Source organism: Sphaerisporangium sp. B11E5 (assembly GCF_039871875.1).
Classification (GTDB): Bacteria; Actinomycetota; Actinomycetes; order Streptosporangiales; family Streptosporangiaceae; genus Sphaerisporangium.
Map to the genome: position 1 here is coordinate 55,669 of NZ_JBDPMD010000020.1, position 56,174 is coordinate 111,842.

Sequence of the window (56,174 nt, forward strand, 5' to 3'; positions counted from 1 at the left end):
AACAGTTGCGCACCATCGCCGGAACCGATTTCGGTGTGCACTCCCCACGCTGGTTGTCCCGCTTCGGGGACGCCACCCGGCTGGCCGAACGTTATCGGGCCGGGCGGGTGCTGCTGGCCGGCGACGCGGCACACATCCATCCCCCCATCGGCGGACAGGGCCTCAACCTGGGCGTGCAGGACGCGTTCAACCTCGGCTGGAAACTGGCCGCGCAGATCCGCGGCTGGGCCCCGGAGACACTGCTGGACACCTACCAGGCCGAACGTCACCCGGTCGCCTGGGACGTGCTGGACAACACCCGCGCCCAGCAGGAACTGCTGTCCGCCGGACCGGGCCCGCAGGCCGTGCGCAGGCTGCTCACCGAACTGATGGACTTCGACGAGGTGAACCGCCATCTGATCGAGAAGATCACCGCGACCGGCATCCGCTACGACTTCGGCGAAGGCCCCGACCTCCTCGGCCGCCGCCTGCGCGACATCGACGTGAAACAGGGCCACCTCTACGCCCTGCTGCACCGCGGCCGCGGCCTGCTGCTGGACCGCACCGAACGCCTGACCACCGGCGGCTGGTCAGACCGGGTCGACCACCTCGCGGATCCCACCGCGGACCTGGACGTCCCGTGCGTCCTGCTCCGCCCCGACGGCCACGTCGCCTGGATCGGCGACGATCAGCAGGATCTGGACGCCCACCTCTCCCGCTGGTTCGGCAAGCCGACGGGCTGATCGACCGCGACGACCTGTTCCCGCGACGACCGCGGCGGCCCACCCTCCCGGGCGGGCCGCCGCGGCGCACCGTCATCCGGAGGACGGGCATGTCGCCGGCCAGATCGTGCTGACCGCCGAGGCCGGTGCGGGCGCGGATCTCCACGGTTTCGTCGGCGGGTTCGGGGACGTCGGAGGGGGTGAGGGTGTTGCGGACGCGGCCGAGCCGCGTCCCGCGGCGACCGCGAGCTCGTGACGAAGGTTGTCGACGTACGGCGTGAGGTCCGTGACGCTGCGATGTCACACTCGTGATGCCATGACAAGCCATAGTGGCGCCACATTGGCTCCATGTGGCGCCACGCCCAGGTTCCGGCACGTAGAGGGCAGGGTGCGCGGGCGTTCATGCGCTTCGGCCCGCGGCACGCGTGGAGTCCAGGAACGCGGAGATCTGGGTGGCGCCGGTGCGCTCCAGCCAGGTGGTGAAATCCATCGCGGCGGGGTGGATCCGCCGGGTGGCGGCGATGTCCGCGCGGTAGCCGCGGTCGTTGAGCCATTCGTTGGCGTAGGCGAAGTCCTCGCTCAGGGCCCGGATCGCCTCGATCGGGATCTGGACGTAGGGCAGCGATATCCCGAGCGCCCTTCCGATGGCCGCGGCGACCTGGACCGGTGTGAGCTGGTCCGCGGCCAGGGGGACCGCCCGGCCGATCCACTCCTCGGGGTACGAGAACGCAAGCGCGGTGACGGCGCCGACGTCGTCGGCGGCCACGAGCTGCTGTACGGTGTCCGGCGCGATTCCGGTGGACAGGGTCCCGTTCCGCAGCGCGTAGCCGCCGGTGAAGTTCTCCATGAAGGAGACCGGCCGCAGGATCGTCGAGGGAAGGCCCAGCTTGGCGATGTGCCGCTCGATCCGCCACTTGCTGACCAGGTTCGCCGGCACCTTCTCGCCGGGATGACGGTCGGCGCCGGCGACCGAGGTGAAGACCAGATGCCCGACGCCGGCGGCGCGCGCGGCCTCGGCGACGTTCACTCCCCAGCGCACCTCGTCCTCGGTGGTGAAATCCGGCGCGGTTCCGGGCGAGCCGACCGTGGGCTGAACGCTGAACAGCCCCCAGGCGCCCTCGGCCGCGTCGGTCAAGGTGCCGACGTCCTCCATCGGTGCCCGCACCACCTGCGCGCCGGCCCGCTCCAGTGCCTGGGCCCGGGCGCCGCTCGGGTCACGGGTGAGCGCACGCACCCGCCAGCCCTCGCGGAGCAGGTGGCCCGTCACGGCCCGGCCCTGCAGTCCGGTCGCTCCCACCACCACGACGGTCTTGTTCGTCGGTGCCACTGTCTCTCCTCGCCTCCATGCGGAAAAGGAACCAAACCCATAAGTGGGGTGGCCCCCCGTTTAGGACTTGCTACGATATGGAGGGCCACCCCGTTTAGCAAGACGCCAGGAGGCTCCGTGCCCGAGGACGCCGCCGAGCCGCCCCGGCAGCGGATGCGCGCCGACGCCCGCCGCAACGCCGAGCAGATCATCGCCGCCGCCGGCGCTCTCATCGCCGAGCAGGGCGCCGACGTCTCCCTGGAAGGGGTCGCCCGCCGTGCCGGAGTCGGCTCGGCCACCCTGCACCGGCACTTCCCCTGCCGGCAGGCGCTCCTGGAGGCGGTCTTCAAAGACCGGGTGGAGGCGCTGTGCGCCAAGGCCGGCGACCTGCTCTCCCACCCCGATCCGGGAGAGGCGCTACTCACCTGGCTCCGCGCCGTCGGCGCGCACGCGGTGGCCAACCGAGGGCTGGGCGCGTCACTGATGCGCGGCGGCGATCCGACCTTCGGCGATACCTGCCACGACATGATCATCAAGGCGGGTGATGCCTTGCTCACCCGAGCGGGAGACGCGGTGCGCCCTGGGATCGCCGTCACCCATCTGCTGAAGCTCGTCAGCGCCATCGCCCTGGCGACCGAGCGGGACCCCGATGGTCCCGCCGAAGCCGACCGCCTGCTGGCGATCGCCATCGAGGGCGTACGCGCACGCTGAACCCGGCTCTCGCGAACGAGCGATTCCGAGGAAAGATCTACCATCGCGAATCCGCAGACGCGCATGGCCGCGGCCTGGACGGGCTCTCGTCCGCGCTCGCGGACGCTGCGGCACGTGCGCCGGCACTTCGTCACGAGAGCGTCGTCCCGTTTAGGCCGAGGTCGGTCAGCTCGTAGGTGACGGTGACGGGCACGGTGGGGGTCACGGTGCGGGTGAGCAGGCCGTCGCGTTCCAGGGCCCGCAGGGTCTTGGTCAGCATTTTCTGGCTGACGCCGGCCAGCAGGCGGGCGAGCTCGGAGAAGCGCATCGCCTTGGGGGTGTGCGACGCGCTCCGGCGCGCCGGAGCACCCCAACCAGGACGCCGCCCGCCGCGCCGAGACCGCGCCGGCGCAGCGCCCGTTCGCGGTGCTGTTCGGGTGCTCCGATTCCCGGCCGGCCGCCGAGATCATCTTCGACCGGGGACTGGGTGATCTGTTCGTGGTCCCACGGCCGGGCACGTGGCCGGCACCGAGGTGCTGGGCAGCGTCGAATACGGGGTGAGCGTGCTGGGCCGCCCGCTGGTCGTGGTCTTGGGCCATGACTCGTGCGGGGCCATAGCAGCGGCCTGTGCCGCCGCCGACGGCGGCAGCACCCCGGCCGGCGTCGAGCTGCTGCTGGAGCGCTCCCGGGTTCTGGCCGAGCGGGTGGCCGATGGCCGCCTGGCGGTGGTGGGCCTGTCGTATCGGCTGGTCGACGGCAGTGCGCGGCTGGTCGCCGCGCATGGCCTGAGCGGGGCTGCCGTCTCAACACACGCCTGAATACGGTGAAAACCCGCCGCTGGGCCGCCGGCCTCGCCGTAGGAGCGACCTCATCCTGCGCGGAATGTGGCGGCAGAGAACAGTGGGGTGACAGCAAGACCTGGTGACATCGACACACTGGCCATCGATGGGGCAACCATCGACAGGGCGGTCGGGGTGCTGCGCGGCGGTGGCCTGGTGGCCTTTCCGACCGAGACCGTCTACGGTCTGGGCGCCAACGCCGCCGACGGCGCCGCTGTCGCGCGCGTCTTCCAGGCCAAGGGGCGTCCGCCCTCCCACCCGCTGATCGTCCATCTCGGCGGCGCGGAGCATCTGGGCGACTGGGTCGAGAAGGTGCCCGCGACGGCGCGCCTGCTGACCGACCGCTTCTGGCCGGGACCGCTGACGCTGGTCCTGCGGCGCGGCCGCCGGGTGCCCTTGGAAACGACCGGCGGCCTGGAAACGGTGGCCGTGGCGTGCCCGGCCCATCCTGTCGCGCTCGCGCTGCTGTCGGCCTTCGGCGGCGGCATCGCGGCCCCGTCGGCCAACCGCTTCGGCTCGGTCAGCCCCACCACGGCCTGCCACGTCCGCGCCGTGCTCGGTGATGCCGTCGACCTCGTGCTGGACGGCGACCCGTGCGAGGTCGGCGTCGAGTCGACCATCGTCGACGCCACGGGCGAGGCGCTGAGCATCCTGCGGCCCGGCGGAGTGACGCGCGAGGACCTCGAAGCGGCGCTGGGGCGCCCGCTCGCGGTCCCCGCCACGAGCCCGGTACGGGTGCCGGGCCAGCATCCCCCGCACTACGCGCCGCGTGCCCGGGTCGTCCTGGCCGAGCCCGAGAAGGTGGTCGCCGAGGCGGAACTCGCGCAGGAGTCGGGGCGTCAGGTGGGCATCCTTCTTCCCCCCGTCCTTCGCCGACGCCCGGGTGAAGGCGCACGCCGTGGTGAGGCTCCCTGCTTCGATGCCCGCTTACGCGCGCGGGCTGTACGCCTTCCTGCGCGAACTCGACCAGCGAGGCTGCGACCTCATCATCGCGTCCCCGCCAGCAGAGCAGGGGCTGGGAGCCGCGATCACCAACCGGCTGCGCCGAGCCGCCGGGCCCCGACCCTCCGGGTGACCACGGGCTGACGTCGACGGCCAGCACGATCCGCCCGCCGCGCGCGGCAACGGCAGGGCGGCCGGCGTCTGCCGCAGCCGGTTGATCTCGATGCCTTCCGTGATTGATCGCGTCGTACAACGCGCCGTGCCCACGCCGATGCTCGGGCGCCAACGCCAGCCCGACCAGCGTCTTGACCGGCCCATCGGCGCATAACATCGCCTCGGTCAGCTTAAAAGTTCATCCGCGCGGGCTGTCAGACACTCATTGGTCGGACTTCTCACCCGGCCTGGCCGACACCATCCGCGAGCACTTCCCCGATCTGCCCCCGGCCGCCGTCGCCCTCGCGCTGCGCATGTGGGGCCGCATGCACGGCCTGATCTCCCTGGAGGTCTACGGCCACCTCGGCACCCAGAGCGGCGATCCCGCCAAGCTCTACCACGCCGAGCTGCTCGACCTGCTCAGATCCCTGAGGCTCGACGTGGAGCATGCACGCCACCTGGGGACACCGCGACCATCGACCTGAACCTTTGGACGATGTGCCGCACAAGGGGCCGATGCTCCGGGATCGGGGGGCGCGGGGTTCTTCGTACCCGAACCGATGGTTACGACGCTTGCCGGTGCCGATGCCGGTAGCGCAGGGGTGCCTCGCCCACCTCGCGTTTGAAGGCGGTGCTGAAGGCGCTTTCCGATGTGTAGCCCAGCTGTGCGGCAAGTGCCCCGATCCGGACGTCGTGGTCGCGCAGCGCCCGCTGGGCCAGCAGCATCCGCCATGAGTTGAGGTAGGCCAGCGGGGGCATACCCGCAACGGAGCGGAAGCGCACGGCGAACGATGTCCGCGACATCGCCGCGGCACGGGCCAGCTCCTCCAGCCCCCAGGACCGCCCTGGTTGACCATGCATGAGAGTCAGCGCAGGACGCAGCCGGTCGTCGGTCATCGCCCGCAGCCATCCCGGTGGCAGCTCGGCTGCCTCGGCCAGGCCGAGGTAGGCCCGGAGCACCTCGAGGAGCAGCAGCTGGGCGTGCTGGCGTACTGCGAAGGCGGCCCCCATCCGCTCGCCCGTCACCTCTTCGACCAGCCGGTCGACGGACGCGCGCAGGGTGTGCGTGGCGGCATGGGAGGCTCGGATGAGCGCCACGGGAGGCAGCGCCTGTGTCAGCAGCGCCGCACCGGCCGGGTTGAGGTCGACGTGACCGCCGAGGAGGACGTCGTCCACGGCGAAGTCCGCGCCGCCGACGCACACGGCATACTGGCCCGGCTCCGGCGTGAACTCCATAGGTGGACCGTCACCGGCGCCGCCCTCGGCGCGCAGCCATGAGCGGCCGGTCAGGACCGCAACGTCGCCGGCCTCCATGTCGATCGGGGCGTCGAGCCCATCGGTCGACAGCCGGCACCGGCCGCGAACCATCATCGTCAGCTTCAGCGGGCTTTCGATGACGGACTGCGTGACCCAGTGCCCGCGCACCGCGACCGCGCCGGAGATCTGGCCGCGAACCTCGATGAGGTCGAACACCTCCGAAAAATGATCAATGACCATGTCTGAACTTTCACGAAGAAAATATGATCTGTCAAGCATTCTCCGTCCAATTGAACCTCTGCAGACTGGAGCCATGACCACTACTTTTGAACATCAGCAACCGCTCGGCTCGGGCTTCACCGCGTTCACCACCACTGATGAAGTTCTCGCCGGCATCGACCTGACGGGCAAGAACGTCATCATCACCGGGGGCCACAGCGGCCTCGGACTGGCGAGCACCGAGGCACTTAGCAAGGCCGGCGCTTCCGTCACCGTAGCGGCCCGCGACACCAACGCCGCGGCCGCCGCAGTGGCGGGCATCGACGGCGTCCAGGTCGAACAGCTGGACCTGCTCACCCCGGAGTCGATCGACGCCTTCGCCGCCGCCTACGTGAGCTCCGGCCGGCCGCTGCACATCCTGATCAACAACGCGACCGCCGTCAGCCGTGAGCTCGTCATGGATGCGCGCGGCTACGAAGCCACCTTCGCCGTCGCCTACCTCGGCCACTTCCAGCTGACGCTCGGCCTGCTCCCCGCCCTGCGCGCCGCCCGCGGCGCCCGGGTCGTCAACGTGGCCTCCGGCAGCCACCGCCTCACCGACATCCGCTGGGACGACCTGAACTTCACCGGCGGCTACGACAGCAACCTCGCATACGGCCAGTCCAAGACCGCCCTGATCCTGTTCGCCACCGAACTGGATCGCCGCTGGGCCACCGACGGCATCCGCGGTTACAGCCTGCACCCGGGCATTTCCATAGCCACCTCCCTGCACAAAAAGTCCGGATCGCTCTACGACCTGGCCCAGTTGCGGGCTCTGGGCCTGATCGGCGACGACGACCAGCCGATCATCGACCCCGAGCGCGAAAAGAAGACCCCGCGGCAGGCCGCGGCCACGATCGTGTTCGCGGCGGCCAGTCCTCTGCTCGACGGCATCGGCGGCGTCTACCTGAAGAACTGCGACATCGCCCCGGTCGACAGTCGCCCCCTCACGCCGGAGATGCTCGCCACCGGCGACATCAGCACCGACCTCGCTCCGTACGCCGTCGAACCCACCTCGGCCCGCCGCCTCTGGGCTCTTGCGGAACGTCTCTTGGCGGGGTCTGTCCAGTAAACGCACAGTCCCTCTTGGCTAACTAGACCGCTGGCCCAGGAACGTCGTGAAGATCTTGATGGGTGAGCCGGCATGAGCCGGCTCACCTCCATGCCATGCAGTGATCGGGTTGAGGATGCAGATGCCGCTGGTGCGGGCGAGTCCGAGGTTGATCAGACGGCGGAGGTCGAGGGCGGCGGCGCGGTGGTGGAGCCGGCGGTCGTAGGCGGCGGTGCCGCGGTCGGCGTGTGGGGGGCGGTGGCGTGGTCGAGTGTGCCGGCCCAGCTGGCGAGGAGGCGGAGTTTGCCGTCGGAATCAGTTGCGGGCTGGGCGCCGTAGGCGACCAGGGTGCGGCCGTCGGTGGCCAGGTCCAGGGACTCACCGCCGTGGAGATCCCGCCGCACCCGCGCCCCCCTGCTCTCGGGCTACCTGAAGGTCCGCGACCGGCAGTCGTACGAGTTAGCGCTCACCTCAGCTGCGGTCGTGCTGCATCTCACCGGCGGTACCACAGGAAGGGGACGGATCAACGGGATCGACACCCGGGCCGCCGGCGAGCCGCACCCACCTCGGCCGACCCCGCGTTTGCTGCCAGCGCCCCGAGCGGGCCGCTCACGCCGGGGTGGGCTGGCGGCGTCCGTACGGTTCGTTGCGCACCCGGTGCCGGTAGCGCAGCGGGGATTCGCCGATCTCGCGCTTGAAGGCGTTGCTGAAGGCCGCCTCGGAGGCGTACCCCAGGTCGGCGGCGAGGGCGCCGATGCGCGTGTCGTTCTGCCTCAGGGCGCGCTGCGCCAGGAGCATGCGGTAGCGACTGAGGTAGGTGAGCGGAGGCATGCCCGCCGCTGCGCGGAAGTGGCGGGCGAAGGTTGATCGGGACATCGCAGCGGAGCGCGCCAGCTCCTCCAGGCCCCACGGCGCGGCGGGCTCGCTGTGCATGAGGGCCACGGCCGGGCGCAGTCGCTCGTCGGTCAGCACCCGCAGCCAGCCCGGCGGGGCTTCCACCTGGTCGAGGTAGGCGCGCAGGACCGCGAGGAAGAGGAGCTGACCGTACTGCCGGATGGCGAAGGCGGAGCCGGTGCGGCGGCCCGCAACCTCGTCGAAGACCTGGTCGAGGATGGTGCGCAGCGGGGCCGACGCCGAGGCCCTGACGACTCCCACCAGCGGCAGCGTCTGCAGCAACAGCTCCTGGCCTGCCGGGTTGATGCCCACGGCGATGCCGAGCACGACATCGTCGGTGGTGGGATCCGCCTCGTTGAGACCAGTGAAATTCTCCTCGGGGCTGATCCGGTGGCGTGGACCGCCCCCCTGCGGGCCACCCTCGTATTCGAGCCATGTGCGGTTGTTGAGGATGGCGACATCACCGGCGGAGAGTTCGACCGGCTCGTCGAGGCCGTCGGTCAGCAGCCGGCCGTGGCCGGACACCATGGCGATGAGCTTCATCGCGTCGTAGCACGGCGAGCGTGCCATCCACCGGCCACGGGCCGCAAATCCGCCGGACACCGCGCCGTAGACCTCCACGAGGTCAAGCACCTCGGACAACTGGTCTGCCACCTTGGCACTCTCGCACAAGAAACCAGGACTCACAAGCATTCAAAGTGCCATCCATGCTTGGCAGGCTGAATGTCACCGCGACGGTCGTCGTCGCGGCGACGACCGAAGGAAGGCATGACCATGTCACTTCAGTCCGCGGGCGAGGCCCGTACGATCATCCTCACTGGTGGCACCAGCGGCATCGGATTCGCCGCGGCCACCGCGATCCTCCGGGACGAGCACGGGCCCTGGCACCTGGTGCTGCCCGTCCGTGACGCCGCCCGCGGACGGGCGGCTGTAGAGTCGTCAGCCTCCGCCGCTGCGAGCGGGAACACGGCCGAGGCGATGCCGATGGACCTCTCCTCACTCGAGTCCGTCCGGATCTTCGCAGCGGAGCTCACGAGCCGTATGGCCTCGGAAACGATCCCACCGGTGCACGCGCTGGTGTGCAACGCGGGCGTGCAGATGGGCACGAACCTCACCCACACGGCCGATGGCTTCGAGTCCACCTTCGGCATCAACCACCTGGGGCATTTCACGCTGGTCAACGCACTGCTGCCCGTGCTGATTGCCCCGGCGCGCGTGGTCGTGACCTCCAGCGACACCCACGACCCGGCGCTCAAGCTGGGCCCCGCCCCGGCGTGGAGCAGCGCGGATGCCCTGGCGCGGGGCGAGCTCGCAGCATCGGCGAAGCCGGACAACGCGTTCGTCGCCGGGCAGCGGCGTTACAGCACATCCAAGCTCGCGAACCTCTACTTCACCTACGCCCTGGCCCGCCGCCTGCCCGAGGGCGTCACAGCCAACGCCTTCAACCCCGGCATGGTGCCCGGAACCGCCCTGGGCCGCTCACTGCCCGCCCCGGTGCGGTTCATCTCCTCGCACGTCTTTCCTCGCCTGACCTGGCTGCTGCGCCGGGTGGTGTCCCCCAACGTCAACTCGGCCGCCGAGTCCGGGGCCGCGCTCGCCTGGCTGGTAACCGCCCCGGAACTCGCGGGCACCACAGGCAGGTACTTCGACGGCCGCGCTGAGGCCCGCTCGTCGGAGGAGTCCTGCGACACCGCGCGCGCCGAGCAGCTCTGGTCCGGCAGCCAGAGGCTGACCGGCGCGCGTGTCTGAGCGAGATTTCCCTGCGATCCCCGCTGACGCTCAATGATCACCACCAAGGAGATGAGACCATGAACGACATTGCTGTGCCGACCCTTTCCACGGGCGAGCGCGACCGCCGCTGGGACCTCACCCGGGCGCTCATGGCACGTGAGGACCTGGACGCTCTGCTCGTTTTCGGCGAGCACGAGGACGCGGGGCCTGCCCAGGTCGCCTACGACACGTGGTTCACCAACGAGCGCCCCGGAACCACCGTCGTCTTCCCTCGCGACGGCGAGCCGATCGTGCACCTGCCGGGAGGGATGTTCATCCTGGACCATCTGGAGTCCAGCCGGCGTGGTGACGAATCCTGGATCCCGCCGCGGAACCTGCGCGCCTCACGCACCTCCACCGAGATCAGGGACACGCTCGCCGAGCTGGGCCTGAGCAGAGGGAACATCGGCGTCGTAGGACTCGGGGCACATCTGCCGTGGCATCCTGAAGGCATACTGCCCCACACGCTGTGGAGCCGCGTCCTGGAGAAGCTCCCTGACGTCGAATTCCGGGAGATGGACGTCGCCGCCGCCCTGATGACGATGCGGCTCAGCGACGAAGAGATTCCCCTCGTGCGGCGCTCCGCGGAGATCGGAGACGCCATGGTGCAAGCCATGGTCGATACCGCGGGCCCAGGGGTGTCCGAGGCGGAGATCTACGCCGCGGGCATGGCCGAAGGCTTTCGGCGCGGGACGCTTCCCGCGGCCATGCACCTATGGTCAGGCCGCGACCCCGTCGCCTCGGGGATACCCACATGGTGCTACCGCGCGCAGGCACCGCGCGAGCTGGCCGACGGGGACGTCATCTATGCCGAGGTGTTCTCCCAATTCGGCGGGCGCCACACGCAGCACCAGGTCACGATCGCGATCGGCGACGTGCACGAAGACTTCTGGCGCGCCGGCGACGTCGCGCAGCAGTCCTACCACGCCGGCCTGGCGACGCTCCGGCCAGGGCGGACCTTCGGCGACGTTGTGGAAGCGATGCACGCACCGCTCGACGCGCACGACGGGCAGATGTACCTCATCGCCGCTCACTCGATCAACGCTCTCCTCGCGGCCGGCAAGAACCGCGCAGACATCAGCCTGCTCCCAGGTACCGAGGCGTACCCGCCTGTGCGCGCTCACCCCACCTTCATGGCCGACCTGGTGCTGGAGCCCGGGATGTGTTTCGTCTTAGAGCCGCAGTACGCCTTCGGTCGTCACCTTGCCCACGTCGGCGGCACCGTGATCGTGACGGAGGACGAGCCCATCGCGCTCAGCCCGCTGACCCGCGAGGTGCTCCGCGCCCGGCGGTGACGAATCGTGGGCCGGGCTCGTGGCGTCGCTCCGCCACGAGCCCGCGCCTCCGCGGTGACTGGATCCACCTCGACGGCCCCATCGCTACGCCGCCGACGCGCTGGACGCGCCCACCGGCCGCGAGGTCGTCGAGTGCTGACCTGCGGAGCCGTGGACCTGACGACGGGCGAGAACACGCCCCACGGCTGCCTGTGCGTCAACGGCGTGCACGCCTGCGGGCCCGACGCGCACACCGTACGCCAGGACGCCATCGCGTCCTGGTCGGACTCGGTGGGTGTCGGTGACAGCGTGTCATCCGAGCGCTCCAGAGATCCAGTCGGCGGCCATGGCCTGCCAGCCGGGGCGGGCGTTACCGAGCAGGTGATCGCCATGTGGCAGGGTCACGTAGCGCCCGTGCGGTGCCAGGCGGGCCGGCGGCTCGCCGTTGGTCACGCCCGGGATGACGTCCTGGCCGCCGTCGATGACCAGCAGCGGGCAGGCGATCTGCGGGGCGGGAGCGGACAGGTCCACCTGGCCGGCGAAGCGCGTGCCGCTTCTTCGCCACCGGCCCGCTGGACGAGGAGCTCCCGTACGGGAGCCGGCTGGAGGCGACGCCGATGTCGGTCGAGCTGGCTCGGCTGTTACGGCGCTCGCCGAACATTCTGCTCATCCCGGGCACGTCCTCCGCCGCCCACCTGCGCGAGAACATCGCGGGCGCCGGAGTGTCCCTCTCCGAGGAGGACGTGGCCGAACTCGACGGCATCGGCCGCTGAACGAGCACCGGTTTCGGTTGTTCCCGGCTACGGATCAATCCTCGCTCTCCTCGTCGTCGCCGGCCGCCGGGTCGATCCCTGGCGGACGGGCTTCGTGACCATCACGGCCCTGGTGGCGGGGGTGTGGTGGAGGCGGCGTGGAGTTCGGCCGTGACGGCGCGTTCCCTGAGGGTGGCGGACTCCTCGCGCAGGGTGACGATCTGGGCGCGTAGGTCCTCGACGCGGGCGCGTTCCACCGCGAGTTGGGCGGCCAGGCGGTCGCGGTCGGTGGTGACGGCCTGTTCGCGGCGGTGGGCCTCGGCGGTCTCCTCGGCGGCCTGCGCCTTGGCGGCGAGGACATGGTCGGCGGCGTCCTGCTCGGCCTCGGCGGCGCGGCGGCGAGCCTCGGTGGCCTGTTCGCCGGCCTGGGCGGCTTCGGCGGCCGAGCGGGCGGCGAGGGCCATGGCGTCGGCGCGGGCCTGTTCGGCGGCCTCGGCTCGTTGCTGGGCGCGGCCGCGTTCGGCTTCGGCGGCCTGGGCGCGGGCGATGGCGGCGGCGGACGCCTGCTCGGCCTCGACCCGGGCCCGGCGCGACATCTCGGCGTCGGTGCGGGCCGTGTCACGTTCAGCCGTGGCCCGTCCGGCGCGGCGTTCCGCGTCCTCGGCGGCCGCGCGCGCCTCGCGGACCTCGGCCTCGGCCTGTTCTTCCCGTTCGGTCATGCGCCGCACCGCCCGGTCCCGCTCGGCCTCGGCGGCGCCGGCCCGCCGTTCGGCCTCCTCCGCGGCCTGGCGGGAACGCCGTTCGGTGGCGGCGGCCTCCCGTAGCGCCGCCAGCGCCTGCTCCCGCGCCGTCTCGGCGTCCCCGAGGGCGGTGTCCCGCTCGGCGAGCGCCTCGTCCATACGCCGGCGCATCTCCTCGCGTTCCCTGCGCGCGTGCTCGGTCGCCTCCCGGGCCAGCCGCACCTGCTCGAACGCCTGCTCCCGCTCGGCCCGCGCGATCGCCACCCGGGTGTGCGCCTCCGCCTGCACCGCGCTGAGCCTGGCCTCCACCCCCGCCGGGCTCAGCTCCTCCGCGAGCACCTGAGCCAATGGCGCCACCGCCGCGGCCAGCCCTTTCTCCATCCGCTCATACAGTTCTTCGGCCCGCGCCAGCGCCCCCTCCAGCCCCGGCGTCGCCCGCCGCATCTCCCGCTCCTTCTTGGCCGCCGCCTGACAGTCCTTCTCCAAGCAGTACTCCCGCGGCCTCCCCCTCCCCCCACCACGCCCGACCTCCGCCCCGCAGTGCCTGCACACCAGCACCCGTCCGCCCTCGGCCCTCACCCCGGCCTCAGTGTCAGCGGCCGTCCCCTTGCCCCGCTCGGTCCTCGTCACGATCACGGAGCCTAGCATTTTTGATTTTCTGGAAATCAAAAATCAGAAACAGCAATCCGTTGCGTGTCGTGAAGTCGAAGTAACTCACGGGAATGGGACTTCCCGCAAGCTATCTGAACGGCCAAAGACGCGGGCCGGCCTGCCCTCCCTAGGTCGGCGTTGAGCACGGCCATGACGGGATCGCCGTAGCACTCGCCGGGAATCGGGCGGATACCGCTGACCTGCGGTGAGCTTGTGTCAGGTCCTGGTCGGGAGCGCGGCGAACTCGGGGTGAGCCTGGTCGACGGCGTCAGGTAGGCCTGCGTCTTGGCGTGATGGGCGAGTGCGAGGTAGATGCTGGCCAGGCTCGGGTTCTTTCCTCTGCGCTCGCCGGTGGAATGAGCAGGTCAGAGTGGATGTCCTAGACGGACTCCCCCGCCTGCACGCCGGCGCAGCACGGTGTGCAGCACGCGACAGCACCCGCCCGGTGCCGGAGGCGATCAGCGGTCCGGCGAGCATTTCCAGGGCGATGCCGTGCGCGGTGAGGCCGGTGGTGGTCTTGGACCAGCCGTTGTCCCAGTACGACATCGTCGTCACGTTGCGGATCGCCTGACCGTGGGAGGGCGGCGCGGAGATCGACGGCAGCTGCGAGACCGCCTGGTATCCGTACTGGACCGAAGCCGGCGGTGTACCACCGTCCGTCCGGCGAACAGGCGAACAACACCGCGATCACCGACTACAACGTCCGCGGCGAGGTGACCCGCACCCGGATGCCGCACGCCGGGACCGACGGGCAGGTCGAGTACGTCACCACCGAGTTCGCCTACGACGAGGTCAGCAACCGGACCAAGGTGACCACGCCGCGTGGGGTGGAAGCGCCCGAGGCCGAGGATGCGACCGACTTCATCGCCGAGCCATCTGCAACGAGCTGAACCGCAAGAGCAAGGAGATCCACCCTTTCGATCGGGACGACCCGGTCTGATGGTGGCCCACCGGATGCGGACGGTCCAACCCGCCGACCGCATCGCCTTCCTGGACGGCGGCCGGCCGTCGAGGAGGGCCATCACGAGGAGCTGGTACGCCGCGGCGGCCGCTACGCCGATTTCCGGCCACGTTGGTGCGGTAGGCTCCTGGTAGTAGCTAGCCAAATTTGGCTAGTGAAGATCGGGAGGGTTCGATGAAGCCGGTACGGCTGCTGGTCCTGGGCGCGCTGCGCAGGCGCGGGCGCGCCCACGGCTACCAGATCCGCGCGGATCTGGAGTCGTGGGGCGCGCACGAGTGGTCAACCGCCACCTCGGGCTCGGTCTATCACGCGCTCAAGAGCATGGCCGGTCAGGGCCTGCTGGTGACGCACGAGACGGTCGCCTCCGAGGCCGGGGGGCCGCCGCGGATCGAGTACGAGCTGACCCAGCAGGGCGAACGGGAGTACCTCGACCTGTTGGGCCAGGCGCTGGCCGACCGAGAGCCGAGCCTGGACGTGCTGGGCGCCGCTGTCGGCCTCATCGAGGACCTTCCCCGGGAGCGGGCCCTGGAGTTGCTGCGCCAGCGGGCCCGCGTCATGCGCGAGTGGCGCGCGAGCATCACCGCGCACCTGCCCGAGGGCACGGATCTGGCGGCCTGGGGCCCGGTCGGCGAGGTGCTGTCCCTGTGGCTGAGCACCGCCGACGCCGGCGCCCAGTGGACCGACCGGATGATCCGCCGCCTGGAGGAGGGCGCGTTCACCATGGCCGGCGAATAGGAGTTCCCCGATGGCCGACGAGATCGCCATACCGCTGCTTCCCTGCCGCTCCATCGACGAGATGGCCGACTTCTACACGATGCTCGGTTTCCACCAGATCTACTACCAGGTACGTCCGAACCCGTACGTGTTGCTCAAGCGCGAGGATCTGCAGCTGGGCTTCTTCGGCATGCCGGAGGCGTTCAAGCCCGAAGACTCCTACGGGACCTGCGTGGTCGTCGTGCCGGACACCGGAGAGCTGTTCGAGGCGTTCGCCGCGGGCATGCGCGCGGCGCACGGCAAGCTCCTGGTCTCCGGCATCCCCCGGATGACCCGGCCGCGCAGGCGGAAGAACGACGGCAACCGCTCCGGCTTCGCCGTCATCGACCCCGGCGGCAACTGGATCCGCTTCATGGCCGCCCGCCCCCTGCCGGAGAAGGAAGAGGCCACGAGCAGGCTCACCACCTCGCTGAACCGGGCGGTCGTGATGGGCGACTCCCACGGCAGGCACGAGCGGGCGGCCGAGATCCTGGACGGCGCCCTGGAGCGGGACAAGGACACCGCGTCGGCGGCCGAGCTGCTGGAGGCGCTGGTCTACCGGGCCGAGCTCGCCGTCCGCGCCAAGGACCACGCCGCCGCCGGGCACGCCCTGGCCCGGGCACGCGCCCTCCCCCTGACCGAGGCAGAACGCGAGCAACTCGCCCAGCCCTTGACGGCCATCGACGACCTCGAGGCCGTGCTAGGTCCCTGACCGGGTACGGCGCTCGCGCGGGGCCGCCGAGCGTGGCGGCCCCGCGCGCATGTGGCCGAGGCGAGGACGGAGCCGTGGATCAGCGAGCTCTTGCCCGAACCCGCCACGCCCGTCACGACGCAGAGGACGCCGAGCGGGATGTCGACGTCGACGTCCTGGAGGTTGTGCCGGGTGGGGCCGCGGATCTCCACCTTGTCCTTGGGCGTGCCCACCTCGTCCTTGAGCGTGGCCCGGTCGTCGAGGTGGGGTCCCGGTAGAAATGAAGAAATTTCCAACGAAGTACCGCCGGACCTGCGGTAACGGTTGGCTCAGTTGTGCACGCTGCCGTGGCTCGGGTTCGTGCCCGATGACGTGACCGCGGCGCCGGCCGCGGCGGTGGCGCGGGTGGCCGAGCGGCTGGGGGTGACTCCGGCGGCGCTGAGGTTGTACGGCAAGCGCGATCAGACCCGCTCGGACCACCTGGGCCAGGTCGCCACGTATCTGGAGTGGCAGACGGCTCCGGCGGGCAGCCAGACGATGAAGGAACTGGAGCAGTTCCTGCTGGACCGGGCGATGGAGCACGACTCGCCGACGCTGCTGTTCAACCTGGCGCGCGAGTATCTGATGGCGGCCAAGGTGATCCGGCCCGGCGTGCTCATCTCGGCCAAGATGGTCGGCACGGCCCGCAAGGCGGCCTCTGATCTGCCTTCGCAGATGGTGGGGCACCTGCTGACCGGTGAGGTCCGCGCCGACCTGGAGCGGATGCTGATCGTGGATGCGGGGTTGGGGATGACCTGGCTGGAGTGGCTGGTCAGCCCGGCCCGGGACGCCTCGGCGACGTCGGTGAGGACGGCGATCGACAAGCTGACCTGGTTGCGCGCGATCGACGCCCACCAGATGGATGTGTCGGTGCTGCCGAACGAGCGGCGCCGGTTCCTGGCGCAGGTGACGCGTCGCTCGACCAACCAGGGACTGGAGCGGCGGCCGCCCCCGCCGACCCGGACCATGGCCGACCGCTCATCAGGCCGGCCACACCCGCAGTGTCTGCTCGTCGTCGGAGTCGGGCTCGCCCCGCGTCCCGACCGCCCTCAGCGCCGCCGCATACGCGGCAACCTGCTCCCCGGCATCGCTCTCGCAGGCCCGGCGAAAGCCACCAGGAGGGGCCGCTCCGTGCGCCCGCCCTCCACCACGAACCCGGCCTGGTTGTCACTGAACTCCATCAGCCCGGCGACACGCAGTGCGTCCCCGGACTCGCTCGGCATCGCGATCACGCTCGCTCCACAGCGGCCGCCGTCCTTGGCCGTAGCCGAACCTCGGCTCGTCATCGCCCATGATCCCGACCGTAGACGTCGCGCGACTGCCGTCCAGGCCCTTTGCGTCGCCGCAGGTCAGGCAAATTCGGTGAAAATCTCCCGGGACTACAGGCCAGGGGGAGCCACTCAAGATCCACTCAATGTGGGTTTTGGGCTTATGTGGGCTGACACCCAAGATGTGCGACTGGGGGACGGTCTTCGGCCTGGCTGGCCTACCACAGCAGGTGCCGGCCCTTGGCCCCACTGGCGGCTTGAGTGTGCCCCCAGGGCACGGTGTTCCCTAGTGCGTGGAACAACCATCTCCACCCAGGAGGACCGCCCGATGTCCATGCCAGGACCCGGCCAGACCCCGGCCTCGGCCGCGCGCCCGAGCTCACCGCACCAGGCTGACGACCCGGCACCCGGCCGTCACGGGCCGGGTGCCGACGGCTCCCGGCCGTTCGGTGCCCACGTCCGCATGAGCGGGTGGAAGCCGCTGGTCGTCATCGTCGTGCCGCCGGTCGTGATGGTGCTCCTGCAGATCCTGCTGTACCAGGTCGTGGGCGTCATCGAGGGCAGCGACGACCCGATGTCCGCCACCTTCACCCCGCTGAAGCTCTTGGCCGTCAACCTGAGCGTGGGCATCGCGGGCGTGGTGGCGATCCTGCTGCTGGCACGGCTGGCGAAGGTGCCGTGGCGCAGCCTGATCAGCTCGCCACGGGTGTTCGACGGTCGACGCCTGGCGCAGTACCTGCTCGGCGCGTCCCTGCTGGTGGGCGCCGGCATCGGCGTGGTGGCGCTGGTTGCCCCCGAGTCCCCCGGCTGGGTGGCGTTCGGTGTCTCCGGGACGACGATCCTCATGCTGGTGATCACCGTGCTGAGCACCCCGCTCCAGTCCGTCGGCGAGGAGCTGATGTTCCGCGGCGCCGCGCTGCCCGCCGCCGCGTCCTGGGTGCGCGCGGTTCGCCCGGCCCTCGCCGTCGGTCTGGTGGTCTCCAGCCTGGCCTTCGCGATCGTTCACGGCTCCAGCGACCCCTGGCTGTTCGGCTACTACACCTTGCTCGGCGTTGCCACGGGACTGATGGCGATCATCAGCCGCGGCATCGAGGCGCCGGCCGCGTTCCACGTCGCCAACAACGTCCTGTTCTCGAGCGTCAACGCGCTGATGGCAGACGGCGAGGGCTACACCATCGACCGGTCCACCGACACCGGTGATGCGGCCCTCCTGATCCTCGCCGCCGTCAACATCGCCATGGTCGTCCTCGTCTGGGGGCGCGAGCGACGTGCACGGAGCACGACCTAAAATCGGCACCGGACGACGAGGTGAGGGCCCATGACCTGGAGCACACGCGAGATCGCCGACCTGGCAGGCACCACGGTGAAGACGGTGCGCTACTACCACCAGGTCGGGCTGCTCGACGAGCCCGACCGCGAGCCCAACGGCTACAAGCGCTACGAGGTGCACCACCTGACGCGGCTCCTGCAGATCAAGCGCCTGACCGGGCTCGGTGTGCCGCTCGCGCAGGTGGCCGAGATGGGCACGAGCGGCGAAGGACAGGCCTCCGTCTTCCGGACCGTCGACGCCGAGCTCGAGGCGACGATCCGGCGGCTGGAGAGCATCCGGCGAGAGCTGGCCACCCTGGCGCAGCCGGGTGCGTCACCGGAGGTGCCGACCAGCTTCAGCGGCCTCGTCCAGGACCTGCGCGACAACGACCGCGCCCTGCTGACGATCTACGCCCAGCTTTTCTCGGACGAATCGATGGAGGTGCTGCGCCTGACGCTCGAGGCACACCCGAACGACGATCTCGACGAGGCGTTCCGCGACCTGCCCGAAGACGCCGACGATGCCACCCGGCAGGCCCTCGCCGAGCAGCTCGCGTCCTTCATCGACCCGGGCGCCACCGCACACGGCGTGGCGCTGGAGCCGCGGGCCACCACGCCAGGCCAGGCCGAGGCGGCGCGGCGCGCCGCCGGTCACGCCCTCAGGGCGCTCTACAACCCCGCGCAGGTCGACGTACTCCGTCGAGCGCACCTGCTCCACGAGGCCGACGACGACAACCCCGCAACCCGCGCCGGCATCACGGTCAGTGCTCAGCCGTCGTCCGACGACCGCGGAGACGGCGAGAAGCCACAGTCTGCTCGGTGATTTGACCATGGGCGGTGACCAGGCGGGTGGCGATGTCGCGCAGGCTGAGGGTTCTGCTCGCGCAGGTGCAGGGCCGGCCGTCCCCGCTGAGCTCAACCCCAGCCGGACGACCTCACAAGGTCACGCGATCGGCCACACCCGCAGCACCTGATCGTCATCGGGATCGACCTCAACCCGGTAGCCGACCGCGTGCAGCGCCTCCTCATACCGCTCCAGTTCTTGCGCCGAGACCTTGTCGTCGGAGCAGGCGATGGCGAAGGGCCGGCCACTCCCCCGCCCTCGACGACGAATCCGCAAGCGAATCGAGATGGCGTCCTCCTCCCGAAGGCGTCCCCAGCCCAAAGTAACGCTGTGTAGTTGAGTGGGTCGCTCAGCGGAGCGGCCGGAGGGCTACGGTTGCTGTTCTCTGGCCTCGGCCAGAGTTTCGTGCACGACGCCGACCGAGACTTTGACTCCGGTGGCGATGGTGCGGATGGATTCCCCGCGCCGGCGGCGGTCGAGGATGGCGGTGCGCTTGTCGTCGTCGACGACGGGTCGGCGACCGCCGACCTTGCCCTGTTTACGGGCGGTCTCCAGGCCGTTCTTGGTCTTGCGGACGATTCGGAATCGGACAGGGCGCACGGAAGCCCTGGTTTGGCGGGGTGTCCTGTTCGCTTTCGTCAAACGAACGGTAGATGAACACGCGGCGCGCCGCCGCGACGTGAGGCCTTGGCCTGGAGACTCTCCTCCTCAGCTGCCCGGATGGCGGCGGCTCACGACTCCTTCGGCTGTGTTTACCCCCCTCCGGCCTCGTCGTAGGGCGCCCACCCCTTGTCGAGAAGGTGGAACCCCGCATCGATGGCCGCCGCTGGATCGGGCTCACGGATGGCCATGAGCTGAATCTGCAGGGCAAACCGGACGTAGAAGCGGATTTCTTCGCTTGGCTCCTCCAGCCCGAATTCCTCGGTGATCGCCGCGACCAAGGCATCCTCGTGGCGCAACCACATCTTCTCCGCGTAGTCGACCAGAGCCGGCGTCTCCTCCATGAGAGCGAGTATTCGGCTCTGCGGCTCGGATTTGAGCGCGGCGATTTCGGAGAGGTAGTGGGCCTTCAGCGCGTCGGAGATCGAGGTCCCCGCCGTGCGGCCACTCACCGCAGCAATCAGGCGTTCATGCCGCTCGCCTTCGTCACTGAAGACAAGCGCCTCCTTGTGTGGGAAGTGTGTGAAGACCGTCTTGGGCGACACATCGGCCGCATCCGCGATCTCGCGCACAGTCACCGCATCGAAGCCGCGTGCGAGGAAAAGCGTCGTCGCCGCCTCCAGTATCGCCGCCCGCGTCGCCGCCTTCTTGCGCTCACGTCGCCCTGCCGTCGCTGCATCCACCATGGCGCATACTCTACACCCGAACACTAAGGATATTGACAGTAAAAGTAGTCTCGGTATAGTTAGTGAGTGAGTGAAGTAAGAGGTTCTCGCTCATGGCGTACTCGTTGACGGTCACCGGGCTCCTAGCCATGAGGTCCCAGCCCAGCCGCTCGGCCTCCCCGGCGCGCCCGAAAATCGCCGCCGCCGATCGGGAGTCGCAGGCACAAGCGAGCCGCGTCAATCTCCGGCGGCCCTCCCGCCATCCCCGGCTACCAGAAAGGGATCCGACCATGTCCGAAGCAATTGACTCACGGTCCAAAAGTCGCGAGATGCCTGTCTCCCACGTGCGCCTGCCTGCGCAGCGCCGAGTGGCGGGAGCGTTGCTCATCGCCGGGCCGGCGATCTTCCTGCTCGGGGAGTTCGTCGCCGCCGCAGCGTGGACCGACCCCGCCTACAGCTACACGCACCATTTCATCAGCAACCTCGGAGTCCGCGGGCCCTCGACTCTGTTCGGGCAGTACATGTACTCGCCCCTGGCCTGGGTAATGAACGCCGGATTCCTCCTCTTCGGGATCACGATCCTGGCCGGGGTGGCCACGCTGCGCGATCTGTCGGACGGCCGCCGTTGGGCCATGCTCGCCCCCGCGACGCTGCTGGCCGTCGGCGGCGTCCTGCTCGCGCTGTTTCCCGGATCTGGCGAGGCACTCAACAACGGCACCGGCGAGTACCACAGCATGGGAGCCTTCGCCGGCTTCGTCGGCGGGAACGCGCTGGCCATCGTGCTCGGAAGCAGGTGGCGGCGTATCGGCATCTCTCCGCGAATGGGGCGAGCACTGATCACGGTCGGCGTGATCGGTCTGCTTTCGATGGTGCTCTACCTCGTGATGATCTTTACCGCGGGCGACACCCCCATCGGCATCATCGGCCTCATCGAACGCGGCGCCGTCCACCCGTTCCTGACCGGCCTCATCTGCGCCGGAGCATCGATCTGGAAGCGGAAGACCGTGAATGAACCCCTTGCGCCCTCCGTCACCACGGAAATGGCAGCATGACGCCGAACTCTTCGAGCACCCACCAAAGACGGGCACTCATGTGCAGGGGTCATAGGCGGATCCCGGCGGATCTCAGGCGGCCAAGCCGACGTCGAGGCGGCGGTCCATGTCGATGTCGATCCGGCCGTAGAGGTTGGCGTTGGACCAGAAGCAGGGGCGAAAGGCCGCGTCTGTCGACGTCGGTCATCTTCTCCTGCCAGGCGGGGTCCTTCAGGGACGGACTGAATCCTCCACGACCCGCAGCCCCTCGTGAATCTCCCGGCGCAGCTCTGGGGCGGCGACGTACTCGGCGACGAAGATGCTCTTGACCGCCTTGCCGAGTTCCTCGATGGCCTTGTAGGTGGGTGCTTGCTAGACGCACACCGATTTCCGGTCCACGTGCCAGTAGATCATGACGCCGGGGCCGCCGTAGCGGGCGTGGTACTCGGTCATCAGGTTCGACGACCACGACCCGAACTTCTTCGAATCTCCACATTCGTGCCCAGCGCGTACAAGACCGGCGACAGGCGTTTGCGGATCACCTCGCGCGAGGTCGCCTCCCGGGTGGCGACCGTGGTGAACGCGTCGGTGAAGTCGGTGACGAAGTCCGACCCCTTCAGGAAGTCCAGCAGGTCGATGATGCCCTAGCGGGGCGGCGACCTCGGTGTGCAGCGCCCGCAGGTTCTCCGGCACCTTCAGCTTGCCCAAGTCCGGGATGTGCCAACGCGACGCGCCCGCGGTGCGTTTTCACCTTCGCGCCGCCGGACTTGTGATGAGCACGGTCACGCCCAACGGGCGACCTCGGCCCGTAGCGCTTTCGTCGCGCTGCAGGCATCACGCCTGCTTCATGCTGATCTGCTTGAGCACGGGCTGCGGACCTGTCGCAGCAATTAGTGACCTCGTTGCCGGCTGAGGAAGCACGACAGGAGTCGCCTGAAGTCGTGGGGGTGCTCGAGTGCCGGCACGTGCCCGCATCGGCCGAGCACGTGCAGACGGACGTCGGCCAGGTGGTCGAGCAGGGGCAGGGCTGCCGTCCTGAGCGGGGTGACTCGGTCGTCGGCGCCGTGGACGAGCAGCACGGGTGCGCGGATCCCGGCCAGCGTCTGCGCCGGGAGTGTGAGCTCTTGGGCCCAACGTGCCCTCGGTGGAGGGAACAACGACGCGTATGCGGCCGCCCCCGCTTGCATCGCAGCTGCACGGGCGGCGACGGCTGACTCGGTCACGAGCGCTTGGTCGTGGACGAGGCGACTCAACATGTCTCGTGCCCCGGGCGGGCCGGCGGGAGCGGCCCAGACCGCGTCGAGCTCGGCGGACAGCGGCGCCCCGGGGGCGCCCATCGTGGAGACCGCCACGACATGGGTGACCTGCCGGGGACGCGCGGCCGCCAGCGCCAGCGCCACGGCGCCGCCCATGGAGTGGCCCACCACGGCGTAGTGCTCGACACCGAGAGCATCCATCAGGCCCGCGGCCTGCTCCGTCCACAGCCGGAGCCCACCCCTGGAGCCCGGCGGGATCGGTGTACGGCCGAACCCCGCCTGGTCAGGAGCCACCAGGTGCCAGGACGTGCCCAGCTCCTGTGCCGTCGCCGACCAGGCTCCGGATCCGGTCGTACCGGGTCCGGAGCCGTGCAGCATCAGCACCGCGGGCCCGGTGCCGCTCTCCAGGACGTGGACGGGGGAGCCGTCGACTGTGACGGTCCGAAGTGCCGTCACCGAGACACGTCAGGTGTGCTCATGCCGATGCGGAGTTGATGGACTTCGAGAAGACTTCCATCATCGCCCTGCCGAATTGCGGCATGTCGGGCCACCCCCGGCAGGAGACGAGGTTGCCGTCCACGACGTCGGGAGCGTCGATGACCGTCGCGCCCGCGTTCTCCATGTCACCGGTGATGGGGGGGAAACACGCCGTCTTTCGACCCTTCAGCAGCCCGTACACAGCCGGCACCTGCGCGCCGTGGCACACCAGCGCGATCGGGAGGTTGCGCGCGAAGAAGTGCTCGGTGATGCGCCTGACGTCGGCGTCGACCCGGATCCACTCGGGGGCACGTCCCCCAGGGATGATGAGGGCGTCATAGCGCTCGACGTCGACCTCGGCCCAGGGCACGTCGACCGGCAACTTCCGGCCGTTCTTCTCCACGTAGGCGTCGGAGTTGGGGTCGAACTCGTGGATGACCAGCTGAACGTCACGCATCGTCCGTGACGAGACGTCAACGTCCCAGCCGCCCTCCTGCACGCGATAGTAGGGATACATGGTGTCGAGCTCCTCGGCGGCGTCGCCGGTCAGGAGCAGCGCTCTGGGCACCTGCTTCTCCTCGCAACTGGGACGGGTTGCGGTGGATCCAATCCGATCCAATCCGATCCGATTGGGTTAGCATTCCTCGGTCCAGCCCACCCGTCAACCCTTTACCGCCATTCCGTCCGCCTCGTCCTTCACCTCGTCGAACAATCGCCGGAACCGCTCGCCGGACCGCAGGATGTGCCGGCGCATGGCGTAGGCGGCGGCGTCGGGGTCACGCGCGGCGATCGCGGCCAGGACTTCTTCGTGCTCGGCCATGGCCAGGTGGGTGACCTGGGTGTCGTGGAGAAGCCGGAACAGGTGCACGTGCGCGTGCAGGCGGGCGAGCGCTTCGCGGATGACCTGGTTCTCCGCACTCAGGGCGACGAGATCGTGAAAAGCGGCGTCGCGCAGCCCGAAGGCGCCGTAAGCCATGAGCCCGTCGCCCCCCTCCAGCTCCGCCATCTCCTCCAGCAGTCGTCGCAGCCCGGCCACCTGCGTCGCGGATGCGCGTTCGGCGGATCTGCGCGCCGCTGCCGGCTCGAGGAGCAAGCGGGCCTCGAGCATGTCCTCGAAGCGGTCACGGGTGATCTGGGGGGGAATGCGATAACCGGCATGGGGCACGCGCACGACCAGGCCCTCGGCCTCCATGCGGTTCAGAGCGTCTCGGATCGGCGTCTGCGAGACCCCGAGCTCCCGGGCCAGGACGTCGATCGTGACGCGGGAGCCGGGCTCGATCCGCAGCGACATCAGCTGCCCGAGCAGCGTGTCGTACACCTCGTCGGCGAGCCGGCCGCGAGATCTTCTCGGCGGCTTCCCGCCCGTCATGGCCTCACGGCGCCGCGCGATCATCGCTTCGTCGTCCATCGTGACGTGAGGTCCTTTCCTGCGTCTTCGGGAGCCTGTTGACATCGGTCGCAACGCTGCGGGATCCTGACGCCCCCACCCGGATCGTATAGGAAAGGCGACGGATGCCCGCCATCCTTCACCTTTCACGTAACCGCCCGCCATCGCTCCACTTCAAGGAGTTGGAGCTCCGCAACTGCTCGGCGAAGCACGCAGCAAGGCTCCGGAAGTCCCCCCCAGAAAGCAGGCAAGAGGATGCGGTATCCCAAGCGAATAGGACGACTGTCCGTTCCCGGGCGAAAGGTGCAGCTGGCGACGGCGGCCATGTTGGTGGCCACCACCGTGGCGGCGTGCGGCGGCGGCGGCCAGGACGCCGCCCCCAAGGCACCGGCGGACATCCCGGAGCTGACCAAGGACCCGCTGACCCTCAGCTTCATCTGGTTCGAGTGGCCCCCCGCCCAAGCGCTGGAAGCCTTCGCGAACGCGGAGTACAAAAAGGTGCGGCCGAATGTGACCATCAAGGTCAACACCGTGCCGAACGCGAACTGGCACGACGCGATGTTCACCCAGTTCGCCGCGCACAAGACCGACTTCGACATCGCGATCCTGGACTCGCAACACATCGGCGAGGCCGTGACGAACGGCAACATCCTCGACATCACCGACTTCGTCAAGAAGAACATCGACGTCGCGGCCTACAACCCGTACCTCCTGGCGGCTTACGGCCAGTTCCCCCAGGCGGAGACCGGCAAGCGTGACGAGAACGCCAGCCTGTACGGACTGCCGTTGCTCGGCGACACCTGGACGATGATCTACCGCAAGGACCTGATCGGCGACAAGCCGCCGCAGACCTGGGACGAGATGATCTCAGTCGCCGAGAAGTGCCAGGCGGACAACCCTGGCGTCAGCGGGCTGGCTTTCCACCAGGCCAACGGCTCCGACGCCGCGGCCGTGACCTACAACACGGTCAACGGCGTCTACGGCGGCAACCTCTGGGACCCCAAGACGCGCAAGATCCAGGGCGTGCTCAACGACGCCGCGGGCCAGGAGGCGATGAACGTCCTGGTCAACAAGATGAAGCCGCTGACCGCCAAGGGCTCCGGCAACTGGTTCATCGACGAGGTGAACGCGGCGGTCGCCCAGGGCAAGGCGTGCATCGCGTTCAACTGGATCGCCGCGAGCGGCGGCCTGCTCGACCCCAAGCAGTCGACGCTCGGCACCACGCGGGAGCAGATTCTCGGCAAGCTGGGTTTCGCCACCCTGCCGACCCAGAAGACGAACCTGGTGCCTCTCGGCGGCATGGGGATGCACGTGTCGGCCTACGCCTCCGAGAGCAACCAGGCGGAGGCCCTGAACTTCATGAAGTGGTTCGAGCAGGCCGACGTCCAGAAGAAGTGGGCCGCGGCCGGTGGCGTGCCATCGCGTACGGACGCCCTGCAGTCGCCCGAGTTCCTCAATGCCGGCCCGTTCAACAAGGTGTACGCCGACTCGGTTCCGCGGATGCGGGACATGTGGAATGTGCCCGAGTACGCGCGCCTCGTCGACATTGAGAACACCAACGTGAACGCGGCTCTCAACGGCGCGAAGCAGCCCAAGGAGGCGCTCGACGACATCGCCAAGGAGCAGCAGGGCGTGCTCGACTCCAGCGGCCGTAAGGGCGGCGGCGGACTGTGAGTGACCCCGTCCCTCTGACGACCGACCACCCCGGGCAGGTGGCGTCCGCGACGCCGCCTGTTCCGGGGCGGTCCCGCCGGTTGAGCGACCGCGGGCTCGCGGTGGCCTTCATCTCCCCCGCGCTGCTGCTGTTGCTCGCGATGTCGGTGTTCCCGTTGCTGTGGGCGTTGTACCTGTCGTTCACCGACTACTCGGCCACCCGCGGGGGGGCCGCCTATTTCGTCTGGTTCGAGAACTACATCGCCATCCTGACGTCGGCGCAGGTCCATCTGAGGGCCTTGACGACGTTGATCTACGTGGTGGGCGCGGTCGCCTTGCAGACCGTGCTCGGTTTCACCATCGCCTACCTGATCTCACGGCGCACGCGCGGGCGAGGACTGCTGACCACTCTGTTCCTGGTTCCGATGATGCTGTCGCCGGTCGTGGTCGGCCTGTTCTGGCGATTCATGCTCGACGCGCAATTCGGCGTGATCAACAGCATGCTCGGCTCGCTCGGCCTGGGGCAGGTGGAGTGGCTCACCCGGCAGCGAACGGCACTGATCTCCTTGATCGTGGTCGACACGTGGCAATGGACGCCGTTCATCATGCTCATCGCACTCGCCGGCCTCACCGCGGTTCCCAAGTACCTGTACGAGGCCGCCTCGATCGACCGGGCGTCCGAGTGGTTCCGGTTCCGCACCATCACTCTTCCGCTGGTGTGGCCGCTGCTGCTCATCGCCGTGTTGTTCAGGGCCATCGAGGCCTTCCGGCTGTTCGACCTCGTCTACATCCTCACCAGCGGAGGTCCGGGGGTCTCCACCGAGACGTTGTCGTTCCACGTCTACAAGGTCGCGTTCCTGGGCTTCAACACCGGAACCGCCTCGGCGTACGGGATCCTCATGGTCCTCGTCGTCATCGTCTTCACGCAGCTCTACCTGCGCTACTTGAACAAGCTCAAGGAGGACTGATGGCCGTCTCCGTCGACGAGGCCGTGTCCGCAGGTCCTGTCCGGGATCACTCACCTCCCGCGCGCCGCTTCGGAGGCCGGGGCCGCGCCGTGCTGGAGGTCGCGCTGCTGACCGTGCTGGCCGTCGTGATGCTCTTCCCGGTGCTGTGGATGATCGAGACGTCCATCAAGGAGAACCGGGACGTCTACGCCATCCCGGCCAAGTTCTTCGACTTCAAGGTCACTCTGGACCATTTCAGGGACGTGTTCGTCGCCTCCGGCGGCGGTCGCTCGGCCTTGTCCGTGTCGTTCCTCAACTCCGTCGTGGTGGCCGGGGTCTCCACGGTGCTGGCCACCGTGCTGGGGGTACCGGCGGCCTGGGCCTACTCACGCTTCTCCGTGAAGGCCAAGAAGGACCAACTGTTCTTCATCCTGTCCACCCGCTTCATGCCGCCCGTGGTGGTCGTGATCCCGATCTTCCTCATGTACCGCCAAGTCGGGCTGTTCGACTCCAAGCTCGGCCTGATCCTCATCTACACCGCGTTCAACGTCCCGTTCACGATCTGGATGATGAAGGGGTTCGTCGACGAGGTGCCCGCAGAGTACGAGGACGCCGCCATGCTCGACGGCTACACCCGCCTGCAGGCGTTCTGGCGATTCACCCTTCCCCTGCTCCTGCCCGGCATCGCCGCGACGGCGGTCTTCGCTCTCATCTTCTCCTGGAACGAGTTCGTGTTCGCCATCTTCCTCACCTCCAGCGACAGCGTGCGGACAGCCCCACCCGCCATCGCCGGCCTCATCGGTGGAACCACTGTGGACTGGGGTCTCGTGGCCGCCGCCTCCGTCGTGTTCGCCCTACCGGTGCTCGTCTTCGCCTACCTGGTGCGCAAGCACCTCGTCGCCGGTGTGACGCTCGGGGCGGTGCGACGCTGATGGCGGGCATCGAGGTGACCGCCCTGCACAAGCGCTACCCGGACGGGACGGTCGCGGTTGATCACGTGGACCTGTCCATCGGCGACGGCGAGCTGTTCGTGATGCTCGGCCCTTCGGGGTGCGGCAAGACGACCACGCTGCGGTCCATAGCCGGCCTGGAGAGGCAGACGACGGGCGACATCCGCATCGGCGACACGCTGGTCAACGACCTGCCGCCCGCCGAGCGCGACATCGCCATGGTGTTCCAGTTCTACGCTCTCTACCCGCATCTGAGAACCCGCGACAACCTGGCGTTCCCCCTGCGGGCCGAGGGACTGCCCAAGCCGGAGGTGCAGGAGCGGGTCGACGAGGCCGCCCGGCTGATGCGGCTCGGTCCGCTCCTGGACCGGCGACCGCGCCAGCTTTCCGGCGGGGAGCAGCAGCGCGTCGCGCTCGCTCGCGCCCTGGTGCGACGACCGCGCGCGTTCCTCATGGACGAACCTCTCACCAATCTGGACGCGGAGCTGAGGGCGGACATGCGCACGGAGATCAAGCACCTGCAGGGGGAACTGGGGACGACGATGGTCTACGTCACCCACGACCAAGTCGAGGCGATGTCGCTCGGTCACAGAATCGCCATCCTCAACAAGGGCCGCGTCGAGCAGATCGGCACGCCGCTGGAGGTCTACGACCGTCCGGCGAGCCTTTTCTGCGCCGCGTTCATCGGCTCCCCGCCGATGAACCTGATCGAGGTGGAGGTGGCCGACGGGAAGCTGCGCAGTAAGAGCGGACTGGCCCTCACGCCACCGCCAGGCCTGCCGCGCGACCGTTCCCTGGTCGCAGGCGTCCGGCCGGAGGCGCTGGAAGTCACAGAACCAGGAGCGGAAGGTTCGGTCCCGGCCCGCGTGGTCTCGGCGGAGTGGCTGGGCGACGAAATCATCTACGTGGTCGACCACGACGGCCAGCGCGACGTACGGGTACGGATGCCACCGACTGTCCGTTTCGCTGCTGACGCACCGGTCGGGCTGCGGCACACCGGCGGCCCTCCGCCGGTCTACGACGTGAGCACGGAAGAGCTGGTGGCCTGATGGGAACGGTGGCAGCGCACGGGCTGTGCAAGTCCTTCGGTAAAGTCCAGGCCCTGGACGGGGTGACGCTGGACGTGCCGGACGGCTCGTTCTTCGTCGTGCTCGGGCCCTCCGGGGCAGGCAAGACGACGACCCTGCGAGCGATCGCCGGCCTTGAGAAGCTTGACGCCGGGTCGGTGCATCTGGACGGGAGGGACGCGACCGCTGACGCCCCGGCCGCACGCGACCTCGCCATGGTCTTCCAGAGCTACGCCCTCTACCCGCGGCACACGGCGTACGAGAACATCGCTTCGCCGCTGCGGGCACGCCGCTGTTCTTCGAGCGAGGTCGCCGCCGCCGTCGAGCAGATATCGAGCCTGCTGCACATCGAACGTCTGCTGCAGCGTCGTCCCGCGCAGTTGTCGGGCGGTGAGATGCAGCGTGTCGCCCTGGCCCGGGCGCTGGTCCGTCGCCCGCGCGCGTTCCTCATGGACGAGCCGCTGACGAACCTCGACCTCAAGCTCCGCGTCGAGATGCGCACCGAGCTCACCCGCATCCACCGGAGCCTCGGGGGAACCTTCCTCTACGTGACCAACGACCAGGTCGAGGCCCTGTCCATGGCCGACCAGGTCGCGGTCCTCAAGGAGGGGAAGGTGCAACAGGTCGGAACGCCGACCGAGGTGTACGAGCGGCCGGCCAACCAGTGGGTCGCAGGCTTCGTCGGGAGCCCGCCGATCAGTCTGCTCGCCTGCCACGCCGAGGGAGATCGTCTGGTCGGGGCGGGAGGCTGGACGCTGCCGCGGCCCCGCTGGACCACGGCTGAGGACGGTCGTCCGCTGCTGCTGGGCCTGCGCGCGGAGGACCTGTCCGTCGAGCAGCGTGGGGACGCGTCGTTGCCGGGTGAGCTCTACGGCCTTGAGCCGCTCGGTGACCGAACGGTGGTCGACGTCCAAGTGGGGACGGAGATGCTCAAGGTCAAGGCACGGCCCACCGTCACCGGTACGCCGGGCGAGCGGCTGCTAGTCACGGTCGACCTGGACCGTGCGCACCTGTTCGATGCGGGCACCGGGCTGGCGCTGTCCGAGGCCGGGAGGTAACCACGCAGGGCGGCGACGTCAACATGTGCCCGCACGTGGCAATCGAGCCTCGGCGGACCGTCACCGGTGAGCACGGCCTGACGACGCTGAAGCAGCCATGGCCCGAGAAGGCGTTCGTCAACGCGCGTGGCGCGATCGCTGAGGTCACGCGGGACATCCCCAAGAACATCGCAGGAGGCGACGCAGTGAGTGACCCGATGAACGTCCTGGCCCCCGAGCACCGGCGGCTCCGGATCGGCGACGCCTGGCGCGACGCCGCCGGCGGAGCCACCTTCGCCGTCGAGGACCCGGCCACCGGCAAGACCATCGCCGAGGTGGCGGACGCCGACGTCGCCGACGGGCTCGCCGCTCTGGACGTGGCGAGCAAGGCAATGGCGGAGTGGGCGGCGACCCCGCCGCGAAAACGGTCCGAGTTGTTGACCGCGACGTACCGGGCACTGACCGAGCGATCCGAGGAGGTCGCCCGGCTGATAACGCTCGAGATGGGCAAGCCGCTCGCCGAGGCTCGGGGAGAGGTGGCCTACGGCGCCGAGTTCTTCCGTTGGTTCGCCGAGGAGGCGGTGCGCGTCGAGGGACGCTACAACACCGCTCCCGCTGGTGGATATCGCATCCTCACCGTGCCGAAGCCGGTCGGACCGTGCGTCTTCGTGACGCCCTGGAACTTTCCGTTGGCCATGGGTGCCCGCAAGATCGCTCCTGCGCTGGCGGCGGGCTGCACGACGATCACCAAGCCGGCAGCCCAGACGCCACTCACCATGCTGTTCCTGGCCCGCATCATGGAGGAGGTCGGCGTTCCCCCGGGCGTCGTCAACGTCGTGACAACCAAGCGTGCCGGCGAGGTGGTCTCAGCACTGCTGGCCGACCGCCGGACCCGCAAGCTTTCGTTCACCGGGTCGACCGAGGTCGGGCGCGTGCTGCTACGACAGGCGGCGGACAACGTGCTGCGCACCTCCATGGAACTGGGCGGCAACGCGGCCTTGATCGTGTGTGCCGACGCGGACCTGGACGTCGCGCTCGACGGTGCCATGGTGGCCAAGATGCGCAACATCGGGGAGTCCTGCATCGCGGCCAACCGAATCTACGTCGAGGAGCCGGTGCGCGAGGAGTTCACGGCGCGCTTCGCCGAGCGGATGGGCGCGCTCTCGGTGGGCCACGGTCTCGACGACGGCGTGGACGTCGGGGCGTTGATCGACGAGGCCTCGGTCACCAAGATCGACGAGCTCGTCGCCGACGCGGTCGATCGCGGCGCCCGTGTCGTGGTGGGCGGCGAGCGTCCGGATGGGCCGGGCCACTTCTACCCGCCTACGGTCCTCGTCGACGTGCCCGAAGACGCGCGGATACTGGAGGCGGAGATCTTCGGCCCGGTGGCGCCGATCATCTCGTTCACGTCCGACGACGAGGTGATGGCGAAGGCCAACGACACCGAGTACGGCCTGGTCGGATACGTCTTCACCCGTGACCTCCAGCGGGCGCTCCGGTTCACCGAGGGGCTAGAGACGGGGATGGTCGGCATCAACCGTGGTCTGATCTCGGACCCGTCAGCTCCGTTCGGAGGCGTGAAGCAGTCCGGGATCGGCAAGGAGGGGTCGCACGAAGGAATCCTTGAGTACCTCGACGTCACCTACGCGGCGATCGACCTACCGTGACCGGCCTGCCGCTCCGGGAACCCGCCGAGGATCACCGCGCCCTGTGCGCACATGACCCGGCAGCCAACCTTGCCGGCGCCGTCCCGGTCTCGCAGGTGACCTCGACGTCCGCCCGGCAAATCACCGCCGACGTTCCAGAGAGGCACTGACATGCTTGAGACCGTCCGCGGACCACGCCAGCTGATAGTGGGCGAAGGGGTCGCGCAGAACATCCCACGAGTGGTGGCCGAGTTGGGCTCGCGAGTCCTCATCGTGACCGACCGGGTTCTTCTGGGGCAGCCGGGCGTGGCCGAGATCGTGGCCGCCGTGCGGGAGAAGGTCGAAGTCGTCGGGGTGTTCGCCGACGCGACCCCGGACGTGCCGCTCACCGATGTCGCCCTGGCCGTCTCGGTCGCCGCGGAGGTGGACGCCGACGTGATCCTCGCCATCGGGGGTGGCACGGTGATCGACCTCGCCAAGATCGTCGGCGTCATCCGGCGCCACGGTGGGACGCCGCGCGACTTCTACGGCGAGTCGAAGGTGCCGGGGCCGACGATTCCTCTCGTCGCGGTCCCGACGACGTCAGGCACCGGCTCCGAGCTCACGCCCGTCTCGGTGTTGACCGACCCGGACCGCGAGCTGAAGGTGGGGGTCTCCAGCGTCCACATCGTGCCCGACTTCGCCATCGTCGACCCCGAGCTCACCTACACCTGCCCTGCGACCGTCACCGCCCACTCCGGCATCGACGCGTTCTGTCACGCGGTGGAGAGCTACACCGCGCGACCCCGGGCCCACGGACCGCGCGACCCGGTGGAGCAGGTCTTCCTCGGCCGCAACCCGATCACCGATCACTACGCGCTCCTGGCCGCGGAGCGGATCGCCCGCAGCTTGCCCCGTGCCGTCAGGGACGGAGGCGACAAGGAGGCGCGCGCGGACATGTCCTATGGGTCCATGCTGGCCGGGCTCGCGTTCTCCCACGCAGGCAACGCGGCTCCGCACGCCCTCCAGTACCCCATCGGCGCAGCCACCCACACGCCGCACGGCCTGGGCGTCGGGCTGCTGCTGCCCTACGCGCTCGACGCGGCCAGAGATGCCATCGGCGACCGGTTGGCCACCCTCGCCGGGGTGTGCGGGCTCGACGTGACCGACGCCTCGGACGCCGAGGCGGCGGATACGTTCCTCACCTGGCTCGACGGTCTCCTTGCCGACATCGGCATCCCCACCACCTTGGCGGACATCGGCGTGGCACGCGCCGACCTCCCGCGCTTCGCGGAGATGGCCAGTGGCGTCACCCGCTTGATCCAGAACCATCCAGGCCCGACCGACCCCGCCAGCCTGACCGCGATCCTCGAAGCGGCCTGGACCGGGGACCGGACCCGACACGTCCTGACTCCGGAGCAGAGATAGTGACGGGGTTCGGCCTGGACTGCGCCGGTGCCCGGCAACCCGGGTGAGCCGTCCCGCAGACACACCGACGGCCGTATCCAGCAGCTAGCCGGCAGGGCCCAGGTCAGGCTCTGCGGACATTCAGGTCAGGAACTGACCGGAAGCCTCCATACGGTGGTTGGCATGATGACCCGCGAGATCCAGTTGACCGCCCATATCGACGCTGTCCCCGGCTCCGGGCACTTCACCGTCGCCGAGAAGCAGACCGAGGGCGAGGTCGTGGTCCGCACCGACTACCTGGGGCTCGCCGCCACCTACCTCGAGCTCATGCGCGCCGACTGTCACCTTCCGGTTCCGGCCTGGCAGCCGGGCCAGCGGGTGGGGGGCATGGCGATCGGCACCGTGCTGGTGTCGGACAGCCCTGACCTGCGTGAGGGCGATCTGGTCCAGTCGATGAGCGGCTGGAGCACGCACTCGGCGGGACCGGCGGCGTCCTTCGCCAAGGTGGACGCGGAAGCCTATCCCGACCCGAGCTACTACCTGGGGCAGGGCCCGACCGCCTACCACGGCGTCGCGGAGGTGGCCCGGGTCGGCGAGGGGGACATCGTGTTCGTCTCCGGTGCGGCCGGCGGTGTCGGCTCTCTGGCCGGGCAGATCGCCCGGAACTCGGGCGCCAAGAAGGTGATCGGCAGCGCGGGCAGCCAGGCCAAGGCCGACTACCTCGTGGACGAGCTCGGATTCGACGCCGCCTTCGACTACCACTACCCGCGGACCGTGGTCGAGACCGGCATCGACGGCGTGCCCGGCGCGTTCCTGGCCATGCTGCGGGGAGAGTACCGAGGCAACGTCTCGGTACGGCCGGCATGACCACCCTGTCCCGCCGAGCACTCAACCGGGCCCTGCTCCAGCGGCAGTTCCTGCTGGAGCGGACCGACCTGGCGGCCCTGAACGTGATCGGCCACCTGGTCGCCATGCAGGCCCAGGAGCCGAACTGGCCCTACGTCGGCCTGTGGACCCGGATCCGCCACTTCACCCACGCCGACCTCACCACCCTGCTCGCCCAGGGGCGGGTGGTGCGTTCCGGTTTCCTGCGCAGCACGATGCACCTCGCCGCGGCCGAGGACTTCCGCCGGCTGCGGCCGGTGCTGCAGCCCGTCCTGAACCGCACCGCCGACGGGGTGCACTTCCGGAGCAACAACGCCGGCCTCGCCCCCGAGACGCTGGTGGCCGGGGGACGCGCCCTGCTGCAGACCGGGCCACTGCCGAGAAGGGATCTCGCCAGGCACCTCGCGTCCCTGCACCCGGGCCGTGACAGCAGAATCCTGGCCGGTGAGATCGAATTACGCACCCCGCTCATCCACGATCCGGCCGCCGCGTCCTGGGGCGGCTGGGGCACCCGCTCATCGGTCACCGTCCGCGCCGCCCCGGTCGACGCCCCGGACCCCGCCGCGCTCCGCGACCTGATCCGCCGCTACCTGGCCGCCTTCGGCCCCGCCACCGTGGCGGACATCCAGGCGTGGTGCGGGTTGACCCGGCTGAACCAGATCATCTCGGAGATGGGCATCGGCCTGCGTCACTACACCGGCCCCGACGGCCAGCGCCTGTTCGACCTGCCCGACGCCCCGCTCCCCCACCCCGACACCCCCGCACCGGTACGGCTGCTGCCCGCCTACGACAACGTCCTGCTGGGCCACGCCGACCGCAGCCGCATCATCGCCGACGCCGACCGCAAGCACGTCACCCCCGGCCAGGCCAGAGTCCTGCCCACCGTTCTTGTCGACGGCTACGTCCGCGGCACCTGGTCCTTCACCGGCGGCGAGGTACGGCTGACACCGTTCCGCCCCCTGTCGGCAACCGAACAGCAGGCAGTCGACCACGAGATCAACCATCTGCTGCCGTTCCTGTCGCACCGCTGAACACGGGCGATCAACCCGCCCGGACCCCGCCGGACAGACCGCGATCACCGGCCGGGCCCACACGGGCGCGGCCGGCGGTCACGCTCGTCAGCAGGCCCCGTAGGAGGTGACCTCATCGTTGTCCGCGGGTTCCATGACCGCGATCCAACCACCAGGGGAAACACTGAACAGATAGCCCACGAAGTTCGCGTTTCTGTAGAAACAAACGGTGGAGGAGGTGAGGTTCCAGACGGAGCTGGCCCGGTCGTTGAACGTCGTTCCGACGTTCGCAGTGTTGGGCCCATATCCGGCTCGGATGAATCCCTCGCCGGCGGTGTGCTCGTACAGGCAGACATATCCCGCGGCGCACGGGCCCCAAGCCATCGCCTTCGTCTGTGCCTGCGCCGGTGTCACGCCGGCCGTCGCGCATGCCGCCGCGATCACGCCGGCGATCAGTGTCTTCCTCACGTGCTGCCCTCTTTTCTCCTCGACTTCCGGGCCGCATGCCGACATCCTCGTCGCACGGACGCGGAGAGTACGGCCGTATCGCCCGCCGGTTCGGGACGTGGCTCGATGCTCGCCGCTCGCGCACCGCGGTCGCATCGGCGAACGTCGCCTATGAACGTCGCCCAGGGGACAGAGCAGCGGCGCCGATGGCCGCGGCCTGGACGGGGAGCCCGGCGGGCGGCGGTGATGAGCATTTGGACGCCGGTGGATATTCTAGTACTAGAATAGTTTCCATGGAGCTCACGCCGGCCGAACTGATCATCCTTGGGCTGGTCATCGAACGCCCTCAGCACGGCTACGACCTGGAGCAGGTCATCGAGCGCCGCGGGATTCGCCAATGGACGGAGATCGGGTTCTCGTCCATCTACTACCTGCTCGCCAAGCTCGAGAAGCGCGGGTTCCTCCATGCTCCAGGCGCGCGGGCGGCCCCGAAGTCCAGGCGCGTCTTCCATGCCACGGCCTCCGGGCGGCAGGTCGCGGCGCGCGGCGCGCTCGCGTTCATCCGAGAGCTGCGTCCTGTCCCGCATCTCCTTCTCGTGGGGGTGTCGAACCTTTCTCTGCTGCCGGAGCGGGAGTACGCGCGGGCGCTCCGCGACCGGCTCGCTCAGGTCGACGCTCGTATCGCCGCCATCAAGGCGGCCGAGTCGGCACAAGCCCCCCTCGCGTTGCCGGCGCGCGAGGTCTTCTCCTACTCGTTGAGCCTCCTGGAGGCGGAAAGGTCGTGGCTCGCGGCGCGAGCCCAGGTGCCCGATGACGGACAAGGTTGACTTCAAGAGGGACCTCGACGCCTACCGCGCCAGACAGGGGCGGTTCCAGATCGTGGACGTGCCCGACCTGCAGTACCTCATGGTCGACGGGCAGGGCGATCCCAACACCAGCCCGGTCTTCACCGACGCGGTCGAGGCGCTCTACCCGCTGGCTTACCGGCTGAAGTTCGCCAGCAAACGCACGCTTGGACGCGACTACGTCGTCATGCCCCTCGAAGGCCTGTGGTGGGCGGACGACATGGACGCGTTCACGGCGTCACGCGACAAGTCCCGGTGGAACTGGACCCTGATGATCATGATCCCCGACTGGATCGACCAGGGCATGTTCACCGACGCCGTCGAACAGACCGCGGCCAGGAATCCCCCGCGGCGCCTCCACGAGGTTCGTCTGGGCTCGCTGTCGGAGGGCCGCTGCGTACAGACGATGCACGTCGGCTCCTTCGACGACGAGGCCGAGGTGCTGGCGCGGATGCACCACGAGTTCATCCCGGGAAACGGGCTCCGGATGGTCGGCAAGCATCACGAGATCTACCTCAGCGACTTCCGCAAGGTCGCGCCCGAGAGGCTGCGCACCATCCTCAGGCAACCGGTCAGCCGGGGTTGAGGGCGCGGCGGCGTTCTCAGCTGGTGGCGACCCAGGTGAGGGAGAGGCCGGTGGCGGCGCGTTCGGTGCGGATCTCCATCATGCTGCCGAGGATGGTGGCGTGGTCGGCCACCACGGGCGTGGCGTCGAGCGTGTAGGTGATCCGGGTGCTGACGAGCACCGGGCTGCCCTGCGGTTCGCGGAGGTGGCGGGCGGCGGCGGGGTCCAGCAGACCGGGCCGGACCACCTCGGACGCCCGGGCGACCGTCACCCCCGCGTCGGCCAGGGCCGTGTAGAGGGAGACGGCGGTGAAGTCGCGGTCGCGGATCTGGTCGGCCACCGGCCGGCGGACCCAGGACACCTGGTGCACGGCGGGACGTCCGGCGAACTCGCGGACCCGCTCCAGCCGCAGGGCGGTGTCGCCGGGGCGCAGCCGCAGCTCCGCGGCGATCCGGGCGGGGGCCCGGCGGACCGCCCGCCCGGCCACCGCGGTGCGCACGTCGTGGCCCTGTTTACGCAGGTCGTCGACCAGGCTGCGGAGCGAGTCGAGCTGGTACGACAGGTGGGGCGGGGCGACGAACGTGCCCCTGCCGGGCTGCTGCACGATCAGCTTCTCGTCGCTGAGCTCCCGCAACGCCTGGCGCAGCGTCATGAGGGTCACCCCGTAGGAGACGCTCAGCTCCCGTTGCGGCGGCAGCGCCTCGCCGGGGGCGTAGTGTCCCGACCGGATCTTCGCGGCGAGGTCGGCGGCGATGGCGCGGTATCTCGCCTCGTGCCCGGCGTCGGGGATCATCGTGGTCGGTCACACTCCTGGTCGAGGGCTTGCCGCAGGGGCGCGAGGAAGGCCCGCAGGTCGTCCGGCCCCGCCCCGTCGAGCACCCGCCGCATCACCGCGGCGCCGACCACCACGCCGTCGGCGTGCCGGCGGGCTTCACGTGCCTGGTCCGGGGTGGAAATGCCAAATCCTAGCAAGACCGGCCGGTCGGTGACGCGCCTGATCCGCTCGGTGAGTTCCGCCGCTGAAGCGGCGAGGGTGGCCCGCTCACCGGTGGTGCCCATCAGCGACACCGCGTAGACGAATCCGCGGCTGCGGCACGAGATCTCCGCCAGCCGCGGCTGTGGCGTCGCCGGTGACGCCAGCAGGGCCAGTTCGACCCCGGCGCCGGCGGCCACGTCCGTCAGCTCGTCCGCCTCGTGCACCGGCAGGTCGGGCACGATCAGGCCGCCGACGCCGGCCCGGCGCAGCGCGGCGCAGAACGCCTCGGGGCCGTCGTGCAGCACCAGGTTGTAGTAGGTGCTGGCGATCAGCGGCACGCCTAGGTCCGGCAGGCGGGACAGGTCGGCGAGGATCCGGCGGGTGCTCGCCCCCCGGGCCAGTGCCGTTTCGCTGGCCCGCTGGATGGTGACGCCGTCCAGCGTGGGGTCGGAGAAGGGCAGGCCGACCTCGATCGCGTCCGCCCCGGCGGCGGCGAACGCCCGCAGGTAGTCCGTCCAGCCGGGGGTGATCCCCCCGGTGACGTACGGCATGAGCAGGCCGCGTCCGGTGTCGCGGCGGGCACGCAGGTGCCGTTCGGCCGCGCCCGTGGGGGGGTTCGTCACAGCAGCTCCTTCAGGGTTGAGACGTCCTTGTCGCCCCGGCCGGACAACGTCATCAGCACCGTCGATCCCGCGGGCAGCTCGCCGCCGCCCGCCGCGGAGATCACCCAAGCGAGGGCGTGCGCCGATTCGAGCGCCGGGACGATGCCTTCGGTACGCGCCAGCCGTACCGCCGCGCCGGCCGCCTCGTCGTCGGTCACCGTGACGTAACGGGCCCGGCCGAGGTCGCGCAGGTGGGCGTGCTCCGGGCCGACCCCCGGGTAGTCGAGCCCGGCGGCGATGGAGTGCGCCTCGGTGATCTGCCCGTCGTCGTCCTGCAGGAACAGCGAGCGGCAGCCGTGCAGGACGCCGAGCCGGCCGCGGGACGCCCCGGCGCCGCCCTCCGCCTCGACACCGACCAGGCGGGCCGGGGTGTCGGCGAACCCGGCGAACGTGCCGGCCGCGTTGGAGCCGCCGCCGACGCACGCGACCACGTGGTCAGGGACGCCGGTCCGCAGCTCGGCGGCGCACTGCACGCGGGCCTCGTCGCCGATGACCCGCTGGAACTCCCTGACCATCCATGGGTACGGATCCGGCCCGACGACCGAGCCCACGCAGTAGTGGGAGTCACCGGTCGCGCCCACCCAGTGCCGCATGGCCTCACTGGTCGCGTCCTTGAGGGTGCGGCTGCCCGTGGTCACCGGGACCACCTCGGCGCCCAGCATGCGCATACGGAAGACGTTCAACGCCTGCCGCTCGATGTCGCGCTCGCCCATGAACACCGTGGCCTCCAGCCCGAGCAGCGCGGCGGCGGTCGCGGTGGCCACCCCGTGCTGGCCCGCTCCCGTCTCGGCGATCAGCCTGCGCCGTCCCATCCGTACGGCCAGCAGGGCCTGCCCCAGCACGTTGTTGATCTTGTGGGACCCGGTGTGGGTGAGGTCCTCCCGCTTGAGGTACAGGTGCACGCCCAGCGCCTCCGACAACCGGCGGGCCGGCGTGAGCGGGGTCGGCCGCCCGGCGTGCACGGCGAGCAGCCGCGCCAGGGCGCCACGGAACCCCGGATCCGCCCAGGCCTCCCGGAACGCCTCCTCCACTTCGCGGCACGCCTCCACCAGGGACTCCGGCGCGTACCGTCCGCCGTACTCACCGAACCGCCCCCGCGCCCGGGGCTCCCCCATCGTCCCGTCCGGCAGGACCGGCTCACGCCACGGCGACACATCTCTCACGCCATGCTCCCATCGTTCTATAACTCTCTGATGAGTTCTAGAACAGTGAGTGTGGCACGGGACACCGTGGACGCGCTACCACCCCGGTGTCAGCGGCTTCACCGCTCAGAAATCCCCCGCCACGTCGTCAGTTCTGGTAGCCCCTCGCCACCTGCGGAAGGATTGACGACCATGACCCACGCCAGACTGCTCGGCGACGACGAGGCCGCGTTCATCGCGGCGGCCCGTTCGAGTGACGCAGCGCAGTTCGCGCTCATCACGGAACGCTGCCGACGTGAGCTGCAGGTGCACTGCTACCGGATGCTCGCGAACTACGAGGACGCCCAGGACATGACGCAGGAGACGTTCCTGCGGGCGTGGAACAAGCGGGAGTCGTTCAAGGGCCACGCCGCGCTGCGGACCTGGCTGTACCGGATCGCGACGAACGCCTGCCTCGACTTCCTGGAGAAGCGCAACGACCGCACACCCGTGACTGCCGAGCTGCCGGGCGCGGACTCGGAAGTGCGCTACCTGCAGCCCTACCCCGACCGGATGCTCCCGGAGGACCCACAGGAGTCGGTGGTGGCGCGGGAGACGATCGAGCTGGCGTTCATCGTCGCCGTCCAGCACCTGCCGCCGCGGCAGCGGGCGGTGTTCATCTTGCGCGACGTCCTCGGCTGGCCGGCGTCGAGGGCCGCCGACGCCCTCGAGCTGACCGTCGCATCGGTGACCAGCGCACTGCAGCGGGCGCGTGTGACGATGCGCGAGCAACTGCCCGGCCGCCGCCTCGACTGGCGGAGCCCCGCCAGGCACGAGCTGACGGATGACGAGCGCGGCGTGGTGAAGTCGTACATGGACGCTCATGAGCGCAACGACCTCGACGGGCTGATGTCCCTGCTGCGCGACGACCTGCGCTTCGCGATGCTGCCCGAGCCGGGCACCGTTATCGTCAACGGCCGAGGACGCGGTGGACGGCTGGGTCTCCGGTGGGCTCTTCCAGCGCGGCCACGACGACTGGCGCTGCATCGCCACGACGGTCAACCGCATGCCTGCCGCCGCGCTGTACCTCCGCACCCCCGGCGACCCGGAGTATCGGCTGTTCACCATCGCGGTCCTGCACATCGTCGACGGGAAGATCGCCGAGCTCACCGGATTCGACGCCACCGGCAAACCATGGCTGGGCCTGCCCCCGACACTGTCATCAGGCAAAGGCCCCGTCGTCGACGAGGCCGGCGCACGGGCCGAAGTCACCGCCGAATGAGCACCCCGACCAGCTGAACACCGACGCGGCGCCCCGAACACCACCGCCCCGCCGGCGTTGCCGGCGGGGCATCTTCATGCCCGAAGCTCATCGTCGATCAACGACGCCCTCATCTCCACTGCTCACTTGGAACGCGAGGAAGGGCCCGTGGGAAGGGGCCCCCATCGCCGAGGGTCACGGTGAGCACGCCAGGAAGGATTTCGACCTGGCCTCACGAGCCGAGCGTCTGGCCCGTGCTCATCGCCTCGTCTCGTATCGGGTCAGCACCACGCCGCCGGGAAACGTCCGCGTCTCGACCAGGTTCAGGTTCACCCAGCTGTCCAGCGCGGTGAAGAACGGCGTGCCGCCGCCCACCAGGACCGGCACGGTGACCAGCGCGTACTCGTCGATCAGGCCGGCCCGCACGGCCGCCCCGGCGAGCGTCGCGCCGCCGATGCTCATCGGGCCGCCGTCCACGGCCTTGAGCCGGGTGATCTCGGCGACCGCGTCACCAGTGACCAGGCGGGTGTTCCAGTCGACCTTGTCGATCGTCGATGAGAACACCACCTTCGGCGTGTCCCGCCAGTTCCGCGCGAACTCGATCTCCGCCGGGGTGGCGCCGGGCTGCTGGTCGCCGGTCGGCCAGGAGGAGCTCATCGTCTCCCACAGCTTGCGCCCGTACAGCGACATCTCGCTCGCCAGCTCCTGGTCGAGCCACCACTGGAACAGCTCGGCGCTCGGCGATGAGTCCGGTCCCTCTCCCCCACTCCAGCCGATGTCGTCGCCGGTCGCGGCGATGTAGCCGTCCAGGGTCACGTTCATGCCGAAGATCAGTTTCCGCATCGTGCCAGCCTCCGTGAGTCGATCTCACACGTACAGACGGGCGCGGCCCGGAAACCTAATCGGTGCGCGATCTGCGCCACTCAGCACGGATGTTCCTCACGGACCGGGCCGCCCGGAACACGGCGACGTACTCGGCGATCAGACGGAGGTCCCACAGGCCGCGGGGTTCCCGGCATCTCCCGGACGAGGCCGGTCAGCGGGGTGCGGTGAGGCCGTCGCGGACGACGCTGCCGAAGACCTCGTCGCGGACGGTGGCCAGGGCGAGGTCCATCGCGCCGGCCAGCACCGGGTTGCCCGCCAGGGCCGACAGGCGTACCCGGGGCTGGGAGTGGGTGAGTGCGTGCAGTTCGCGCTCGATCAGGTCGCGCAGGTACTCGCCGCCCGCGGACATCAGCCCGCCGGCGAGCACGACGAGGCCGGGGTCGACGACCGACGCGATGGCCGCCAGGCCCACGGCGACCCGGGCGGCCACCAGCCGGAGGCCGGCGCCCGCCTCCTCGGCCGCCCGCCCGGTGCCCTGCCCGGCGAGGGCGGCCGCGGCCGACACCGCCTGCCGGACGTCGGGCGCGTCCACCCCGTAGGTGCGCAGCAGGTCGCGCACCGCGGGGCCGCCGACCAGCGCCTGGTAACCATGGCTGCCGAACCGGCCGGTGTCGCGGGCCGTCGCCGCGCCGGGCACGGGCATGTACCCGACCTCGCCCGCGCCGCCGTAGAAGCCCCGGTGCAGCCGCCCGCCGATCACCAGGGCCGCCCCCAGCCCTTCGTCGGCCCACAGCAGCACGAAGTCGGGGCAGGCGGCCGCCGCGCCGCGCGCCTGCTCGGCCATGGCGACCAGGTTGACGTCGTTCTCCACGGCGACGGCCGTGCCGAGCCCCGCGCTCAGCGTGGGCAGCAGGTCGGGGATCCGCCAGCCGGGCAGGTCCTCGTCGGTGGCGTAGCACAGGACACCGGTGGTGGGGTCGACGGCACCCTGCACGCCGATCACCACCCGGCGCAGCGGTCCCGGCGCCCCGGCCCCGGCGATGGCCGCCCGGAGCCGGTCGATCAGCGGGCCGGGTTCCCCGCCGGGGGCGGGGAGCGTGTGCTCGCCGCGGATCTCGCCGGTGATGTCGGCCACCTGGACGCCGATCCGGTCCTGCGTGACGTCGAGGGCGGCGACGTACGCGGCGGCCGGGTTGATGCGGTAGGTCTCCGCCGTACGGCCGGGCTGCCCCGCCCTGATCCCGTCGCCGACCACCAGGCCCGCCTCCTGGAGGCGGGCCAGGAGCTGGAACGCCGTCGGCTTGGACAGGCCGGTCAGCTCGCCGATCTCGGGACGCGTCAGCGGGCCCCGCTCCAGCAGGACCTGGAGTGCGGTGCGATCGTTGATCGCCCGCATCAGGCTCGGGGTGCCGTGAAGGGGGGTCTTCACTTCACCTCCGCGACAGCGCTCACCGCGACATCACGGTCAGAGCGTACAGTGCGACGGCCGCGAAATCGTCGGCCGGCTCGGACGCCTGCCAGGAGCGGACGTCGTCCACGAACCGGCTGCCCCGCCCGGTGAACTTCTCGTACCGGTCCACCTCGCCGGGCGGGCACGGCCGCATCTCGTCGAAGCGTCCCCCGAGGCCGTCCTCGAACAGCTCGGCGCTGTTGGGGCCGTTCACCACCGCGCCCGCGGCGGGCCTGCCGGTGATGTTGGCGACCTGGTGGTGCGGGCAGGCGATCGAGTTCTCGCCGACCTCGGCGACGAACGACACGCCCCACGGGTTCGCGCCCAGCGCCCAGTTCCGCTGGGCGGTGCCGAAGGCGTCGTAGGAGCGGTCGCCGGTCACCGACCGGTACAGCCGCGAGGTGGCGGCCAGCCCGAAGGCGTGCGGCACCGAGTCGAACTCGTCGTACCTGGCCCCGGCGCGGAAGGGGTCGGCGGCGGCGCGGCGAACGCCGATCTCGAGCTGCGCGCGCAGCCCGGCGACCAGGTCCGCCACGGACACGGCCAGGCTGCTCGTCCCGGCCCCGCGCATCGCCCTGACGAGGTCGGCGTGCGCGAGGGCGCTCACGTCGTACAGGTTGAGCGTGTCACCGGTCTCCTCGGCGAGGTACTCGGCGGCCCAGTGCGCGGCCTGGGCCAGCCACCGGCCGGCGCGCGGGTCGCCGAGGCGCTGCGCGGCCAGGGCGAGCTGCGCGCCGCCCAGCTCCATGTCGTCGCGCCAGACGCTCTCGGGGTAGAAGGCGTGCGGGAGCGAGGTCACGAGCTGCCCGACGCCGGTGGTCCTCGCCATGGCGTAGACGGACGCGGCCTTGTCCAGCAGTTCCTCGGCACGCTTGCGGGACGGCTCCATCTGGGCGGCGAGCGCGAACGCGGCGGCGGTGCGGCCGGCGAGGTTCGGGCTGATCGGCTCGCCGGGGGCGGCGGCGCGGAACACCGGCCGGTGCCGGATGAACCGGCGCCTGTCGCCGGTGTCGCCGTCGTCGGCCTGCGGCAGCCGCCAGACGTCGTGGTCGCCGTCGAAGGTGCCCGCTTCGTCGCCGGCGCCGATGCCGACCTGGATGTAGAGCGTCTTGGTCTTCTCGTCCCACATCTTGTCGAGGTACCCGAGGCCGTGGGCGGCCTCGGCACGCAGGTGCGGGACGTGCGCGCCGTCCCGTTCGGCGGCCCACAGCAGGGTGTCCACGTAGGAAAGGATGTGGGTGAACTTGAGGTAATCGCCCGCGTCGAACCAGCCGCCCTCGACGTCCACCGGGCCGCCGATCCTGGTCAGCCCGCCCTTGATCTGGTCGGTGTCCGGGCCGGTGAACTCCGGCCAGGCGTAGACCGAGGCGGCCCGGTCGTTCAGGTGGCTCGGCCCGCCCCGGGCTCCGGCGCCGTCACGCTGGAGGCCGAAGAAGTCCACCACCTTGCGGGCGGGGGCGTCGAGCAGCCCGGCGGGGGCCACCTCGAACTCCGGCGACGTCACCGCGCCCACCTTGACCCGGTAGGCGCCGGGGGTCCGCAGCCGGGTCAGGTCCAGGTCGTGGACGTGCGGGTAGCGGGCGTTCCAGGCGCCGAGGTCGCGGCCGGCCGTGCCGGTGAGGACCGTACGGCCGCGGCGGTCCACCACGCTGAAGCGGCCGGCGGGTGCCGTGCCCGCCTGTGCGGTCATCAGGTAGGCGTGCTTGGCCTCGGCCGGCGCGAAGCCCACCTGGTCCACCCGGATGAGGGCGGAGGGGGTGGAGCCGGCGTGCGCGGCGGCGCCGGTCGCGAGCCCGGTGGTGAGCGCCGCCAGCGCGAGCGCGGCGGGAATCAGCCTCTTCATCTGCTCCTCCTGAAGTGGTCACGGACTCGGTGGCCGGCGCTCTCCGCCGCGCCGAGCAGGTCCAGGCCGGCCAGCGCGGCGCCCGCCACGGGAGGCAGGGCGGCGACGACCAGGTCGGCGCGCGGCGCGGCCGCGGCGAGGCGGGCCTCGATCCGGCCGAGCATCATGCGGTGCCCGGCGGTGAGCACCCCTCCGCCGAGGACGACCTCGGCGGAGGTGTCCAGCAGGTCCAGGCGGCGCAGGCAGACCTCGGCCATCACGGCGACCTCCGTGGCCTGCCGTTCGACCAGCGCGGTGGCGGTGGCGTCGCCGTCCGCGGCGGCCGCGAACAGGCCCGGCACCAGCTCGTGCAGCCGGGCCCGGTCCATCTCGCCGAAGTGCAGGGCGAGCACCAGGTCCGTCACGCCGGCCACGCCGAAGTGCGACCTCACCAGGCCGGCCAGCGCGGTCGCCGGGCCGCGGCCGTCCTCGGCCCGCACGGCGTGCCAGAGCACCTCCTCGGCCAGGTCCTCGCCACCGCCCCAGTCGCCGCTCACCCTGCCGAGCGCGGGGAAGCGGGCGGTCTCACCGGTGGGCGAGACCCCGGCGGCGTTCATCCCCGCCCCGCACACCACGGCCACACCCCATGGCCGGGAGGCGCCCGCGCGCAGCACGGCGAAGGTGTCGTTGGCCACGGTCACCTCCTTGGCGCAACCGCGCGCGGTGAACTCCGCGCGCAGCGCCGCCTCCTCGGCGGGGAAGTCGGCCCCCGCCAGGTAGGCGCACATCACGTCGGCGTACGGCGGGGCCGCGCCGCCGAGCATCACCCGCGCGGCCCGTTCCACCACCTCGGCCGCCGCGGCGGCCCCGACGCTGTGCGGCACGAACGGCCCGGCGCTGCCGGTGGCGAGCACCGTGCCGTCCTCCGCCACCAGCGCGAGGCCGGTCTTGCTGTTGCCCCCGTCCACCGCGAGTACGGTTCTCACTCCGCGGCCACCCAGGGCAGGTGCGGGCGGTCGGCCTCGGCGAGCGGGCCGGTGGACTCCGCGGCGATCACGGCGACTTTCACCCCTTCACCCCCGTCAGCGTCACGCCCTCGATGAAGACCCGCTGGGCGAGGAAGAAAACGATGATCACCGGCGCGGTCACCAGCAGGGTGGCCGCCATGGTGAGGTTCCACTGCACGCTGTGCAGGGCCTTGAAGGTGGCCAGCCCGAGCGACAGCGTCCAGCCCTGCTGGTCGACCCCGGCGTAGAGCAGCGGGCCGTAGTAGTCGTTCCAGCAGTAGAAGAAGGAGAACAGCGCGACCGCCGCGATCGCCGGCCGGGCCATCGGGAGGACGACGGTGAACAGGATGCGCACGTCGGAGCAGCCGTCCACGCGCGCCGCGTCGGTGTAGTCGCGCGGGATGGTGATCAGGAACTGGCGCAGCAGGAAGATCGAGAACGCGTCGCCGAAGAGCATCGGGATGATCAGCGGCCACAGCGAGTCGGTGAGGTCGAGCCGGGCCCAGATCAGGTAGATCGGCACCGCGACGACCTGCGGCGGCAGCATCATGGTGCTGATCACCACCAGGAAGGCGAGCTTCCTGCCGCGGAACCGGAAGCGCGCCAGGGCGTAGGCCGCCGGGACCGACGACACCAGCATGAACAGCGTCGCCAGCGAGGCGTACACGAACGTGTTGAACGTCCAGGTGAGCAGCCCCGACCGGGCGAAGACGACCTCGAAGTTGGCCCAGTTCCAGGTCTGCGGCCACAGTCGGCTGGTCAGCGCCTGCTCGTCGGTCATCAGGGCGGTCAGCGCCATGAAGACGATCGGCCCGAGGAACATGATCGCCAGCGCGACGGCGATCGCGTGCCGGGCGATCCACATCAGGCCGCGCCGGCGCCGCCGTACGGCCGGCACGGCCCGGGCGGGACGGGTGCCCGCGGTGACGGCGGCGGTCACGAATCCCCCTCCGCCTGGCTGAACCGGCGCAGCAGGATCAGCGTGAAGACCATCGACACGGCGAACAGCAGCAGCGCGTGCACGCAGGCGAGCCCCATCGACCAGTCGCGGAACCCGGTGTGGAACAGGTGCTGGGGCAGGGTGAGCAGCGAGCCGTCCGGGTAGCCGGGGGTGAAGGTGCTTCCCGCCGAGTCGGTCGCGCCCGAGGCCACCCGGGAGGCGATCATGGCCTGGGCGAAGTACTGCACGGCGTAGATCACCCCGGTGATCGCGGAGAACATCAGCACCGGCGAGATCGTCGGCAGCGTGACGTTGCGGAACTGCCGCCAGGCGCCCGCCCCGTCGATCGCGGCCGCCTCGTACAGGTGCCTGGGCACGTCCAGCAGCGCGGCCAGGAAGATCATCATGGTGTTGCCCACGCCCCAGACGGCGAGCAGGGTGAGGCTGGGCTTGGCCCAGGCCGCGCTGCCGAACCAGTCCGGGCCGGTGATCCCGGCGAGGGCGAGGAGCTGGTTGACCGGTCCCGTCGCCGGGTTGAGCAGGTAGACGAAGGCGACCGTGCCCGCCACGGCCGGCACCAGCGAGGGCAGGTAGAAGATCGTCCGCAGCACGCCGGCGCCCGACTTGATCTTGGTGAGCAACTGGGCCACGCCGAGCGCGAACAGGAGCTGCGCCGGGACCATGAACGCCACCAGCCACAGGGTGTTCCTGGCCGACTGGTACACCCGCTCGTCGGCGAAGGCGTACCGCCAGTTGTCCAGCCCGACGAACTCCAGGGTGAACAGGTCGTAACGGTGGAAGGAGAAGTAGACCGTCGCCAGCAGCGGGTAGCCGAAGAAGACCAGCACCCCGACGAGCCACGGGGCCAGCCAGAGGAGGGCGCGGGCGCCCTCGCCGCGCCGCCACCGGGGCGGCGCGGCGTGGGTGGACGCCATCATCAGCCTCCGGAGAGCTTCAGCTTGTCGTTGATCCGCTTGTCCACGCCGGCCAGCCCGGCGTCGAGGTCCTTGACCGCCCCCTTCTCCCACTGGATGAGGAAGGTGGAGAAGGCGTCCTGGTTGAAGACGCTGTTGACGCCGGCCGGCAGGGTCGAGGTCTTCGGGTGGGCGAAGATGTCGAGGAATGTGGCGAACCTGTCGTCCTTGGCCAGCTTCGGGGACTCCATGGCGGCCTTGGTGGTCGGCACGTTGCGCAGCGCGTTCGACAGCGTCACCAGGGAGTCGGTGTCGGTGGTGAGGTGCTTGACCAGCTCCCAGGCGTGCCGCGGGTGCTTGGCACCCCTGGGCACCCCGATCACCGTGCCGGCGGTGAAGCCGCTGCCGTACAGGTCGGGCTTGTCGTCGGCGACGGGCAGCGGCGCGGTGCCGTAGTCCATCGACTTCGCCTCGGGATCGGCGGCGATCATGGCGTTGCGCCATTCGCCGTCCACGGCCATCGCGACCTTGCCCTCGAAGAAGGGGTGCTCGGAGCCCCACTCGTCGCCGAGGCCCTTGCGGAACTTCTCCAGGTTGTCGTAGCCGTACCAGTCGACGAGTTCCTTCTGCCAGGTCAGAAGCTGCTTCCAGGCCGGGTCGGAGCCGATCGCCGAGGTGCCGTCCGGGTTGTACCACGTGGCGCCGACCATCGGGCCGAGGTGGGAGGGGCTGTTCTCGTAGTACTGGAAGCTGGGGATGAAGCCGGCGACCTTGATGGTGCCGTCCGGGTCGCGGACGGTGAGCTTCTTGGTCAGTTCGGTCAGCTCGCTCAGCGTCTTGGGGGGCTCGTTGCCCTTCATCAGGGCCTTGTTGTAGTAGAAGCCGTAGGCGTCGGCCAGCAGCGGCATGGTGCACCGCTTGCCCTCGAACTCGGTGTAGGAGCGTGACGCCTCGGGCAGCACGCTCAGGTCGATGCCGTCCTGCTCGATGACCTGGGTGAGGTCCTGGAAGGCGCCCGACCTGCACCACTGGGCGACGTTGTCGGTGGTGAACGACGCGGCCACGTCGGGGGCCTTGCCGCCGCGGACGGCCGCGGTGATCTGGTCGTCCTGGACGGCCTTCTTCGCGGTCACCTTGATCTGCGGGTACTTCCTGGTGAAGCCCGCGATCGCCTCCTCGAACGCGCCGGTCTCGGCGTCCGTGGAGAAGCCGTGCCACAGCTCCAGTGTGGCGGCGGGCAGGGCGGCGGCCACCGGTCCGGTGCCGGTCGTGGTGGGCCGGGCGCCGAGTGAGGGCGCCTCAGTGCCTGCGGTACAGGCGGTCAGCGACAGGGCCAGCAACCCGGCCGCCGCGAGAGGAACGAAGCGCACGAGGTTTCTCCTATGACCAGGCGAGACGGAGGGCGTACGGTCACCGTGCACGCGGAAGTTAGTAAATGTTCCTAACTTTGCAGGGACCATAAAAGCTCATTTCTGGCGGGTCAAGGGGCGACATCAACTCGTGATCCGGGAGGCACCGACGCGCGTCCGGTCATGTTGGGCAGGACTCCTGACTAATCGGGGGCGCGTCTCCGTCCCGGGACGCGCCCCCACCTCGGCGGCTCAGAAGTCGTCGGCGGTGCGGATCCGGTCGCGGACCCAGACGCCGGCCTCCTTGAGCCTGGCGGTCCCGGCGAACGGGCCGTTCGGGCAGGTTCCCGTGGTGAAGACGGCCCCCGTCCGGAAGTCGTCGGAGAAGTTCCAGTTCACCCAGCTGATCTTCTTCTGCGCGAGCAGGTCGAGGTACTGCTGCGACCTGGAGAAGTTGTTCGCTCCGTCGCCGGAGGCGGTCTGGGTGCCGAACTCGGTGACGAAGATCGGCAGCAGGTCGGCCGCCCGGGACAGCGTGTTGAGGTACTGGGTGCCGTGCGAGGCGGCGTAGAAGTGGAACGTGTACATGATGTGCGTGCCGCTGACCGGGTTGGCGCGGATGGTGTCGGTCTGGTCACCGGGGCCGGAGACGCCGAGCGACGACCACGCGGGGGTGCCGACCAGGATCGGCGCGTCCGCGTCGTACTGCCGGATCACCGGGACGAGCTGGTTGGCGTAGCCGCGGATGACCGGCCAGGTGACGGAGTCGCCGTTCGGCTCGTTGGCGATCTCGTACAGCACGTTCTCCTTGCCGTTGTGCCGCTGGGCGATCTCGGTGAAGAACGTCCTGGCCCGGGCGAGGTTGACGTTCGGGTCGCCGGGGGTGAGCATGTGCCAGTCCACGATCGCGTACATGCCGCGGGCGGTGGCCATCTCGATCAGGGAGTGCACCCGGTCGGTGAACAGCCGGGGGTTGGTCTCGTAGCCGCCCTCCTGGATGTACATGGAGATGCGCAGGACGTCGGCCTTCCAATCGCCGGCCAGCGCGTCGAGCGAGGCGGCGTTCAGGCACTGGTTGTACCACTGGATCCCGTGGCTGCTCATGCCGCGGAGCTGGATCTGCTTGCCGTTCTCGTTGCAGAGCTTGATGCCGCACACCCGCAGCTGACCGTTGGCCTCGACGGGAGTGCCGGTGCCTCCCCCGCCCGCGGGCACCCCGAAGACCTCCAGCTCCCACAGCGAGTAGCCGTACGGCGTGCCGCGCTGCGTGCCGTACACCCGCACGTACCGGCCGGTGCCGCTCACCGTGAGGTCGTCGGTGCCGCCGTCGCCCGCCGAGGTGGAGTGGACGTCGGTCCAGGCGGACCCGTCGGGCGAGGTCTGCACCCGGTACGCGACGGCGTAGGCGACCTCCCAGGTCAGACGGACCCGGGAGACGGTGTGCGCGGAGCCGAGGTCCACCCGGATCCACTGCGGGTCCACGCCCTCCGCGCTGGCCCACCGCGTGGTCGCGCTGCCGTCGACCGCCTTGGCCGCCTCCAGGCCGGCCGCCTCGGTCGAGGAGGCCGTCACCGCCTTGCCCCTCGACACGAGCGGGTCGGCCGCCGCCACACCCGAGCCGGCGGCGCCCGCTCCCTGCGGCACCAGTAACGGCACGAGCAAGGACAGCACCAACGCCGCCACGGCCGCCAAGGTCCTCGCACCCGCACTTCGCTTCACTGACGACTCCCGTCTCCGGATGGTGCCGCAATGGTTAGGAAGGTTTCCTAACTCGGGTAGGAGCGTAGGTTGACCCGGCATCTGACACAAGACCCAAAACAGAGTTCCCTCATCTGACCTGCTGTGATGCCAGGCTGGAAGCGAGCGCCGGCGGACGCCCTACCGGGATCCCCTTGCGGGGCCGGCTCCAGGTGGCTCCCCTGACGCCCGTGCGGTCGCCGTGATCAGGTGGCCCCGCCGCGTTTCACGGAAGGGTCGTTTCCTGCGAGGCTTTGAGCCACATGACGCGGGGGTGCGCGGGAGGGGACGACATGTCCGGCATGGTGGCTACACCCGATGGAAGCGGCTGCGAGCACGCCGACCCCGGCGACCCCGCTGTCTTGTGCGGGGCCGCCGGCGCCGTGGACGGACATTGCCTGGCCCACCTGAGCCCCGAGCAGCGAGCCACCTACCTGGCAGGGCTCACCCCCGGCGCCGACATCGATATGCGTGGCGTCACCTTCAGCTACGAACTGCTCCACCAGTTGCTGACGGCGCTGACCCGCCGCCGCCGCGGCCGCCCCGTCACCGGAGCCAAAGCGAAGTTCGGTGACGCCGACTTCCGCGGCGCGATTTTCACCGGACGCGTCTACGTCACCAAGGCGACGTTCACCAAGGACGCCGACGTCCGTGACGTGAACCTCAACTTCCGTGACGTGACGTTCGACTTCCGCGGCGTGACGTTCACCGGGAACGTGGACTTCCACGGCGCGATTTTCACCGGGCTCGCCGACTTCGGCGAGGCGACATTCGCCGGGGACGCCGACTTCAGCGGCGTGACGTTCGCCATGGCCGCCACCTTCGATAAGGCGACGTTCACCGGGCGCGCCTACTTCAGTGCCGCGACCTTCGTCGGGGGCGCCATCTTCGGCGAGGCGACGTTCACCGGGCTCGCCGACTTCAACAAGGCAACGTTTCCCGAGGTCCCCGGCTCCGGTGGCGCGATGTTCGGCGCAATATTCCCCGGTGGCACCGACTTCAGCCATGTGACATTCACCAAGGGCGCCCTGTTCGCCGGGGTGACGTTCACCGTGGGCGTCATCTTCTTCGGCGCGACGTTCTCCGGGGGCGTCAGCTTCGACGGCGCGACGTTCACCGCACACGCCAACTTCGACCGCGTCACGTTCTCGTACGCCCTGTTCCGGGGCGCGACGTTTTCTGGGAGACAACGTTCCCGAAACAGGAACCTCTCGGCCACCGGCTTCAACGACGTGACGTTCGCTGACTACGCCGATTTCAGCCATGCCCGGTTGCCTGGGGCGGTGGAGATGCGTGGCCGGGTGCCCCGTTTGTTTCTTGAGGGGATGGAGGTGGACGGGGACCTGGTGATGGAGGTGGCGGCTGCGACCGTGGACGCTACGCGGATACGGGGTGCGGGGCGAGTGACGTTACGGGTGCGGGCCGGGCAGGTGGATGCCAGTGAGGCGGCGATGACCGGCTCGTTCAGCGTGCAGGGACTCCGAGGGCCGATCCAGGGCGTCGATGACAGCGGGCTGTCGTATCCGGCGCATCCCGACCAACCGGCCGTGGTGACCTCGCTGCGCGGCACCGATACCCAGCATCTGGTGCTCACCGACGTGGATCTGAGCCGGTGCCTGTTCGCCGGGATGCACCGGGTCGATCAGGTGCGGCTGGACGGCTGGTGCACCTTCGCCTTCGACCCGCGGGGGCGCCGCCAGGTCCTTGCCGAGGAACACCACTGGCGAGCCTCACGCGCCGCACCGGCCAGGACCGCCTCGCGGACGCGCGGGTGGACGCCGGCTCCCGACGGGGTCGGCGTGGTGAGTTCACCGCGGCTGGAGGTGCTGTATCGGCAGTTGCGCACCGCGTTGGAGAACTCCAAGAACGAACCGGGGGCGGCGGACTTCTACTACGGGGAGATGGAGATGCGCCGACTCAGCCACCGGGACCCCACCTCCCCCGCACGTGGCCTCGAACGGCTCATCTTGACCGCCTACTGGCTGCTGTCGGGGTACGGGCTACGGGCCTCCCGCGCCGTGACGGCACTGCTGGTCATGATCGGCCTGGCCACCCTGGGATTCGCCACCATCGGGTTCTCCCACTCCTCCACCACCGCCTACCAGATGCTCCCCCCGGCACCAGGAAGGACCGCGATCTACCAGCAGATCGACATCCAGGGCCCCCGGCCTGACTGGGCAACCGCGTTCTACCACGCCATCGACAGCTCCACCTCGCTCCTGCGCGCCCCTGGAGCCGTACCCCTCACTCCCTACGGCCAAGCCATCGAAATCGCCCTCCGGCTCCTCGGCCCCCTGCTCCTGGGCCTGGCCATCCTCGCCGTCCGCGGACGCGTCAAACGCTGAGCTTTGCGCTGCATCAATACAGCTCGTCTCCTCGTACGCGCAGCCCGCCTTAGGCCATGCTCAGGCCAAGTCCGTTCGGGGGACGGCCCAGATACGACGGGAACCGGCAACCAGTGATCTTGAGGTGAGGCGCGATCTTGTGTCGCCGTTCGCAGTGGACTTCTTCGGGTACCCGCTCAGATCGGTCAACGGCGCACCCGATAGCGCAGGTGAAGCACCCGGTTGCTCTGAATCACCACGTCAGGGTCCTCCAACAGGTGCTGCGCGTGGACCGACCCGAAGTAGCGCTTGCCGGACCCGAACACGACGGGGACGACGTCCATGCGCACCTCGTCGATCAGGCCTGCGGCGAGCACCTGGCCGCCGACGTCGCCGGCGGCGACCTCGACGATGCGGTCACCCGCGAGTTCCTGCGCCTTGGCCACGGCTGCCTCGACGCCGTCGACGAAGTGGAACGGCGCCTCGGGGTCCCAGCCCTCGGGCATCGGCCGGTGTGACACGACGACCACGTGGTCGATGCCGCTCGGCGGCTTGCCGTCCCAGCCGTCCGTCAGGTCGAAGACGTGGCGGCCCGCGATCGTGACTGCGATCTGGTCCCAGTAGGCCCGGGTGTAGTCGTAGGACGTCTGCGACACCTTCAGCTCGCCGCTGTCGTCCAACGGGACGTCACCGTTGGTCAGCCAGTCGAACAGTGGTCCGGGCTGGTCGTTCTCGTCGGCGATGAAGCCGTCCACCGACACCGTGCTGTACATGACCACCTTGCCCACGGGGCTCTCCTTTGCTTTGGGTGCCCCGAAATTAGCGTGTCGTGAGTTGCCGCTCTTGTACGAAATCAATCGGCCGGCAGCGGCCAGCCCTCCAGCGCGTGGCCGGGATGTTCGCGCAGGAACCGCCGCCGGACCTCGAGGTACCGGGTCGGTGTGAGCCCGGTGAACGCCCGCAACTCGTGGCCGAAGTGGGCCTGGTCGAAATAGCCCGCGCCACTGGCGAGCTCGCTCCAGTCGATCGGCCCGGCGGGGTCGATCGCGAACACGGTGGCGGTGAAGCGGTAGGTGCGGGCCAGCCGCTTCGGCGTGAGGCCGATGAGCTCCTTGAACCGCTGTGCCAGATGAGTGCTGCTGACACCGGCTGCCAGGCTCAGGTCGCCGATCGCCACCGCCCCGCTGGTCGCCGCGATGATGCTGCTCGTATGGCGGACCAGTCCCAGGCCGGTGGTCTCGCACAGCCGTCGCATCAGCTCCTCCTCGAGCAGCGTCAGCATCTCGTGCGGTCCGTCCGCCGTGGCCAGCCGGTCTCGCAGCTCGGCAATGGCGGGCCGGCCCCAAACCTGCTCTATCGTCACCGGCCGGTCACACAGCTCGGCCGCGGGCATCGGCAGGAACGGTGCCAGTCCCCACGGCTTGACGTGCGCGCCGACGGACCGGGTCCCCGGCGGGTAGCCGAACTCGAAGGCGCGGGTGGGTGTGGTGACCACGCAGCCGTCGGCGTACTCGGCCGTCGCGATGTCGGTGCCGGCGCGGATGCGGAACGGGGCCCCGAGGTTGACGATGAGCAACGCGGCCGGCGACGGCGGCAGCGTCAGCCGGGCGTACGGCGGCGCACCCTCCAGGTAGTACAGGTCGTCGATCAGCCCGTCCAGCGGCGGTCGCGGCACTCTGGACACATACTCCACGCCCGCAGTATCGCCGACGCCCCACCGACTGGAGAATGCGCAGGCACAACATCCCCAGTTCCTGTTCTTCGCGCCGGTTGTATTCGTCCGGGATGCCATCGGCTAGCCCGAGTCTGGCCTGCCTGCCAGTTCCGTGAGGCGGCGTTCGAGGAAGCGCCGTTCGGCGCCGTCGTCGGTGAGTTGTCTCGCGCGTCGGTAGGCGTCACGTGCCTCGTCGGTGCGTCCGAGGCGTCGCAGGAGTTCGGCCCTGGTCGAGTGCAGGTAGCGGAAGTCGTCGAGAGCGAGGTGGTCGATGATGCGCAGGCCGGCTTCGGGGCCCTCGGTCTCGGCGATCGCGATGGCGCGGTTGAGCTCCGCGACGGGTGAGCCGGTCAGGTGGGTGAGCCGGCCGTACAGGGCCGCGATCTGGGCCCAGTCGCACGGCGTCTCGGCGTGCAACGAAGCGATGGCGGCTTGCACGACGTAGGAGCCGCGGCCGCGCAGGGCGAGTGCGCGGTCGAGTTCGGCGCGTCCGGCGGCGATCTGCCTGGTGTTCCAGCGTGACCGGTCCTGATCGCCGAGCAGCACGAGCTCGCCGTCGTCGAACCGTGCGTCGCGACGGGAATCGTGCAGGAGCATCATCGCCAGCAGCCCGTGAACCTCGGGGTCGTCCGGAAGCAGTTCGGTCAGCGCGCGCCCCAGCCAGAGTGCCTCCGTCGCCAGCTCGTCGCGGCCGCCGTAGCCCTCGTTGAAGATCAGGTAGACGACGGCGAGAACGGCGTCGAGCCGCTCGCGGAGCAGATGAACCGGTGGCACGCGAAACGGGATCCCCGCTGCCTTGATCTTGCGTTTGGCCCGCACCAGCCGCTGCGCCATGGTGCGCTCGGGCACCAGGAAGGCGCGGGCGATCTCGTCGGTGGTGAGCCCGCCGAGGGTGCGCAAGGTGAGCGCCACCTGCGCCTCGATCGCGAGCGCCGGGTGACAGCAGGTGAAGATGAGTTCCAGGCGCTCGTCGGGAAACGTCGTGGCGTTCGTCGGCACCTCCGCGTGACTGGCGG

Annotated in this window: 56 protein-coding genes and 4 pseudogenes (2 of these 60 only partly in view); 30 read left to right on the plus strand and 30 right to left on the minus strand. The window is 70.0% G+C overall.

What is annotated here, in order from left to right; translation table 11 throughout:
• Positions 1–722 carry the final stretch of a rifampin monooxygenase gene (rox, locus tag ABGB17_RS19305; protein ID WP_347631402.1) on the plus strand. The gene continues 826 nt to the left of window position 1, outside the view, so the window shows 722 of its 1,548 coding nt (coding positions 827–1,548); its start codon lies beyond the left edge, outside the window; it ends in the stop codon at positions 720–722.
• A 379-nt stretch (positions 723–1,101) separates the two neighbouring features.
• Here rox and ABGB17_RS19310 read toward each other — a convergent pair whose 3' ends face one another.
• Positions 1,102–2,028, minus strand: coding sequence for an NmrA/HSCARG family protein (locus ABGB17_RS19310; RefSeq protein WP_347631404.1), 927 nt, complete (start codon positions 2,026–2,028; stop codon positions 1,102–1,104).
• A 117-nt stretch (positions 2,029–2,145) separates the two neighbouring features.
• Between ABGB17_RS19310 and ABGB17_RS19315 the strand changes: the two genes are divergently transcribed.
• Positions 2,146–2,718: a helix-turn-helix domain-containing protein gene (locus tag ABGB17_RS19315; protein ID WP_347631406.1), complete on the plus strand. Its 573-nt coding sequence runs from the start codon at positions 2,146–2,148 to the stop codon at positions 2,716–2,718.
• 151 nt (positions 2,719–2,869) lie between these two features.
• Here ABGB17_RS19315 and ABGB17_RS19320 read toward each other — a convergent pair.
• A pseudogene (locus ABGB17_RS19320) lies at positions 2,870–3,034 on the minus strand (winged helix-turn-helix transcriptional regulator); the annotation flags it as partial.
• Positions 3,035–3,215: 181 nt separating this feature from the next.
• Between ABGB17_RS19320 and ABGB17_RS19325 the strand changes: the two are divergent.
• From ABGB17_RS19325 to ABGB17_RS19340, 4 genes and pseudogenes are all read left to right on the plus strand, one after another.
• The gene (locus ABGB17_RS19325; RefSeq protein WP_347631408.1) at positions 3,216–3,515 is read left to right on the plus strand and encodes a carbonic anhydrase; all 300 of its coding nucleotides are present in this window, start codon (positions 3,216–3,218) and stop codon (positions 3,513–3,515) included.
• 177 nt (positions 3,516–3,692) lie between these two features.
• Positions 3,693–4,334: pseudogene (locus tag ABGB17_RS19330) on the plus strand (L-threonylcarbamoyladenylate synthase); the annotation flags it as partial.
• 121 nt (positions 4,335–4,455) lie between these two features.
• A complete protein-coding gene (locus ABGB17_RS19335; RefSeq protein WP_347631523.1) occupies positions 4,456–4,611 on the plus strand; it encodes a Sua5 family C-terminal domain-containing protein in 156 nt (51 codons plus the stop codon).
• 172 nt (positions 4,612–4,783) lie between these two features.
• Complete coding sequence (locus ABGB17_RS19340; RefSeq protein ID WP_347631410.1) at positions 4,784–5,116, plus strand: TetR-like C-terminal domain-containing protein; 333 nt, start codon at positions 4,784–4,786, stop codon at positions 5,114–5,116.
• Between the two features lie 79 nt (positions 5,117–5,195).
• Here the strand turns inward: ABGB17_RS19340 and ABGB17_RS19345 are convergent, their stop codons facing one another.
• A complete protein-coding gene (locus ABGB17_RS19345) occupies positions 5,196–6,128 on the minus strand; it encodes an AraC family transcriptional regulator (RefSeq protein ID WP_347631412.1) in 933 nt (310 codons plus the stop codon).
• Positions 6,129–6,201: 73 nt separating this feature from the next.
• Here ABGB17_RS19345 and ABGB17_RS19350 point away from each other — a divergent pair, with 73 nt between their 5' ends.
• Complete coding sequence (locus tag ABGB17_RS19350; protein WP_347631414.1) at positions 6,202–7,218, plus strand: SDR family NAD(P)-dependent oxidoreductase; 1,017 nt, start codon at positions 6,202–6,204, stop codon at positions 7,216–7,218.
• Between the two features lie 152 nt (positions 7,219–7,370).
• Here ABGB17_RS19350 and ABGB17_RS19355 read toward each other — a convergent pair whose 3' ends face one another.
• Together ABGB17_RS19355 and ABGB17_RS19360 are read right to left on the minus strand one after the other, a co-directional pair.
• Positions 7,371–7,601 carry a hypothetical protein gene (locus ABGB17_RS19355; RefSeq protein ID WP_347631416.1) on the minus strand — a complete coding sequence of 77 codons (231 nt, stop codon included), beginning with the start codon at positions 7,599–7,601 and terminating at the stop codon, positions 7,371–7,373.
• A 205-nt stretch (positions 7,602–7,806) separates the two neighbouring features.
• Positions 7,807–8,745 carry an AraC family transcriptional regulator gene (locus ABGB17_RS19360; protein ID WP_347631418.1) on the minus strand — a complete coding sequence of 313 codons (939 nt, stop codon included), beginning with the start codon at positions 8,743–8,745 and terminating at the stop codon, positions 7,807–7,809.
• 120 nt (positions 8,746–8,865) lie between these two features.
• Between ABGB17_RS19360 and ABGB17_RS19365 the strand changes: the two genes are divergently transcribed.
• The gene (locus ABGB17_RS19365) at positions 8,866–9,840 is read left to right on the plus strand and encodes an SDR family NAD(P)-dependent oxidoreductase (RefSeq protein ID WP_347631420.1); all 975 of its coding nucleotides are present in this window, start codon (positions 8,866–8,868) and stop codon (positions 9,838–9,840) included.
• A 59-nt stretch (positions 9,841–9,899) separates the two neighbouring features.
• Positions 9,900–11,156: a M24 family metallopeptidase gene (locus ABGB17_RS19370; protein ID WP_347631422.1), complete on the plus strand. Its 1,257-nt coding sequence runs from the start codon at positions 9,900–9,902 to the stop codon at positions 11,154–11,156.
• 291 nt (positions 11,157–11,447) lie between these two features.
• Here ABGB17_RS19370 and ABGB17_RS19375 read toward each other — a convergent pair whose 3' ends face one another.
• Entirely contained in the window at positions 11,448–11,666 is a 219-nt protein-coding gene (locus ABGB17_RS19375) for a hypothetical protein (protein WP_347631424.1), read from the minus strand.
• Between the two features lie 86 nt (positions 11,667–11,752).
• Here ABGB17_RS19375 and ABGB17_RS19380 point away from each other — a divergent pair, with 86 nt between their 5' ends.
• Positions 11,753–11,908, plus strand: coding sequence for a hypothetical protein (locus ABGB17_RS19380; protein WP_347631426.1), 156 nt, complete (start codon positions 11,753–11,755; stop codon positions 11,906–11,908).
• A gap of 101 nt (positions 11,909–12,009) precedes the next feature.
• Here ABGB17_RS19380 and ABGB17_RS19385 read toward each other — a convergent pair whose 3' ends face one another.
• The gene (locus tag ABGB17_RS19385; RefSeq protein WP_347631428.1) at positions 12,010–13,113 is read right to left on the minus strand and encodes a hypothetical protein; all 1,104 of its coding nucleotides are present in this window, start codon (positions 13,111–13,113) and stop codon (positions 12,010–12,012) included.
• Positions 13,114–13,922: 809 nt separating this feature from the next.
• On the opposite strand from ABGB17_RS19385, the gene ABGB17_RS19390 reads away from it, so the two are divergent.
• From ABGB17_RS19390 to ABGB17_RS19400, 3 genes are all read left to right on the plus strand, one after another.
• Positions 13,923–14,168 carry a hypothetical protein gene (locus tag ABGB17_RS19390; protein WP_347631431.1) on the plus strand — a complete coding sequence of 82 codons (246 nt, stop codon included), beginning with the start codon at positions 13,923–13,925 and terminating at the stop codon, positions 14,166–14,168.
• 245 nt (positions 14,169–14,413) lie between these two features.
• Entirely contained in the window at positions 14,414–14,974 is a 561-nt protein-coding gene (locus ABGB17_RS19395) for a PadR family transcriptional regulator (protein ID WP_347631433.1), read from the plus strand.
• A gap of 10 nt (positions 14,975–14,984) precedes the next feature.
• A complete protein-coding gene (locus ABGB17_RS19400) occupies positions 14,985–15,704 on the plus strand; it encodes a VOC family protein (RefSeq protein WP_347631436.1) in 720 nt (239 codons plus the stop codon).
• A gap of 53 nt (positions 15,705–15,757) precedes the next feature.
• Here ABGB17_RS19400 and ABGB17_RS19405 read toward each other — a convergent pair.
• Positions 15,758–15,961 (minus strand): annotated as a pseudogene (locus ABGB17_RS19405) (excinuclease ABC subunit UvrA); the annotation flags it as partial.
• A gap of 55 nt (positions 15,962–16,016) precedes the next feature.
• Here ABGB17_RS19405 and ABGB17_RS19410 point away from each other — a divergent pair.
• Both ABGB17_RS19410 and ABGB17_RS19415 read left to right on the plus strand, forming a co-directional pair.
• Entirely contained in the window at positions 16,017–18,278 is a 2,262-nt protein-coding gene (locus ABGB17_RS19410) for a DUF4158 domain-containing protein (protein ID WP_347631438.1), read from the plus strand.
• A gap of 30 nt (positions 18,279–18,308) precedes the next feature.
• Entirely contained in the window at positions 18,309–19,121 is an 813-nt protein-coding gene (locus ABGB17_RS19415; RefSeq protein WP_347631441.1) for a MerR family transcriptional regulator, read from the plus strand.
• Positions 19,122–19,241: 120 nt separating this feature from the next.
• On the opposite strand, the gene ABGB17_RS19420 is transcribed toward ABGB17_RS19415, so the two are convergent.
• The 3 genes from ABGB17_RS19420 to ABGB17_RS19430 all read right to left on the minus strand — a co-directional run bounded on the left by ABGB17_RS19420 (position 19,242) and on the right by ABGB17_RS19430 (position 20,488).
• Positions 19,242–19,463, minus strand: a complete 222-nt coding sequence (locus tag ABGB17_RS19420; protein ID WP_347631443.1) for a hypothetical protein — start codon at positions 19,461–19,463, stop codon at positions 19,242–19,244.
• 48 nt (positions 19,464–19,511) lie between these two features.
• Positions 19,512–19,742, minus strand: a complete 231-nt coding sequence (locus tag ABGB17_RS19425) for a hypothetical protein (protein ID WP_347631445.1) — start codon at positions 19,740–19,742, stop codon at positions 19,512–19,514.
• A gap of 152 nt (positions 19,743–19,894) precedes the next feature.
• The gene (locus tag ABGB17_RS19430; protein ID WP_347631448.1) at positions 19,895–20,488 is read right to left on the minus strand and encodes a helix-turn-helix domain-containing protein; all 594 of its coding nucleotides are present in this window, start codon (positions 20,486–20,488) and stop codon (positions 19,895–19,897) included.
• 269 nt (positions 20,489–20,757) lie between these two features.
• Here ABGB17_RS19430 and ABGB17_RS19435 point away from each other — a divergent pair, with 269 nt between their 5' ends.
• The gene (locus tag ABGB17_RS19435) at positions 20,758–21,519 is read left to right on the plus strand and encodes a DUF998 domain-containing protein (protein WP_347631450.1); all 762 of its coding nucleotides are present in this window, start codon (positions 20,758–20,760) and stop codon (positions 21,517–21,519) included.
• A gap of 351 nt (positions 21,520–21,870) precedes the next feature.
• Here ABGB17_RS19435 and ABGB17_RS19440 read toward each other — a convergent pair.
• A pseudogene (locus tag ABGB17_RS19440) lies at positions 21,871–21,975 on the minus strand (Tn3 family transposase); the annotation flags it as partial.
• Positions 21,976–21,996: 21 nt separating this feature from the next.
• On the opposite strand from ABGB17_RS19440, the gene ABGB17_RS19445 reads away from it, so the two are divergent.
• Positions 21,997–22,146, plus strand: coding sequence for a hypothetical protein (locus tag ABGB17_RS19445; protein ID WP_347631531.1), 150 nt, complete (start codon positions 21,997–21,999; stop codon positions 22,144–22,146).
• A gap of 242 nt (positions 22,147–22,388) precedes the next feature.
• Here the strand turns inward: ABGB17_RS19445 and ABGB17_RS19450 are convergent, their stop codons facing one another.
• From ABGB17_RS19450 to ABGB17_RS19460, 3 genes are all read right to left on the minus strand, one after another.
• Positions 22,389–23,210: an alpha/beta hydrolase gene (locus ABGB17_RS19450; RefSeq protein WP_347631452.1), complete on the minus strand. Its 822-nt coding sequence runs from the start codon at positions 23,208–23,210 to the stop codon at positions 22,389–22,391.
• Between the two features lie 19 nt (positions 23,211–23,229).
• Positions 23,230–23,799 (minus strand): DJ-1/PfpI family protein, encoded by a 570-nt coding sequence (locus ABGB17_RS19455; protein WP_138666282.1) that lies wholly within the window; start codon positions 23,797–23,799, stop codon positions 23,230–23,232.
• 93 nt (positions 23,800–23,892) lie between these two features.
• On the minus strand, positions 23,893–24,639 hold the full coding sequence (locus ABGB17_RS19460; RefSeq protein WP_347631455.1) for a GntR family transcriptional regulator: 747 nt from the start codon (positions 24,637–24,639) through the stop codon (positions 23,893–23,895).
• Between the two features lie 282 nt (positions 24,640–24,921).
• Here ABGB17_RS19460 and ABGB17_RS19465 point away from each other — a divergent pair, with 282 nt between their 5' ends.
• From ABGB17_RS19465 to ABGB17_RS19505, 9 genes are all read left to right on the plus strand, one after another.
• Positions 24,922–26,292 (plus strand): extracellular solute-binding protein, encoded by a 1,371-nt coding sequence (locus tag ABGB17_RS19465; RefSeq protein ID WP_347631457.1) that lies wholly within the window; start codon positions 24,922–24,924, stop codon positions 26,290–26,292.
• Positions 26,289–27,239 (plus strand): sugar ABC transporter permease, encoded by a 951-nt coding sequence (locus ABGB17_RS19470; RefSeq protein WP_347631459.1) that lies wholly within the window; start codon positions 26,289–26,291, stop codon positions 27,237–27,239. Before ABGB17_RS19465 ends, ABGB17_RS19470 begins: the two co-directional genes overlap by 4 nt.
• Positions 27,239–28,150 (plus strand): carbohydrate ABC transporter permease, encoded by a 912-nt coding sequence (locus tag ABGB17_RS19475; RefSeq protein WP_347631461.1) that lies wholly within the window; start codon positions 27,239–27,241, stop codon positions 28,148–28,150. Before ABGB17_RS19470 ends, ABGB17_RS19475 begins: the two co-directional genes overlap by 1 nt.
• The gene (locus ABGB17_RS19480) at positions 28,150–29,217 is read left to right on the plus strand and encodes an ATP-binding cassette domain-containing protein (RefSeq protein ID WP_347631463.1); all 1,068 of its coding nucleotides are present in this window, start codon (positions 28,150–28,152) and stop codon (positions 29,215–29,217) included. The genes ABGB17_RS19475 and ABGB17_RS19480 overlap by 1 nt, the downstream gene beginning before the upstream one ends.
• Positions 29,217–30,293, plus strand: a complete 1,077-nt coding sequence (locus ABGB17_RS19485; protein WP_347631465.1) for an ABC transporter ATP-binding protein — start codon at positions 29,217–29,219, stop codon at positions 30,291–30,293. The genes ABGB17_RS19480 and ABGB17_RS19485 overlap by 1 nt, the downstream gene beginning before the upstream one ends.
• Before the next feature lie 197 nt (positions 30,294–30,490).
• Entirely contained in the window at positions 30,491–31,939 is a 1,449-nt protein-coding gene (locus ABGB17_RS19490) for an NAD-dependent succinate-semialdehyde dehydrogenase (RefSeq protein ID WP_347631525.1), read from the plus strand.
• 150 nt (positions 31,940–32,089) lie between these two features.
• Positions 32,090–33,325 carry an iron-containing alcohol dehydrogenase gene (locus ABGB17_RS19495; protein ID WP_347631467.1) on the plus strand — a complete coding sequence of 412 codons (1,236 nt, stop codon included), beginning with the start codon at positions 32,090–32,092 and terminating at the stop codon, positions 33,323–33,325.
• A gap of 162 nt (positions 33,326–33,487) precedes the next feature.
• On the plus strand, positions 33,488–34,171 hold the full coding sequence (locus ABGB17_RS19500; protein WP_347631469.1) for a hypothetical protein: 684 nt from the start codon (positions 33,488–33,490) through the stop codon (positions 34,169–34,171).
• Complete coding sequence (locus tag ABGB17_RS19505; protein WP_347631471.1) at positions 34,168–35,220, plus strand: winged helix DNA-binding domain-containing protein; 1,053 nt, start codon at positions 34,168–34,170, stop codon at positions 35,218–35,220. Before ABGB17_RS19500 ends, ABGB17_RS19505 begins: the two co-directional genes overlap by 4 nt.
• 87 nt (positions 35,221–35,307) lie before the next feature.
• Here the strand turns inward: ABGB17_RS19505 and ABGB17_RS19510 are convergent, their stop codons facing one another.
• The gene (locus ABGB17_RS19510) at positions 35,308–35,667 is read right to left on the minus strand and encodes a peptidase inhibitor family I36 protein (protein ID WP_347631473.1); all 360 of its coding nucleotides are present in this window, start codon (positions 35,665–35,667) and stop codon (positions 35,308–35,310) included.
• Positions 35,668–35,939: 272 nt separating this feature from the next.
• On the opposite strand from ABGB17_RS19510, the gene ABGB17_RS19515 reads away from it, so the two are divergent.
• Positions 35,940–36,473, plus strand: a complete 534-nt coding sequence (locus ABGB17_RS19515; protein ID WP_347631475.1) for a PadR family transcriptional regulator — start codon at positions 35,940–35,942, stop codon at positions 36,471–36,473.
• On the plus strand, positions 36,457–37,077 hold the full coding sequence (locus tag ABGB17_RS19520) for a GyrI-like domain-containing protein (protein ID WP_347631477.1): 621 nt from the start codon (positions 36,457–36,459) through the stop codon (positions 37,075–37,077). Before ABGB17_RS19515 ends, ABGB17_RS19520 begins: the two co-directional genes overlap by 17 nt.
• A gap of 16 nt (positions 37,078–37,093) precedes the next feature.
• On the opposite strand, the gene ABGB17_RS19525 is transcribed toward ABGB17_RS19520, so the two are convergent.
• From ABGB17_RS19525 to trpB, 3 genes are read right to left on the minus strand one after another with little or no spacing between them, the layout of a single operon-like run.
• Complete coding sequence (locus ABGB17_RS19525) at positions 37,094–37,849, minus strand: GntR family transcriptional regulator (protein ID WP_347631479.1); 756 nt, start codon at positions 37,847–37,849, stop codon at positions 37,094–37,096.
• On the minus strand, positions 37,846–38,655 hold the full coding sequence (gene trpA, locus ABGB17_RS19530) for a tryptophan synthase subunit alpha (protein WP_347631481.1): 810 nt from the start codon (positions 38,653–38,655) through the stop codon (positions 37,846–37,848). Before trpA ends, ABGB17_RS19525 begins: the two co-directional genes overlap by 4 nt.
• Positions 38,652–39,809 (minus strand): tryptophan synthase subunit beta, encoded by a 1,158-nt coding sequence (trpB, locus tag ABGB17_RS19535; RefSeq protein ID WP_347631527.1) that lies wholly within the window; start codon positions 39,807–39,809, stop codon positions 38,652–38,654. Before trpB ends, trpA begins: the two co-directional genes overlap by 4 nt.
• 219 nt (positions 39,810–40,028) lie before the next feature.
• Between trpB and ABGB17_RS19540 the strand changes: the two genes are divergently transcribed.
• A complete protein-coding gene (locus ABGB17_RS19540; RefSeq protein WP_347631483.1) occupies positions 40,029–41,114 on the plus strand; it encodes an RNA polymerase subunit sigma-70 in 1,086 nt (361 codons plus the stop codon).
• Between the two features lie 220 nt (positions 41,115–41,334).
• Here the strand turns inward: ABGB17_RS19540 and ABGB17_RS19545 are convergent, their stop codons facing one another.
• The 8 genes from ABGB17_RS19545 to ABGB17_RS19580 all read right to left on the minus strand — a co-directional run bounded on the left by ABGB17_RS19545 (position 41,335) and on the right by ABGB17_RS19580 (position 51,102).
• The gene (locus ABGB17_RS19545; RefSeq protein ID WP_347631485.1) at positions 41,335–41,919 is read right to left on the minus strand and encodes a dihydrofolate reductase family protein; all 585 of its coding nucleotides are present in this window, start codon (positions 41,917–41,919) and stop codon (positions 41,335–41,337) included.
• A 193-nt stretch (positions 41,920–42,112) separates the two neighbouring features.
• On the minus strand, positions 42,113–43,330 hold the full coding sequence (locus tag ABGB17_RS19550; RefSeq protein WP_347631487.1) for an ROK family transcriptional regulator: 1,218 nt from the start codon (positions 43,328–43,330) through the stop codon (positions 42,113–42,115).
• A 19-nt stretch (positions 43,331–43,349) separates the two neighbouring features.
• Positions 43,350–45,194 (minus strand): glycoside hydrolase family 9 protein, encoded by a 1,845-nt coding sequence (locus tag ABGB17_RS19555; protein WP_347631489.1) that lies wholly within the window; start codon positions 45,192–45,194, stop codon positions 43,350–43,352.
• Complete coding sequence (locus ABGB17_RS19560) at positions 45,191–46,159, minus strand: BadF/BadG/BcrA/BcrD ATPase family protein (protein WP_347631491.1); 969 nt, start codon at positions 46,157–46,159, stop codon at positions 45,191–45,193. Before ABGB17_RS19560 ends, ABGB17_RS19555 begins: the two co-directional genes overlap by 4 nt.
• 79 nt (positions 46,160–46,238) lie before the next feature.
• Positions 46,239–47,120 carry a carbohydrate ABC transporter permease gene (locus ABGB17_RS19565; RefSeq protein WP_347631493.1) on the minus strand — a complete coding sequence of 294 codons (882 nt, stop codon included), beginning with the start codon at positions 47,118–47,120 and terminating at the stop codon, positions 46,239–46,241.
• A complete protein-coding gene (locus ABGB17_RS19570) occupies positions 47,117–48,058 on the minus strand; it encodes a sugar ABC transporter permease (protein ID WP_347631495.1) in 942 nt (313 codons plus the stop codon). The genes ABGB17_RS19565 and ABGB17_RS19570 overlap by 4 nt, the downstream gene beginning before the upstream one ends.
• Positions 48,058–49,404 carry an extracellular solute-binding protein gene (locus ABGB17_RS19575; RefSeq protein WP_347631497.1) on the minus strand — a complete coding sequence of 449 codons (1,347 nt, stop codon included), beginning with the start codon at positions 49,402–49,404 and terminating at the stop codon, positions 48,058–48,060. The genes ABGB17_RS19570 and ABGB17_RS19575 overlap by 1 nt, the downstream gene beginning before the upstream one ends.
• Positions 49,405–49,635: 231 nt before the next feature.
• On the minus strand, positions 49,636–51,102 hold the full coding sequence (locus ABGB17_RS19580; protein ID WP_347631499.1) for a cellulase family glycosylhydrolase: 1,467 nt from the start codon (positions 51,100–51,102) through the stop codon (positions 49,636–49,638).
• 311 nt (positions 51,103–51,413) lie between these two features.
• On the opposite strand from ABGB17_RS19580, the gene ABGB17_RS19585 reads away from it, so the two are divergent.
• Positions 51,414–53,465: a pentapeptide repeat-containing protein gene (locus tag ABGB17_RS19585; RefSeq protein ID WP_347631501.1), complete on the plus strand. Its 2,052-nt coding sequence runs from the start codon at positions 51,414–51,416 to the stop codon at positions 53,463–53,465.
• 185 nt (positions 53,466–53,650) lie between these two features.
• Here ABGB17_RS19585 and ABGB17_RS19590 read toward each other — a convergent pair whose 3' ends face one another.
• The 3 genes from ABGB17_RS19590 to ABGB17_RS19600 all read right to left on the minus strand — a co-directional run.
• The gene (locus ABGB17_RS19590; RefSeq protein ID WP_347631503.1) at positions 53,651–54,232 is read right to left on the minus strand and encodes a dihydrofolate reductase family protein; all 582 of its coding nucleotides are present in this window, start codon (positions 54,230–54,232) and stop codon (positions 53,651–53,653) included.
• Between the two features lie 65 nt (positions 54,233–54,297).
• Positions 54,298–55,137 carry a helix-turn-helix domain-containing protein gene (locus ABGB17_RS19595; RefSeq protein WP_347631505.1) on the minus strand — a complete coding sequence of 280 codons (840 nt, stop codon included), beginning with the start codon at positions 55,135–55,137 and terminating at the stop codon, positions 54,298–54,300.
• 102 nt (positions 55,138–55,239) lie between these two features.
• A protein-coding gene (locus ABGB17_RS19600) for a DUF6596 domain-containing protein (protein WP_347631507.1) crosses the window boundary here: on the minus strand, positions 55,240–56,174 show its 3' portion. 253 nt of this gene lie beyond the right edge of the window; the window shows 935 of its 1,188 coding nt (coding positions 254–1,188); its start codon lies off the right edge, out of view; its stop codon occupies positions 55,240–55,242.

Coding starts and splice junctions, on each gene's coding strand:
- ABGB17_RS19335 (WP_347631523.1), top strand. CDS start 4,456: ATGCCCGCTTACGCGCGCGGGCTGTACGCCTTCCTGCGCGAACTCGAC.
- ABGB17_RS19345 (WP_347631412.1), bottom strand. CDS start 6,128: ATGGTCATTGATCATTTTTCGGAGGTGTTCGACCTCATCGAGGTTCGC.
- ABGB17_RS19350 (WP_347631414.1), top strand. CDS start 6,202: ATGACCACTACTTTTGAACATCAGCAACCGCTCGGCTCGGGCTTCACC.
- ABGB17_RS19365 (WP_347631420.1), top strand. CDS start 8,866: ATGTCACTTCAGTCCGCGGGCGAGGCCCGTACGATCATCCTCACTGGT.
- ABGB17_RS19370 (WP_347631422.1), top strand. CDS start 9,900: ATGAACGACATTGCTGTGCCGACCCTTTCCACGGGCGAGCGCGACCGC.
- ABGB17_RS19380 (WP_347631426.1), top strand. CDS start 11,753: ATGTCGGTCGAGCTGGCTCGGCTGTTACGGCGCTCGCCGAACATTCTG.
- ABGB17_RS19395 (WP_347631433.1), top strand. CDS start 14,414: ATGAAGCCGGTACGGCTGCTGGTCCTGGGCGCGCTGCGCAGGCGCGGG.
- ABGB17_RS19400 (WP_347631436.1), top strand. CDS start 14,985: ATGGCCGACGAGATCGCCATACCGCTGCTTCCCTGCCGCTCCATCGAC.
- ABGB17_RS19415 (WP_347631441.1), top strand. CDS start 18,309: ATGACCTGGAGCACACGCGAGATCGCCGACCTGGCAGGCACCACGGTG.
- ABGB17_RS19430 (WP_347631448.1), bottom strand. CDS start 20,488: ATGGTGGATGCAGCGACGGCAGGGCGACGTGAGCGCAAGAAGGCGGCG.
- ABGB17_RS19435 (WP_347631450.1), top strand. CDS start 20,758: ATGTCCGAAGCAATTGACTCACGGTCCAAAAGTCGCGAGATGCCTGTC.
- ABGB17_RS19460 (WP_347631455.1), bottom strand. CDS start 24,639: ATGGACGACGAAGCGATGATCGCGCGGCGCCGTGAGGCCATGACGGGC.
- ABGB17_RS19475 (WP_347631461.1), top strand. CDS start 27,239: ATGGCCGTCTCCGTCGACGAGGCCGTGTCCGCAGGTCCTGTCCGGGAT.
- ABGB17_RS19480 (WP_347631463.1), top strand. CDS start 28,150: ATGGCGGGCATCGAGGTGACCGCCCTGCACAAGCGCTACCCGGACGGG.
- ABGB17_RS19485 (WP_347631465.1), top strand. CDS start 29,217: ATGGGAACGGTGGCAGCGCACGGGCTGTGCAAGTCCTTCGGTAAAGTC.
- ABGB17_RS19490 (WP_347631525.1), top strand. CDS start 30,491: ATGAACGTCCTGGCCCCCGAGCACCGGCGGCTCCGGATCGGCGACGCC.
- ABGB17_RS19495 (WP_347631467.1), top strand. CDS start 32,090: ATGCTTGAGACCGTCCGCGGACCACGCCAGCTGATAGTGGGCGAAGGG.
- ABGB17_RS19500 (WP_347631469.1), top strand. CDS start 33,488: ATGATGACCCGCGAGATCCAGTTGACCGCCCATATCGACGCTGTCCCC.
- ABGB17_RS19505 (WP_347631471.1), top strand. CDS start 34,168: ATGACCACCCTGTCCCGCCGAGCACTCAACCGGGCCCTGCTCCAGCGG.
- ABGB17_RS19515 (WP_347631475.1), top strand. CDS start 35,940: ATGGAGCTCACGCCGGCCGAACTGATCATCCTTGGGCTGGTCATCGAA.
- ABGB17_RS19520 (WP_347631477.1), top strand. CDS start 36,457: ATGACGGACAAGGTTGACTTCAAGAGGGACCTCGACGCCTACCGCGCC.
- ABGB17_RS19525 (WP_347631479.1), bottom strand. CDS start 37,849: ATGATCCCCGACGCCGGGCACGAGGCGAGATACCGCGCCATCGCCGCC.
- trpB (WP_347631527.1), bottom strand. CDS start 39,809: ATGGGGGAGCCCCGGGCGCGGGGGCGGTTCGGTGAGTACGGCGGACGG.
- ABGB17_RS19540 (WP_347631483.1), top strand. CDS start 40,029: ATGACCCACGCCAGACTGCTCGGCGACGACGAGGCCGCGTTCATCGCG.
- ABGB17_RS19545 (WP_347631485.1), bottom strand. CDS start 41,919: ATGCGGAAACTGATCTTCGGCATGAACGTGACCCTGGACGGCTACATC.
- ABGB17_RS19555 (WP_347631489.1), bottom strand. CDS start 45,194: ATGAAGAGGCTGATTCCCGCCGCGCTCGCGCTGGCGGCGCTCACCACC.
- ABGB17_RS19570 (WP_347631495.1), bottom strand. CDS start 48,058: ATGATGGCGTCCACCCACGCCGCGCCGCCCCGGTGGCGGCGCGGCGAG.
- ABGB17_RS19585 (WP_347631501.1), top strand. CDS start 51,414: ATGTCCGGCATGGTGGCTACACCCGATGGAAGCGGCTGCGAGCACGCC.